The organism is Polaromonas sp. YR568 (assembly GCF_900116715.1).
Lineage (GTDB): Bacteria > Pseudomonadota > Gammaproteobacteria > Burkholderiales > Burkholderiaceae_C > Polaromonas.
This window is the reverse complement of sequence record NZ_FPBM01000005.1, coordinates 112,562-166,882: the sequence shown is the minus strand read 5'-3', so window position 1 is coordinate 166,882 and position 54,321 is coordinate 112,562. Positions and strand designations below refer to the sequence as shown.

The following is a 54,321-nucleotide window of genomic DNA, read 5'->3' as shown; positions in this document are numbered from 1 at the left end:
AATGACGAACTGGTGGACGCATGAGCACGACAACCAAACCGGTCAATCAAAAAGCCTGGCTGCTGGTGCTGCCGGTCATCATCTGCGTGGCTTTCTCAGCCATCCTGCCGTTGATGACGGTGGTCAACTATTCCGTGCAGGACATCATTTCGCCCGAGCGGCGCGTGTTTGTCGGCACTGAATGGTTTGCTTCGGTGATGCGTGATGAGGAACTGCATGCAGCGCTGTGGCGGCAGCTCACCTTCTCGCTGGCCGTGCTGGCGGTCGAGATCCCGCTGGGCATCGCGCTGGCATTGTCCATGCCCGCGCAAGGCTGGAAGGCCTCGCTGGTGCTGGTCCTGGTGGCGCTCTCGCTGCTGATTCCCTGGAATGTGGTGGGCACGATCTGGCAGATCTATGGCCGCGCTGACATTGGCCTGCTGGGCGCAATGCTGCAGAAGATGGGTTTTGACTACAGCTACACCGGCAATGCCACGCACGCCTGGGTGACGGTGCTGATGATGGATGTCTGGCACTGGACGCCGCTGGTGGCTTTACTCTGCTATGCGGGGCTGCGCTCGATACCCGACGCGTATTACCAGGCCGCGCGCATCGACGGCGCGAGCAAGTTCGCGGTCTTCCGTTACATCCAGCTGCCCAAGATGCGCGGCGTGTTGATGATCGCTGTGCTGCTGCGCTTTATGGACAGCTTCATGATCTACACCGAGCCTTTTGTGCTGACCGGTGGCGGGCCTGGCAATGCGACGACCTTCCTGTCGCAATACCTCACGCAAAAAGCCGTCGGCCAGTTTGACCTGGGCCCGGCAGCGGCCTTCTCGCTGATTTACTTTTTGATCATCCTGCTGCTGTGCTTCATCCTCTACAACTGGATGCAGCGCGTGGGCACGCAAGAGAAGGAGGGCGTGGAATGAACACCTCAAAGTTCCAGGCGCGCACGCTGTTCCTGATCGCCTACATCCTGTTCGCGCTTTTGCCCATCTACTGGATGGTCAATATGAGCTTCAAGACGAATGCCGAAATTCTGTCGAGCTTCTCGTTCTTTCCCCAGCAATTCACCTGGGACAACTACAAGACCATCTTCACCGACCCGTCCTGGTATTCGGGCTACATCAACAGCCTGATCTATGTCGCCATCAACACGGTGATCTCGATCACTGTGGCGCTGCCTGCCGCCTACGCGTTTTCGCGCTACAGCTTTCTGGGCGACAAGCATGTGTTCTTCTGGCTGCTGACCAACCGCATGACGCCGCCGGCGGTGTTTCTGCTGCCTTTCTTCCAGCTCTACACCACCGTGGGGCTGATGGATACGCACATCGCCGTCGCGCTGGCCCATTTGTTATTCAACGTGCCGCTGGCGGTGTGGATTCTGGAAGGCTTTATGAGCGGCATCCCGCGCGAGATTGATGAGACCGCGTACATCGACGGTTATTCCTTCCCGCGCTTCTTCGTGCGCATCTTCCTGCCGCTGATCAAGGCCGGTGTGGGTGTGGCGGCATTCTTTTGCTTCATGTTCAGCTGGGTGGAGCTGCTGCTGGCGCGCACGCTGACCAGCGTGAATGCCAAGCCCATCGTGGCGACCATGACGCGCACTGTGTCGGCGTCTGGCATGGACTGGGCGACGCTGGCTGCGGCCGGTGTGCTGACCATCGTGCCGGGCGCGATCGTGATCTGGTTTGTGCGCAACTACATCGCGAAGGGTTTCGCGATGGGCCGAGTCTAGAAGGAGTGACTATGTTTGAGTGGATGGCCTGGACTACGCCGGTGGCGATTTTTTTCAGCTGCATCGTGCTGATGCTGGTGGGCATGACCGTGTGGGAGCTGAAGTCGCCGACGACGCTGCGGCGCGGCTTTTTGCCGCTGGAGACCACGCGCGGTGACCGGCTCTTTATCGGCCTGCTGAGCGCGGCTTATGTGAACCTGATTTTTGTCGGCATCAGCGGCAGGCTGGCCGGCTGGCTGGGGCTGGAGGCGGACCCTTCGGTCTGGATCAGTTTTGTGCTGTCGATCATCTTGCTCGCATTCATCATGCGCAAGGGTTGATGGACGCAAAGAGAAGCAAGAAGGAAGAGAAAGAAGGAAGAAAGTGAAAAGCAAAAAGGACCCCGGCTCATTGTTCCCCGGAGCCGAACAAGCCTTCAACCACGGGGAGTGAATCAATGAGGAGACAAGTCATGAAGATGCGTTATACGGCGCTGGCAGTGGCCGCGGTGTGTGCCATGGCCGGACACAGCTGGGCAGGCGAAGCCGAGGCAAAGAAGTGGATTGACAGCGAATTCCAGCCCTCCACCCTGTCCAAGGACAAGCAGCTGGCCGAGATGAAGTGGTTCATCGACGCGGCCAAGAAGCTGCAGGCCAAGGGCGTGAAGGAAATCTCGGTCGTATCCGAGACCATCACCACCCATGAGTACGAATCCAAGACGCTGGCCAAGGCCTTTGAAGAAATCACCGGCATCAAGGTCAAGCACGACCTGATCCAGGAGGGCGACGTGGTCGAGAAGCTGCAGACCTCCATGCAGTCGGGCAAGTCGATTTACGACGGCTGGATCAGCGACTCCGATCTGATCGGTACCCACTACCGCTACGGCAAGGTGCTGAACCTGACCGACTACATGGCCGGCAAGGGCAAGGAATACACCAACCCCGGCCTGGACCTGAAGGACTTCATTGGCACGAAGTTCACCACCGCGCCTGACGGCAAGCTCTACCAGCTGCCCGACCAGCAGTTTGCCAACCTTTACTGGTTCCGCGCCGACCTGTTCGCGCGCAAGGACCTGCAGGACAAGTTCAAGGCCAAGTACGGCTACGAGCTGGGTGTACCGCTGAACTGGAGTGCCTATGAAGACATCGCCGAGTTCTTCACCAACGATGTGAAGACCATCGACGGCAAGCCTATCTATGGTCACATGGACTACGGCAAGAAAGACCCATCGTTGGGCTGGCGCTTCACCGACGCCTGGCTGTCGATGGCGGGCACCGCCGACATCGGCACGCCCAATGGCCTGCCGATCGATGAGTGGGGCATTCGTGTGGCGGCCGACAAGTGCACGCCGGTGGGCGCTTCGGTGGCACGCGGCGGTGCGACCAACTCGCCGGCCGCCGTGTACGCGCTGACCAAGTACGTGGACTGGATGAAGAAGTACGCGCCCAAGGAAGCCACCGGCATGACCTTCGGCGAAGCCGGCCCGGTGCCGGCCCAGGGGCAGATCGCCCAGCAGATCTTCTGGTACACGGCCTTCACGGCCGACATGACCAAGAAGGGCTTGCCTGTGGTGAACGCCGACGGCACGCCGAAGTGGCGCATGGCGCCCGGCCCCAACGGCCCCTACTGGAAGCAGGGCATGCAAAACGGCTACCAGGATGTGGGCAGCTGGACCTTCTTTGCCGCGCATGACGAGAACAAGACGGCCGCCGCCTGGCTGTACGCGCAGTTCATCACTGCCAAGACCACCTCGCTGAAAAAGACCACCGTCGGCTTGACGCCGATCCGCGAGTCGGACATCCAGTCCAAGGCCATGACCGACATGGCGCCCAAGCTGGGCGGCCTGGTGGAGTTCTACCGCAGCCCCGCCCGCGTGGCCTGGTCGCCCACCGGCACCAACGTGCCCGACTACCCCAAGCTGGCCCAGCTGTGGTGGAAGAACGTGGCGCAGGCGGTGACGGGCGAGAAAACGCCGCAGGCCGCAATGGACACGCTGGCCGGCGAGATGGACGACGTGATGGGCCGGCTTGAGCGCGCCGGCATGGCCAAGTGCCCGCCCAAACTCAACCCCAAGGGCGACCCCGCCAAGTGGCTGAGCGACAAGGCCGCGCCCTGGGCCAAGCTGAGCAATGAAAAGCCCAAGGGCGAAACCATCAACTACGACAAGTTGCTGCAGGCCTGGAAGGACGGCAAGGTGCGTTGAACCTGGCGCCCGCGTGGCCGTGCGGCGCCCCTAAGCCGCACGGCCTGCTTTTTGCTCATTCGCCGGATAGCGTTGCCGCCTGATTCACCATGAATTGCCATGGTGCTGGGGTAAGCTCGGCGCACTTTGAAGATGGGTTTTTATGACAACGGGAAGCAAAGCCCATGACGACTGAATCTGCGCCTGCGGCCACACGGCGCCAGGACTTGATGGCCCGCCTTGCCGAGCCGCGCCACTATGACGTGGCCGTCATCGGCGGCGGCGCGACCGGCCTGGGCGTGGCACTGGACGCCGCCGCCCGCGGCTTCTCGGTCGTGCTGCTGGAGTCGCACGACTTCGCCAAAGGCACCTCGTCCCGCGCGACCAAGCTGGTGCACGGCGGTGTGCGTTACCTGGCGCAGGGCAATATCTCACTGGTGCGCGAGGCCTTGCATGAGCGCACCACGCTGCTGGCCAATGCGCCGCACCTGGCGCAGCCGCTGGCATTTGTGATGCCTTCTTACAAATTCTGGGAAGCGCCGTTTTACGGCATCGGCCTCAAGATATATGACGCCCTGGCCGGGAAGGCCGGCCTGGGCGCCACGGAATTCCTCACCCGGCGCGAAACCCGGGCCTGCCTGCCGACCGTGCAGGCGCAAGACCTCAAGGGCGGCGTCAAATACTGGGACGGCCAGTTTGACGACGCGCGGCTGGCGCTGGCGCTGGCCCGCACGGCGGCGCGCCAGGGCGCGCTGCTGGTGAACTACTGCGCCGCCACTGGCTTGATCCACGAGGGCGGCAAACTGGTCGGCCTGCATGCCAAGGACCAGGAGACGGGGCGCAGCTTCGAGATCAGGGCGAGTTGCGTGGTGAATGCGGCCGGTGTCTGGGTGGACCAGCTCCGCCTGCAGGACGGGCAGGCCATTGGCCGCGACCCCAAACCGATGGTGGCGCCCAGCCAGGGTGTGCACATCGTGGTCGACCGCTCCTTTTTGCCCACGGATCACGCCATGCTGATCCCCAAAACTGCTGACGGCCGTGTGCTGTTTGCCGTGCCCTGGCTGGGCAAGACCATTCTGGGCACCACCGACACCCCCCGGCACGACCTGGCGCGTGAGCCGCTGCCTTTTAAAGAAGAGGTCGATTTCATTCTGCGCGAGTCGGCGCGCTACCTGAGCCGTGCCCCAGGCCCGGCCGATATCAAAAGCATCTGGGTGGGCCTGCGCCCGCTGGTCAAGCCGCCCGACGAAGACGCCGGCAGCACCCAGGCGCTGTCGCGCGAACACACGGTGCTGGTCAGCAAAAGCGGCTTGGTGACAGTGACGGGCGGGAAATGGACCACCTACCGGGCCATGGCGGAAGACGTGCTGGATAAATGTTTTGCCGCAGCCTTGCTACCGGCCCGGCCGGGCGGTGCCACCACGCAGTTAAAGTTAGTTGGCGCTCACAATTCGGGCCACAAGATCAGCGAAGCTCCCGGGCCTCACTTATATGGAAGCGACGCCCCGGTCATTGAAAACCTGCCGGGCGCCAGCCAGGAACTGGGCGGGGGGCTGACAGAAGCCATGGTGCGCTTTGCCGCTCGCCATGAATATGCGCGCACGGTCGAAGACGTGCTGGCGCGCAGGTCGCGCCTGCTTTTTCTGGACGCCGCGCTGGCCAGAACCCTGGCGCCCGCCGTTGCCGGCCTGCTGCAGGAAGAAACCGGTGTGGATCCGCAGCTGGAAGCGTTTGTGTTGCTCTGCGGACAATATCTGAGCTTGCCTGCCTGAAATAGCCGGCATGGCGGGGTTTGGTTTCGTCAAAATCAACAAAAGTGAGCGCTCATTCACTCTGTTTTTGATAGCTGTAGATCAAGACATACATTGGATAAGCCGCCAATTCCGCCCCTGATTTTTGTTTGGGCCCGTTTTGGGCTTTCTCCAGGAGCAGCCCTGGCGCCGCTCCCGGCTTTATTGCCGGCTTGATGCGGAATACCCGGCTGTGGCGCAATGCCGCAGCGAAAGCCAGCGCCGCAGCATTATTTTCACAACAGCCGGTTGACAGCGCATTTCGACTCAGTCATAATCGTGGGCTTCGCTCTAAAAAGGCGAGGAATTCTGCCTAACGGAAGCATTGCAAGTGGTTTGCGGTGTGGACGACAGGCCCAAGACTGATTGGCTGGTGGTCCCAAGGGGTTGCCTTCCGGTGCAAGTTGGGAACACATTTAAATGATTCAAACGCAATCCAAGCTCGATGTTGCTGACAACACGGGTGCCAAGTCCGTGATGTGCATCAAGGTTCTGGGCGGCTCCAAGCGCCGGTACGCCAGCGTTGGTGACGTCATCAAGGTGAGCATCAAAGAAGCCGCTCCGCGTGGCCGCGTCAAAAAAGGCGAGGTTTACAGCGCTGTGGTCGTTCGCACCGCCAAAGGCATCCGCCGCGGCGACGGCTCGCTCGTCAAATTCGATGGCAACGCAGCAGTGTTGCTTAACGCCAAGCTGGAGCCAATCGGCACCCGCATCTTCGGACCAGTGACGCGCGAGTTGCGCACTGAAAAGTTCATGAAGATCGTGTCCCTGGCTCCTGAAGTTCTGTAAGGACTCGCCATGAACAAAATCCGTAAAGGCGACGAGATCATCGTGATCGCCGGTCGCGACAAAGGCAAGCGCGGCAAGATTTCGCTGCGCAAAGACGACAGCCATGTCGTGGTTGAGGGCATCAATCTGGTGAAGAAACACACCAAGCCCAACCCTCTCAAGGGCACCACCGGCGGCATCGTCGAAAAAAGCATGCCGATTCACCAGTCGAACGTGGCAATCTTCAATGCCGCTACCGGCAAGGCGGATCGCGTTGGCATCAAGCTCCTGGCAGACGGCAAAAAAGTGCGCGTCTTCAAGTCCAGCGGCGAAGAAATCAAGGTTGCATAACATGGCAAAGACCGCACCTGTACAAGCCGCTTCGCAGGCCCGCCTGCAAGCCCAGTACCGCGAAAAAATCGCCCCCGGCCTGATTGAAAAATTCGGCTACACCTCGCCCATGCAGGTTCCCCGCATCACCAAGATCACGCTCAACATGGGTGTGAGCGAGGCTGTTGCCGACAAGAAGGTCATGGACAACGCCGTCGGCGACATGACCAAGATCGCCGGCCAGAAGCCTGTCGTGACCAAGGCCAAGAAGGCTATCGCCGGTTTCAAAATCCGCGAAGACCTGCCCATCGGCTGCATGGTGACCCTGCGCGGCGTGAAGATGTATGAGTTCCTCGATCGTTTCGTCACCGTGGCCCTGCCCCGTGTGCGTGACTTCCGCGGTATTTCCGGTCGGGCCTTCGATGGCCGCGGAAACTACAACATCGGCGTGAAAGAGCAGATCATTTTCCCTGAAATTGAGTACGACAAGGTCGACGCCCTGCGCGGTCTCAATATCAGCATCACCACAACGGCAAAGACCGATGAAGAGTGCAAGGCCCTCCTCACCGCTTTCCGTTTTCCGTTCAAGAACTGAGGCGGGACATGGCAAAACAAGCTTTACTGCAACGTGAACTGAAGCGCGAAAAACTCGCGGCCAAGTTCGCCAAAAAATACGCTGAACTCAAGGCAACGTCCAACGACGCCAAGCGTTCCGATGAAGAGCGCGCTCTGGCCCGTCTTGAGCTGCAAAAGTTGCCCCGCAACGCCAACCCGACCCGCCAGCGTAACCGCTGCGAGATCACGGGTCGCCCACGCGGTACGTTCCGTCAATTCGGCCTGGCTCGCGCCAAGATCCGCGAGTTGGCTTTTGCTGGTGATATCCCTGGTATCACCAAGGCAAGCTGGTAAGCATAGGAGAACCACAAAATGAGCATGAGTGATCCTATCGCCGACATGTTGACCCGCATCCGCAATGCACAAATGGTTGAAAAAGCCGTTGTGCAGGTGCCGTCGTCGAAAGTCAAAGTTGCCATCGCACAGGTGCTGAAGGATGAGGGCTACATCGATGGCTTCTCCGTCAAGACCGACGAAGGCAAGTCCCAGCTGGAAATCGCCCTGAAGTATTACGCAGGCCGCCCCGTGATTGAGCGCATCGAGCGCGTCAGCCGCCCCGGTCTTCGCGTCTACAAAGGCCATGGCGCCATCCCCCAGGTCATGAACGGCCTTGGCGTGGCAATTGTCACGACCCCGCAAGGCGTCATGACTGATCGTAAAGCCCGCGCTACCGGTATCGGTGGTGAAGTGCTTTGCTACGTGGCCTAACGGCGGCATTGAGGAGAAACTGAAATGTCTCGTGTAGGAAAAATGCCAGTGACCGTGCCCCAGGGCGTGGACGTGGCCATGAAAGAAGACCAGATCAATGTCAAGGGCGCCCTCGGCACCCTGGCACTGGCGCAAAATGCGCTTGTCACCATCAAGAACGATGCCGGCAAGCTGACCTTTGTGCCGGCCAATGATTCGCGTGAAGCCAATGCCATGAGCGGCACGATGCGCCAGCTCGTGAACAACATGGTGACCGGCGTGACCAAGGGCTTTGAGAAAAAGCTCAGCCTGATCGGCGTGGGTTACAAGGCCCAGGCGCAAGGCGCCAAGCTGAACCTGACGGTGGGTTACTCCCACCCTGTGGTGATGGACATGCCGGCCGGTATCAAGGTCGAAACTCCAACCCCGACGGAAGTCGTGATCAAGGGTTCCGATCGCCAACGTGTGGGACAAATCGCCGCTGAAGTGCGCGCTGTTCGTCCTCCCGAGCCTTACAAGGGCAAGGGCATCCGTTATGCGGATGAAAAAATCACGATCAAAGAAACCAAGAAGAAATAAGGAGCTGCATCATGTTGACCAAAAAAGAGCAGCGCCTTCGTCGTTCACGCCAGACCCGTATCCGCATTGCCACGCAAGGCGTTGCCCGTCTGACCGTCAACCGCACCAACCTGCACATCTATGCCAGCGTTATTTCTGGCGACGGCACCAAGGTTCTGGCTGCCGCTTCTACTGCAGAAGTGGAAGTGCGCAAGGAAATCGGCGCCTCGGGTAAGGGCGGAAACGTTGCTGCTGCGCAAGCCATTGGCAAGCGCATTGCCGAAAAGGCAAAAGCAGCAGGTGTTGAAAAAGTGGCGTTTGATCGCGCCGGTTTTGCGTACCACGGCCGCGTCAAAGCGCTGGCTGATGCGGCTCGCGAAGCTGGTTTGCAGTTCTAAGCAGACTGGAATTAAGTATGGCTAAGTTTCAAGCAAAATCGAACAACGACGCTCCAGACGATGGTCTGAAGGAAAAAATGATCGCGGTCAACCGCGTGACCAAAGTCGTGAAGGGCGGCCGTATCCTCGGTTTCGCCGCACTCACGGTGGTTGGTGACGGTGACGGCCGCGTCGGCATGGGCAAGGGCAAGTCGAAAGAAGTGCCGGCAGCCGTGCAAAAGGCAATGGAAGAAGCGCGCCGCAACATGACCAAGGTCTCGTTGAAGAACGGCACCATTCACCACAATGTGTTCGGTCACCACGGTGCAGCCAGCGTCATGATGGCGCCGGCTCCCAAGGGTACCGGCATCATTGCAGGCGGTCCGATGCGCGCTGTTTTCGAAGTGATGGGCATCACCGACATCGTCGCCAAGAGCCACGGTTCGAGCAACCCGTACAACATGGTGCGCGCCACCATGGACGCACTGAACAACTCTACGACTGCGTCGGAAATCGCGGCCAAGCGCGGCAAATCCGTCGAAGAAATCTTCGGTTAAGGCGGCACTGAAATGACCAAAGAAACCAAACTCAAAGTCCAGCTGATTCGCAGCCCGATTGGCACCAAGGAATCGCATCGCGCCACCGTGCGCGGTCTGGGCCTTCGTGGCATCAACAGCGTCAGCGAATTGCAGGACACGCCCGCAGTGCGCGGCATGATCAACAAGATCAGCTATCTGGTCAAGATTGTCTGAGCGGAGACTCAAAATGGAATTGAACGGAATCAAGCCAGGCCAAGGCGCCAAACATGCCAAACGACGTGTCGGTCGCGGCATTGGCTCCGGTCTGGGTAAAACATCTGGACGCGGCCACAAAGGTCAAAAGTCCCGTGCAGGCGGCTACCACAAGGTGGGCTTCGAGGGCGGTCAAATGCCCATGCAGCGTCGTTTGCCAAAACGTGGCTTCAAGTCGCATCTGCTGAAGTTCAATGCAGAGGTCACCTTGAGCGCGCTGGAACAACTCGGCCTGGCCGAAGTGGATCTGCTGGCGCTGAAGACGGCCGGCCTGGTGGGTCAGCTCGCCAAGAACGTCAAGGTCATCAAGTCGGGTGAACTGTCCAAGGCTGTGAAGCTGAACGGCATTTCCGCCACGGCAGGTGCCAAGGTCATCATTGAAGCCGCCGGCGGCTCCGTCGCTTAAATACCTGACTGGATAAATCAGTGGCAACCAACTCGGCTCAAATTGCGAAAACCGGTAAGTACGGTGACCTGCGCAACAGGCTTGTGTTTTTGCTGCTGGCCCTGGTGGTGTACCGCATTGGCGCGCACATCCCGGTGCCAGGGATTGACCCTGGCCAGTTGAAAGAGCTGTTCAAGGGCCAGCAGGGCGGCATATTGAATCTGTTCAATATGTTCTCCGGCGGCGCCTTGTCGCGATTCACGGTGTTTGCCCTGGGCATCATGCCGTACATCTCGGCCTCGATCATCATGCAGTTGATGACCTACGTGGTTCCGACTTTCGAGCAGATGAAAAAAGAGGGTGAAAGCGGCCGCCGCAAGATCACCCAGTACACGCGCTACGGTACGCTGGCTCTGGCTTTGTTCCAGTCCATGGGCATTGCGGTGGCGCTGGAAAGCTCTCCAGGTCTGGTGCTCGCACCCGGCTTTGGCTTCCGCATGACCGCGGTGTTCAGCCTCACGGCCGGTACGATGTTCTTGATGTGGTTGGGCGAGCAGATCACGGAGCGCGGTCTGGGCAACGGGATTTCCATCCTGATCTTTGCAGGTATCGCCGCTGGTTTGCCAAGCGCAATGGGTGGTTTGCTTGAATTGGTGCGGACCGGTGCCATGAGCATTGTTGTGGCGATTGTGATCGTCGCTGTTGTGGTGCTGGTAACGTATTTCGTGGTGTTTGTGGAACGTGGGCAGCGCAAGATCCTGGTGAACTATGCGCGGCGACAGGTTGGCAACAAGGTCTATGGCGGTCAGTCATCGCACTTGCCGCTGAAGTTGAACATGGCAGGTGTGATTCCTCCCATCTTTGCTTCGTCGATCATTTTGTTGCCAGCGACCGTTGTGGGTTGGTTCAGCTCTGGTGAAAGCATGCGTTGGCTGAAAGATATCGCCAGCACGCTGACACCGGGCCAGCCAATTTACGTGATGCTGTATGCCAGCGCGATTGTGTTTTTCTGCTTCTTCTACACGGCGTTGGTGTTCAACAGCCGTGAAACCGCAGACAACCTGAAAAAGAGCGGTGCCTTCATTCCTGGTATTCGTCCAGGGGACCAGACGGCCCGCTATATTGACAAAATCCTGGTGCGTTTGACGCTGGCAGGTGCGGTGTACATCACGTTCGTGTGTCTGCTGCCGGAGTTTCTGATTTTGAAATACAACGTGCCTTTCTATTTCGGTGGCACGTCGTTGATGATTATTGTCGTGGTGACCATGGATTTCATGGCCCAGGTACAGAACTACATGATGTCGCAACAGTATGAGTCGTTGCTTAAAAAGGCGAACTTCAAGACGTCACTGGGCGGTTAACTGGGTATTTGATGGGATATGTCTAAAGACGATGTGATCCAGATGCAAGGTGAGGTTGTAGAAAACCTCCCCAATGCGACTTTCAGGGTGAAGCTGGAAAATGGACATGTTGTATTGGGACACATCTCGGGAAAAATGCGAATGCACTACATCCGCATCCTTCCCGGTGACAAGGTAACGGTTGAATTGACGCCTTACGATTTATCGCGCGCACGAATTGTTTTCCGTGCCAAGTAAGCACAGAGTGAAAGTTTAGGAGTAATAGAAATGAGAGTTTCAGCTTCGGTCAAGAAAATTTGCCGTAACTGCAAAGTTATCCGTCGCAAGGGCGTTGTCCGTGTGATTTGCACGGATCCGCGTCACAAACAGCGTCAAGGCTGATTTCAAGAGTTTTAGAGGACGAACATGGCTCGTATCGCTGGTATCAATATTCCGCCGCAGCAACACGCCGAAATCGGCTTGACTGCTATCTTTGGCATCGGTCGCACACGCGCTCGCAAAATCTGCGAAGCATGTGACATCGCGTATTCCAAAAAGGTCAAAGACCTGTCCGATGGCGATCTGGAAAAAATTCGTGAGCAGATCGCCCTGTTCACCATCGAAGGTGACCTGCGTCGTGAAACCACGATGAACATCAAGCGCCTGATGGACATTGGTTGCTACCGTGGTTTCCGTCACCGCCGTGGCTTGCCGATGCGCGGCCAGCGCACCCGGACCAATGCCCGCACCCGCAAGGGTCCGCGCAAGGCCGCTGCAGCTTTGAAGAAATAATTGAGAGGTCGTCATGGCAAAATCACCAAGCAATAACGCCGCACAGCGCGTTCGCAAGAAAGTTCGCAAGAACGTGGCCGATGGCATCGCCCACGTCCACGCCTCTTTCAACAACACCATCATCACCATCACGGATCGTCAAGGCAATGCGTTGTCTTGGGCATCTTCCGGTGGTCAAGGTTTCAAGGGCTCGCGCAAGTCCACCCCCTTCGCAGCGCAGGTCGCTTCCGAAGTGGCAGGCCGCGCAGCCATTGAGCAGGGCATCAAGAACCTCGACGTGGAAATCAAGGGACCTGGTCCAGGCCGTGAATCGTCTGTTCGCGCTCTGGGCGCACTGGGCATCCGGATCAACTCCATTGCCGACGTGACCCCTGTTCCGCACAACGGCTGCCGCCCACAAAAGCGCCGCCGCATTTAATCCCCTTGCCTGGCTTGTCCGACGGATTGTTTCAAGCCGTCAGATACCAGGCATTTTTTACCAAGCCCACCGCCGGCAGGTTACGACCTCCGGCTCCTGCATTCAGGTGCAGCAGATGACAAAAGGACACTCAAGTGGCACGTTACCTAGGCCCCAAGGCCAAACTATCCCGCCGTGAAGGCACCGACCTGTTCCTGAAGAGCGCACGCCGCGCCATCAGCGACAAGGCCAAGTTCGATTCCAAGCCAGGTCAGCACGGCCGTACCTCCGGTACCCGTACTTCCGACTTCGGCCTGCAGCTGCGCGAGAAGCAAAAAGTCAAGCGCATGTACGGTGTGCTCGAAAAGCAATTCCGCCGCTACTTCGAAGAAGCTGATCGCCGCAAGGGCAATACCGGCGCCAATCTGTTGTTCATTCTGGAATGCCGCCTGGACAACGTCGTCTACCGCATGGGCTTTGGCTCTACCCGCGCCGAAGCGCGCCAGCTGGTGTCGCATAAGGCCATTACGGTCAACGGCCAATCGGTCAATATCCCTTCGTACCTGGTGAAGACCGGCGACGTGATTGCCGTGCGTGAAAAGTCCAAAAAGCAGACTCGTGTGACCGAAGCTCTGGAATTGGCCAAACAGGTCGGTCTGCCCGCCTGGGTTGATGTGAACGCCGACAAGGGCGAAGGCACCTTCAAGAAGGTTCCTGATCGCGATGAGTTTGCCGCCGACGTCAACGAATCGTTGATCGTCGAGTTGTACTCACGCTAATTTTCGTTCCTGCGATACGGGGCACCGTATCGCCAGGGTGTGCTTCGCCGGCCTTATCGGTGTAACGAACCGAGGGTATTGAGAGGAAGACTGCATGCAGACTAATTTGTTGAAACCAAAAACCATCAATGTTGAGCAACTTGGCACCAACCGCGCCAAGGTGACTCTGGAGCCGTTCGAGCGTGGCTATGGCCATACGCTGGGCAACGCGCTGCGCCGCGTACTGTTGTCGTCCATGGTTGGCCACGCCGCCACCGAAGTCACCATCGCCGGCGTACTGCACGAGTACTCGTCGATCGACGGTGTGCAGGAAGACGTCGTCAACATTCTGTTGAACCTGAAGGGTGTGGTGTTCAAGCTCCACAACCGTGACGAAGTCACGCTGAGCCTGCGCAAGGACGGCGAAGGTCCTGTCACCGCCGCCGACATCCAGACACCGCATGATGTGGAAATCATCAACCCTGAACACGTGATCGTGAATCTGTCGCATGGCGGCAAGATCGACATGCAAATCAAGGTCGAAAATGGCCGTGGTTATGTGCCGGGCAATCAGCGCCGTTATGGTGATGAATCTCCGAAATCCATCGGTCGCATTGTGTTGGACGCTTCGTTCTCGCCCGTCAAGCGCGTGAGCTACATCGTCGAAAGCGCTCGCGTTGAGCAGCGTACCGACCTTGACAAACTCGTACTGGAAATTGAAACCAACGGTGCAGTGACAGCTGAAGACGCTGTCCGCGCTTCGGCCAAGATTCTGGTTGAGCAATTGGCTGTGTTCGCGCAGCTCGAAGGCAACGAACTGGCCGCGTTTGACGCACCTGTTCAGCGCAGCTCGCAGCAGTTCGACCCGATCCTGCTGCGCCCTGTCGATGAGCTCGAACTCACCGTTCGTTCGGCGAACTGCCTCAAAGCGGAAAACATTTACTACATTGGTGACCTGATCCAGCGCACTGAAAACGAGCTGCTCAAGACCCCCAATTTGGGACGTAAATCCCTTAATGAAATCAAGGAAGTGCTGGCATCCCGCGGCCTTACCCTCGGAATGCGCCTTGAAAGCTGGCCACCTGCCGGCCTCGACAAGCGTTAATTGAAACCACAAGACCTCGCCTGAATGGGGGTCTCGCACGGGCAGTACCTGATACGGCTGCCCGGATTTTAAAAAAGGAAACACCATGCGCCACGGACACGGACTACGTAAACTCAATCGCACCAGCGAGCACCGCCTCGCCATGCTGCGCAACATGATGAACTCGCTGCTGCAGCACGAAGTCATCAAGACCACATTGCCCAAGGCCAAGGAATTGCGCCGCGTTGTCGAGCCCATGATCACCCTGGGTAAAGAGCCAACTCTGGCCAACAAGCGCCTGGCATTTGACCGCCTTCGCGACCGCGACATGGTGGTCAAGCTGTTCGCTGAGATCGGCCCGCGCTACAAGGCTCGTCCTGGCGGCTACACACGTATCCTGAAGATGGGTTTCCGTGTTGGTGACAATGCACCGATGGCTCTTGTTGAGCTGGTGGACCGCCCTGACGTGTCGGAAGACACTACAGCTGACACGGCCAAGGCAGAGTAAGCTACAATACACATATACCGCGCGGTGGAGCAGCCTGGTAGCTCGTTGGGCTCATAACCCAAAGGTCGTAAGTTCAAATCTTGCCCGCGCAACCAACATGCTAGCTAACCAAGCTAGTAACAAAACGCCCACTGATGTGGGCGTTTTGCTTTGTGCTCATAAATCTGCAAGTCTCTCTTCGTCAGACAGAAAGAGCGATGTACAAGATAAGAGCCCGCCAGCGTACATACTTCGCCGGGCGCGATTAATCTGGCAAGCGCTGTCGACGGCGTCAATCGTCTAGTCTGAACTGTTTGCCAGCTTGCGAAGTTACCTGGCGTGAAACAGGCCCAGCGCTACGGCCAGCTTCTCAGTCTCCTCAGAGGGTTTCTTTCCAAGAAGAATGGACAAACTGTCCCGGCAACGGCGGTACGCGCTGAATGCCGCAGATGGGTCGTTCTGCGCATGTGCACAGCGCATAAGCGCTCGATAAACGACCTCCGAGAGCGGTTCGATCGAAAGCGCCCGCAAGTACAAATCACGCGCCTGGTTCCACTGGGCCAGCTGCTCCAGCTGGGTTCCCAAGGCTGTGGCCAATGCCAAAAAGCGCTGCTGTGTTCGCTCGCGCGCCGGGAGAAACCACGCCTCCTCATCTCCATCGCAAAGCGGGCCACGATAGATCGCCAGCAAATCACCGGCCAGTTTCACTACACTGTTTTCGGAAGGGCTGGCAGGCAAGCCATCGACTTGCCGGCACAATGCATCGAACCCAAAGAGATCAGACGAGATGATTTTTGTGTTCACACAAACTCTTCCACCTGAAACCAGGATGGCTTCATCGGTCTTCAGAAGCTTCCTGAGGCGATGCACTGCCACGCTGAGGGCCGATCTTGCGCCTTCGGCCTCCGGCCAGAAGTTTGCAATCAATGCGGTTTGGCTCCTGCCGGCTTCGCCGGAGATCAGCAGCATCTTCAATAACTTGTGCAGCCGTTGCTGAGACTTCCCTTTCGATGGAGCCGCCGTTCCATCGAACAGTAACTCCATTTTTCCAAAAATACGTACTTCAACAGGGCGCGGCCAATTGGCACTGAAGCGCTTTGGCGCGGCAAGGCCTTGCCGCTGAATAATGTCCCGGACATAGGCGACATCAATTCCGGCATCAAGCGCCAATGCGGCAAGCGTGCCGGCCAGAACGGGGAATCGAACAAAGAACCCACGATTTTTCTGCTGCCGATGATTCTTGAATGCACTGGTTAGCAGGACCCTTCCCTGTGCTTCGTCACCTTCGGTAATGTGCTGATAGGCCTGAATAAAGGCACGGTTCTGAATCGCGAGCTCCTGGTCGGCGCCGTGCGCATGGGCAATTGCTTTTTCAAGCCAAACATATGCCGCCGCAAAATTCCCCATCTGTGCATGGCAGTTTGCAACTGTGCGCCCATGACGCGAGTGTTCTGCCGGCGATGTAGCGCATTCAGTAGAGCGCTCAAGCAGGTTCTTCATCGCCTGCATGCATTGGTCATTGTCTCCACGCTGCAGAGAATACGAAAGCTCAAGGCAGGTAAAACGAAGCAGGTCAATCTTTGCCGCCCCTGGCAGAGTTTCGCGGAGCTGTTGCATGGCCGTTTGGGCAGCTGTCAAATCATTGGCTGCCAGTAAAAGCAGGCAGTCCATGTACCGCAAATGAAAAATCACCTGGCTAGGGGCAAAATCGATTGCCAGTTTCAGGGCGAAGTCCGTCAACTGCCGGGCGCTTTGCAAGTCGCCGTTCAGATCGAAGTACCAACGCGCGGCCCGAATGCAGCACCATACTCTCGTAGTCGGACTAATCGCTGATTCTTTGACATAACTTCGGACCATACCGGCTATGCGTGAGACAACATCGGCGTCGATCCAGTGCATGCAAAACAGAAGAACTCCGCCGGCGGTCAGTTGTTCAGCATGATCTGTGACTTGCGGCATCAAATCCATGACCCGCTTGACACTGCTTTGAAGTTCGAGGCTGTCAGGCGACGAATGAAACAGGGCGGCGACGAGTCGTGAGTTGATCACCAGGTCTTCTTCCGTACTGAGCTCACCTGGATCTATCTGCCTCATCGCCTCGCGCAAGGCAACTATCCACTCATCGAGGTTCTGAAAATCCCCCGAGCCATAGTAGGCGAGATAGTTGTCGACGATGGCCGCAATCGTGAGCGCTTGCCCGCGAACATCACTCAGTTCACAAAATGCCCGGTGCGCCGAAAGCAGGGTTTCCTTTGCAAGCACTGAGTTAACGGGATTCTGAAAAACACCGTGCCAGTAGCGCAACCAGGGATACGCCCCCACCATCTCTGGTGGTAACCAGCCTAGCCACTCGCACCAGCTAAGACCCCGCCCGCTGGACTTCATCGGCTTTGCCACACGAATCAACAGGCTGGCTAGAAGATCAAATGCATGTGCGTCGCGGTACAGGCGGGCGGCCTCTTCAGTACGACCTTGCCCATCGATCATGACGGCAGCACGCCGCAATTGTGCGAGCCGGGTGCCGGCGTCCAGCCGCCGGGTAGCTTCTTCCTTGAGGAACTCCTGAAAAAGCGAATGAAAATAATAAATCGGCGTCTTGGTGCCCCGACAGTCGACAAACAATCCATCGCGATACAGCTGTTTAAGCAACCGGCCAGCGTCCTCGTTCCCAGTCAATAGCACCGCGTCTGGCTCCGAGATGCTCGAAAGACAGGACAGCATCAGCAGCTGCTTCTGAGCGGGCTCTGGCATCCGCTCCAGAATGACGCCGGCAAAATAGCGACAAATTGCCTCACGCCCCTCAAGGCGCGGTATCGATTTCTGTTCAGGTGTTTTGGCAAGATGGCTGCGCAGCATCACGATACCCGCCGCCCAGCCGTCGGCCTGATTGAGCCACTCCATATCGTCGTTGGCTTCGGCCGAAGCCTGGCCAAGCTGCCCTAGCGCCCTGGCTTCCGCGGAGCTCATGCGAAGTGCCTCACGTGAGAGGGTTGCAATTCGCCCGCTCAACTCAAGATGAGCAAGCCGCACGGGCGGTGGATCTCGACTCAGCGCCAGGACATTCACGCCCTCCGGAATTTCGCTGAACGCAATCTCCATCAACTCGCCATGCGTTGACCAATCCAGATCCTGGCAATTGTCAAATACCACAACCGTGTTGTCAGGGAGTCGTTTATAAAAGTCACGAAAAAAAATTCTGGCGAACCGCGGCAGGTCTTCCGCCAACTCCGCCGCCAGCCAGGGAAGTGTTGCTCCGGAGTTACCCAGCGCCAGCGCAAGAAAATAAAAAAAAGCTGCCGGGTCTGAATCCGTGCTGTCGATCTGGTACCAGATCGACGGCAGCTTGACATCGGCCAGGTAAGTTGCCGCCAAGGTTGTTTTGCCCGCTCCAGGTATTCCGACAACCCAGGTCGCAGCGTGCGAGTGGCGTAAAGCGTCCAGTCTCGTGAAAAGATGGCGGCGTGGAAGTGCGCCATGCAAGCGCGGGACCGAAAGCTTGGCGTAATTAGCGGCGGAATCAGAAAATCGCATCGAAAAAAGTTCTCTGGTTAAGCTCGGCAAACACGATGCGGCTGGCGACAAGTTGCATGGCAACAAGCCAGTTCATCGCAATCACTACTCGCTTTGCTGGCTTCGCTTCATAAAGCTTCCCGTTCATCGAGATGTCTGTCATGAGCACCTCGGTCACATTAATTCACTATGTGCGATACGGGTAGATGCGCTGGGCGCCTCTAAGTAGTGGCTTGCTGGAGTTGTAAATACGAACTTACCATAGCGTTTCAGCGCTGTCGTTAGCCCGCCGGTTTGATTCCGTCGGTTTGGCGTAACCCAATTGTTAACTCGTAACTATTCCGTAAGACCTCGCCCGACTGGATGGAGGATGGAAAACCTGGATTCCCGATTGGTAAATCATTCGTAAATCCTCGCGACCTAGCATGAGGGGTCGCCTCGTGATGTGGGCGAAAAATAGCAAAGCGTTGTACCAAGCCTTCCCCTTCATCCAACGAGGAAGAAATAGTGAAAACCACCCATTGGCGCGATGCTGTCGTTATCGCCCCGGTAACTCATGCGGCTCCAGTGCAAGCCCAGGGGTATTTCAACAGGATAGTCGGGCCGCAATTGCTGTTCGCATCGGGCGGCGCGGCCGACATCGTCGTCCGCGTGACTGCTGAGCCGCTCAGTAACGCGCTGGGTCAGCCGGTGATCGTCGTTCGGTTAATGCTTGATGGCTACTCACCGAGCACTGCCGCGGTGCCTGCCATGGCCACGGCTCCCGTGATCAACCTCAATAAGAAGTGCTGAAGTGGCAAAGACACGAAGAGTCTTCACGTTGGAAACCAAGCGGGAAGCGGTGCGCCAGGCAACGCAGCCTGGCAACACGATTGCGCGCTTCTCACGGGAACTGGGCGTGCATGAAAGCGTGCTGCGTCGCTGGATTCAGGAACTGGCTTCTGATTCTGCGACGCCGATGGCCGATGCGGTTCGAAGTGACGAGCAAAGTGCTGAACTTGCTCGTCTGAAGCACCAGGTGACACAGCAAAAAATTGCACGCGAAACCGTCGCAACCGCGTTGCGCAGTTTCTGTACATCACCATCCGGCGCGTCTGACCGATAGCGCGTTGGCGGTTCTTTTCAGATTGAGAGCTTCAATCCGGCAGGACAGCCGTCACCTCGATCTCCACACGCGCACGCTCCTCCACCAGGCCGGCCACCTCGACACAGGTCATGGCCGGGAAGTTCTTCCCCATGACTTCGCGGTAGGCACCACCCAGTGCCTTGAGGCTGTCGATGTATTCCACGCGGTCTACCACGTACCAGGTCATCCGAACCATGTGCTCGGGTCCGGCGCCGCCGGCTTTGAGAACGTCGGCGATATTCAGCAGCGCTTGCCGGGTCTGCGCAACAAAGTCATCGCTTTCAAACTGCTGCTGGGCGTTCCAGCCAATCTGGCCGCCCACAAACAGCAGCGCGCCGCGCGCCAGAATGCCGTTGGCATAGCCCTTGGGCTCCGCCCAATCGGGTGGTTGTAATTTTTTAAACATGTGTTTCCTGGGGTGTTTGTAGATAAGGCATCAAGGCGCTGCGCATGTCATCGGGGATGCGCACCGGTTTGCCGTTGGGGACTTGTGAATAGACCACCACGCCATGGGCTCTCAGCCTGATGGTGCTGGTGCTGCCCGGCGCGGGTGCGGCACCGTGGATTTCATACAGCATGCCCATGCTTGAGTTGCCGATGCGTGTCAGCTCCAGCGTCATCGTGAGCGGGTCGCCATTGCGGCACATGCCGAGAAACTCGGTCTTCAAATCGACAATCGGCACGCCTGTGCCGCCTGCAATCAGGATGTGTTCCGGAAAACCGATATGGGCCAGGAAGTCTTCCTGCACCTCATGCAGCAGGTAGAAAAACTGCGGATAAAAAACAATGCCAGCCGGGTCGCAATGATGAAAACGGACCTGCTTTTGAATAGTGAACTTCATGACTGGCGCAGCTTGAAACGTTGCAGTTTGCCGGTCTCCGTGCGTGGCAGTTTGTCCACGAACTCGATCTGGCGCGGATACTTGAACGGCGCGAGCATGGCCTTGACGTGATCTTGCAGCACTTTGACTGTGCCGTCTCCGCCGGCCTCGCCGGGCTTGAGGACCACAAAGGCCTTGACGATCATGCCGCGGTCGTCGTCGGGCAGGCCCACCACGCCGCATTCGGCCACCGCCGGGTGCTTGAGAAGGGCATCTTCCACCTCCGGGCCCGCCACGTTGTAGCCGGCGGTAATGATCATGTCGTCCGCACGCGCCTGGTAGAAGAAGTAGCCGTCGGCATCCTGCATGAAGGCGTCGCCGGGGTAGTTCCAGCCGCTTTTGACATAGTTGCCCTGGCGCGCGTCATCCAGGTAGCGGCAGCCGGTGGGGCCTACCACGGCGAGTTTTCCGACCGTGCCGCGGGGCACCTCTTCGCCGTCGTCATTCACGACCTTGGCGGTGTAGCCTGGCACTACCTTCCCGATGGCGCCGCGACGCACGTCGGCACCTGCGGCGGAAATAAAGATGTGGAACATCTCGGTCGCGCCTATGCCGTCAATCATCTCGATGCCGGTGGCGTCTTTCCACAGTTGCCGCGTGGCGTCAGGCAGGCTTTCGCCGGCGCTCACGCACAGCCGCAGGCTTGGCACGCCGTGCTGCTTGGCAAAAGCCGCCATCTGCCGGTAGAAGGTGGGCGCGGTGTAGCACACGGTGGCGCCCACCTGGTTGATGAGCTTGACCATCGCCTCCGGCGTATAGCCGATGGACGGGTAATACACGGAAGCACCGGCCCACATCGGAAAGATCAGCATGCCGCCCAGGCCGAAGGTAAATGCCAGCGGCGGCGAGCCGACTACGATGTCGTCGGGCCTGGCCTTGAGCACATGGCGCGGCCAGGCTTCGCAAGCAGCGAGCACGTCGCGATGCGTGTGCACCGCAGCTTTGGGCTTGCCAGTGGTGCCGGACGTAAACGCCATCAAGGCGATGTCATCCGCCGCTACCGGGCAGGGCGTGAACTGCCCGTCTTTTTGCGCCGAGAGCACGGCGAGCGATCCGGGCTCGTCCATCAGGTTGAAGGGAACGATGACTTGCAGGGTGCTGCTTTGCGCCTTGGCGGTCTGCAGCTCTTCCAGCAGGCTGGCGTCGCACAGGGCAAGTGCGGGCCGGGCTTTTTCAATCACTTCGCCCAACTCTTTGGCGCGTAGAAGCGGCATGGTGGCCACGGCGACCAGCCCGGCCTGCACCACACCCAGCCAGGCCAGCGCCATGCCGATGGAGTTGCCGCCGCGCAGCAGCACGCGGTTGCCCGGCTGCAGCTTGAAGTCTTCAACCAGCACTTGTGCGATGCGGTTGACCCGCTCCAATGCGTCGGCATAAGTCAGGGTGATCTTGTCCGAGCGCAGCATGGGCTTGTCGGCGCGCCCTTCGCGGATGGCTTTGGCAAACAGGGACTGGACCAGATTGGCTTGCGCCGGAATGCGCAGCTCGGGCATGGCGTAGACCATGCGCGGTAATGCTTGCTGCGCAGGCAGGCGCTCGTGCACAAACCGGTCGGCTTGCGCGGACGGCGCAGCGGCTGGCGCTTCCGTGGAGACGGCAGCCGGGCCGGAAACAGTATCGGAAACGGAGGTGCTCATGATTGCAATACGGCCTTTCCAATAATGAGTTGCTGCACTTCGGTCGCGCCTTCGTAAATGCGCAGGGAGCGGATGTCGCGGTAAAGGCTTTCCACCTTGGTGCCTACTTTCACGCCCAGGCCACCGTGCATTTGCAGCGCCATGTCGATGACCTTCTGGGCGTTCTCGGTGGCGGTCATCTTGGCCATGGCCGCTTCGGCGGTAATGCGCGCGCCGCTGCCCAGCCGTTCGCTCTCGTCGCGCATCCAGGCGGCGCGGTAGGTCAGCAGGGCGGCCGCGTCCACCAGGGCCGCCATCTCGCCGAGCTTGGCCTGCGTGAGCTGGAAGTCCGCCAGCGTCTGACCGAACATCTTGCGTTCTTTGGAGAAGCGCACCGCCTCGGCCAGCGCGCGGCGCGCCATGCCCAGCGCCGCAGCGGCCACCGATGCGCGAAAAATATCCAGCGTCTGCATCGCCAGCTTGAAGCCGCCGTGCAGCGCGCCCAGCTGGGCATCCTGCGGCAGCTTGCAATGCGTGAATTTCAGCGTGGCCAGCGGATGCGGCGCCATCACGGCGATGTGTTCGCTGGTGTCCAGGCCCTGGCTGTCTGCGTCCACGATAAAAGCCGTGATGCCGCGCGTGCCGGCCTGTGGGTCCGTCTTGGTGAAGGTGACATAAAAATCCGCAATGCCGCCATTGCTGATCCAGGTCTTGCTGCCGTTGACCGTCCAGCCATTGCCCGCGCTGACGGCGGAGGTTGCCATGGCGCCCGCGTCGGATCCGGCATCCGGCTCACTCAGGGCAAAGGCCGCAATCTTCGCGCCGCTGGCCACCTGCGGCAGATAGGCCGCTTGCTGCGCGGGTGTTCCTGCCAGCGTGATCGCGCCGCTGCCCAGGCCCTGCATCGCAAAGGCGAAGTCGGCCAGGGGCGAATGAAAGGCCAGCGTTTCCCGCAGGATCACCAGCGCGCGCGAATCCAGCTTTTCCAGCGCGCCGCCCAGTGCGCCGTCTTTGCCGGCCGGCACGCAGTAGCGCAGCCACTGGTTGGCGCCCAGCAGCTGGACCCATTCCTTGCAGGCCTTGCGGTCATCGCTTTCATCGATGTGCTGCTGCCGCATCCAGTCGGCCAGCCGGCGGCCCAGGTCGCGGTGGACATCGTCAAAAAAGGGCAGCGCCAGATGGGCGGTGGTCGATCTCATGCGTGAAACATCCTTGCCTGGTTGACTCGTCGAGCGTGCGCTTCAGTCGCCGCGGAACTCGGGCTTTTGCTTGGCCGAAAACGCCTTGTAGGCGCGGGTGAAATCCTGCGTCTGCATGCAGATGGCCTGCGCCTGAGCTTCGGCCTCAATCGCCTGGTCCAGCGTCATGGCCCATTCCTGATGCAGCATGGTTTTGGTCATGCCGTGCGCAAAGGTCGGGCCCTCGGCGAGGCTTAGCGCCAGCTTCTGCGCCTCTGCCAGCACATCCTGCGGCTCATGCAGTGCGTTGAAAAATCCCCATTGCAGGCCTTCCTGCGCGCTCATGGAGCGGCCGGTGAAGAGCAGCTCCGACGCACGGCCCTGGCCGATCAGGCGCGGCAGCAGGGCGCAAGCGCCCATGTCGGCACCGGCCAGGCCCACGCGCGTGAACAGAAAAGCGGTTTTGGCCTGGGCGGTGCCCAGCCGCATGTCGGCCGCCAGCGCCATCATGGCGCCCGCCCCTGCGCAAATTCCGTCAATCGCCGCGATGATGGGTTGCGGGCACAGGCGCATGGCCTTGACCAGGTCGCCCGTCATGCGGGTGAACTCCAGCAACTCGGGCATGGTCATCTTGGTGAGCGGGCCGATGATCTCGTGCACATCGCCGCCCGAGCAGAAATTGCCGCCGGCGCCGGTGATGACCACGGTCTTCACATCGGTGGCGCTGTTCAGCGTGCGAAACAGGTCGCGCAGTTCCGCGTAGGAGTCAAAAGTCAGCGGGTTCTTGCGCTCCGGGCGGTTGAGCGTCAGCGTTGCCACGCCTGCGTCGAACGAATACGCAAAGTGTTCCGCCTGGTGATGGGCCAGCGCATCGAACTGCGCGTGCATGGGATTACCCAGTTTGATGTAGTGCTTCATGTTGTTTCCAGTTTGGCGTCAGCGAGGGCGTTGTGGTGTTGCTTGACCTTGCCCAGCAGCTTGTGCAGCGACTCCACTTCACGCGCGGAGAGGCCTTCGAAGGCCGCCACGATCCAGGCTTCATGCTCGGCAGCCATCTCGTCAAAGAGCTTGCGGCCGCGGGTGGTCAGGCGCACGCGGTAGGCGCGCCGGTCGCCCTCTACATCCACGCGCTCCACCAACCCCTCGGTGACCAGCTGGTCGGTGATGCCGGTGACGTTGCCGCCGGTCACCATCATGCGGCGCGACAGCTCGTTCATCTTCAGGCCCTCAGGGCTGCGCTCAAGCTGGGCCATCAGGTCAAACCGGGGCAGGGTGGTGTCGAACTGCTCGCGCAACTGGGTGCGCACCTGCTTTTCCACCAGCTGCGTGCAGGTGAGCATGCGCAGCCAGAGCCGCAATGCCTCGGGGTGTTCGCTGTGGCCTCGTGCTTCCATGTCCATGGTGAGTCTCCTTGGTGGTATTCGCGCTTGCTATTGATCTGGTAGCTGCTTACGCCCGTTCCGCCTGGGCCGCGAGCTCTTTTTGCTTCGAAATTTCGCGGTAGAGCTGGTCGCGGCCGCTCAGGTAAGGCTGGGGCCAGTTCACATGCCGGCTTTGCAGCTTGGCGGCCTCATGCAGCGTCCAGGCCGGGTCGGCCAGGTGCGGGCGGGCAATGGCGCACAGGTCGGCGCGGCCGGCGGCGATGATACTGTTGACGTGGTCGACCTCCGAGATCGCGCCGACGGCAATGGTCTGGATGCCGACTTCGTTGCGGATGCGGTCGGCAAACGGTGTCTGGTACATGCGGCCGTAAACCGGTTTGGCCGCGCGTGTGGTCTGGCCCGACGAGACGTCGATAAAGTCGCAGCCGGCGGTCTTGAACATGCGGGCGATGGCAACGGCGTCGTCCGCCGTATTGCCGCCGGGCGCCCAGTCGTGCGCGGAGATACGCACGCTCATGGGCAAGTGGGCCGGCCACACCGCGCGCATGGCGCTGAACACCTCGAGCGGGAAGCGGCAGCGGTTTTCCAGGCTGCCGCCGTAGTCGTCGGTGCGCTGGTTGGTCAGCGGCGTGATAAAGCTCGAGAGCAGGTAGCCATGGGCGCAATGCAGTTCCAGCCAGTCAAAACCGGCCTCGGCTGCATAGCGGGTGGACTGCACGAACTCCGCCTTGACGCGGTCCATGTCGGCGCGCGTCATCGCTTGCGGCACCTGGTTGGTCGGGCCGTAAGCCACGGCGCTGGCCGCCAGCAGCGGCCAGTTGCCGGTGAGGAGCGGCTCGTCGGGCTGCTCCCAGCCGACTTGTGTCGAGCCTTTGGGGCCGCTGTGGCCCAGCTGCATGCCTATCCGGGCGCCGGCGCCCGACGCGTGCACAAAATCCACGATGCGCTTGAAGGCCCTGGCTTGTGTGTCGTTCCAGAGGCCTGGGCAGCCCGGCGTGATGCGGCCTTCTGCACAGGGCGCGGTCATTTCGACAAACACCAGTGCGGCGCCGCCCAATGCACGCGCGCCCAGGTGCACCAGGTGGAAGTCTTGCGGCACACCGTCTACTGCGCTGTAGGTGGCCATGGGCGAGACCACAATGCGGTTCTTCAACGAAAGCTCGCGTACCTTGAGCGGCAGCAGCATGGGCGGCGGCGCATGCGGCGCATTGCTTTTGGCCAGCCACTGCTCATAGCCCTGCAGCCAGGCGGCATCGCGCACGCGCAGGTTCTCGTGGCTGATGCGCTGCGAGCGCGTGAGCAGCGAATAAAAGAACTGCTCGGCTTCCATGCTGCTGTAGCGGTCCACGTTCTCAAACCATTCGGTCGAGTTGCGCGCCGCGTTCTGGATCTTCAGCACTTCCACCGAGCGCAGGGCTTCGTAGGTTTTGAGCGCCGCGACGGCATCACCATGTTGTGCAAAGCAGTTGGCCAGCTCAATCGCGTCTTCGAGCGCCAGCTTGGTACCGCTGCCGATCGAGAAGTGCGCAGTGTGCGCCGCATCGCCCATCAGCACGATGGGCACCTGCTTGCCGTTGATGGAAGCCTCGTGCACCCAGCGCTCGCACACCACGCGCGGAAAGCGTATCCAGATGGCCGAGCCGCGCACATGCGTGGCGTTGTTCATCAGCGGGTTGCCGTCCAGGTATTTGGCAAACAGCCGCTCACAAAATGCAATGCCGTCTTCCTGGCTCATCTGGTCCAGGCCGTGGGCCTTCCACACCGCTTCGGGTGTCTCCACGATAAAGGTGGATGTGTTCTCGTCAAACTTGTAGGCGTGCGCGGCAAACCAGCCGTGCTCGGTCTGCTCAAACGCGAAGGTGAAGGCGTCAAACGTCTTGCGTGTACCCAGCCACACAAACCGGCAGGCGCGCAACTCGACGTCGGGCTTGAAGGTGTCCGCGTAGCGGTTGCGGATGCGGCTGTTCAGGCCGTCGCTGGCGATCACCACGTCGGCGTTATATTGCGCCGCGATGGCCTGGTCGTCCTGCACATCGGTTTCAAACACCAGGTCCACGCCCAGCGCCATGCAACGTTCTTGCAGGATATTGAGCAGGCGCTTGCGGCCAATGCCGCAAAAGCCGTGGCCGCCCGAGCGCACCGAACGGCCCTTGAAGAAGACTTCCACGTCGTCCCAGTGGTTGAACGCGTCGCCAATCAGCTGCGCACTGACCGGGTCTGCCACACGCAGGTTGCCCAGCGTCTGGTCGGACAGCACCACGCCCCAGCCAAAGGTATCAAAAGGCCGGTTGCGCTCGACCACCGTGACCTGATGCGCCGGGTTCTGCAGCTTCATCAGCAGGGCGAAATACAAACCTGCGGGACCACCGCCCAGGCAAAGAATGTGCATGAAAGCGTACTCTCTGGATTAATCTGGCTTTAATTGTTTAGGTTTAAACTAAATCCGTCAAGCGGGTTTTTCCGCAATTCCAGAAACTGTCTGCAACATGGCCAGGTAAAGGCGGCCGGTGCTCCGGCCGCGGGGCGTCAAGGCGCCTGGAAGCTGGCTGCTCTGTAAGTGAGCACCAACGTGTCCCGGAAGCTTTTTACCGGTTGGTCGTCTGCCGGCAGGATGGGCGTGGTCTCGTGGATGACGCGGGCGTCATCCAGCAGCAGCGCCGTCAGGGGCTCCTGCATCACAAAGCGCACGCCGTGCGGGCCGTTGGCGTCAAACACCCGGGTCTCGCCGCCCTTGACGCCGTGCCGCGCCACCATCATCACCACCACAAAGTCCACGCCGTCGCGGTGCGCGCCTTCGGGGGTGGGGCGGCCCACGCCGCCCGCAGTGTCGATGCGGAACTGGTGCGCTTCAATATGCCAGCGCCCGGCAGGCTGCACCTGCGCAAACAGCTTTCCCAGCCCGGCCAGCAGGTCTGTCCACGCCGGGGCGGTGGCTACGGCGGGCTCGACCGGGTCAAACCATCGCTCAAAGCCGCCGTGCAGGGCGTTGTAGTCGGTGGGCTGCCAGTGGGCGCGGTGCGGGGTTTGCGTCAGCGCGCCCGTGGCCAGGTCCTGCACGAAGCAGGAATGGCGGCGCTTGCGGTAGTGCCCGCCGTCTTTCAGATGCGCGTCGGGCGGCAGCCGGTCCCAGGAGCCGGTCAGCGCCTGCCAGCCTGAGGTCCATGCCGGCGCGGGCAGCGCCAGGGTGGCCGTCAGCTCGGTGGGGTTGAGCAGGCTGAGGCCATCCTGGCTGAGCGCCTGGCGAGCCGACTTGGGGACAGTGGCGATATTGAACATGGCGCTATTTTGCTTGAGCGCACCTGCCCTTCGGGAACTCCGGGCGCAATCCCGAGACTCCAACAGGTGAAACAGGCCTACATACGCCAGCCTGAAAACTTCCCATAATGACTTGTCTGTTTTTAACCCGAGGAGCCATCCATGCTTTACAAATTCAAATCAAAAGACGCCGGCGACGTGATCATGCTGGAAGCCAATGGCCGCAAGGTGCTGGAAATCATCGGCAAAGACGCCGGGCCCAAAGGCATCATCCTGCCCGAGCAAATGCCGGCCGCCATCGCTGCGCTCAAGGCGGCGATTGCCCATGAGGAAGCCCACGACGCCAATGCCGAAGATGGCGTCGTCCCCGGTGACGGCCTGGGCCTGCGCCAGCGCGCCATGCCCTTTATCGACATGCTCCAGCGCAACCACCAGAACGGCCACGAGGTGGTCTGGGGCGTCTAGGCGTCTGGACGGGTAGCGAAGCCGCGGCGGCGGCTCCTATATATGCGTGAATAAAAAAGCCCTGGTGACAGGGCTTTTTGCATTCTGGGGGATGTGTGACCGGCGCTATTAAAAATAGCTCAGCCCCAACCGCTTCTATCGTCGGCCCTAGTTAAGAATTTCTCCCATTCCTGTCTGGACGCGAATTCTGAGTTGCCGAATGAACTCCTGATCGTAGGGTTCCCAGCTTTCAAGTTCGCCGATGACTTTCAAAGGAGATCCACTTCGGTATGACCGCGTTGGGTTGCCGGGAAATTTTTTGTCCGTGACGTTGGGGTCGTTCTCAAACTCTCCCGTTGGCTCAACGATGTAAACCCGGGGTGCACCTTCGCCTTTGGACATCTCCGCAGCAAGCCCAGCCCCCTTTGACAAAGCCGTGAAATAAATATGGTTCATCACAACACTGTCGTCGTAGTTTGATCTGAAACCTGCCGTCAACAAGTCGCCAACCTGCATATCTGCTCTCGTACCGTGATAGAAGGGCCCGGCGTCTAAAACACCCATGCATTTGCCTCTAAAAAATCAGGGGAAAATCCAGTCTTCCGGATCCTCAGTCCACCTTCGCCCCCGACGCCTTCACCACCTGCGCCCACTTCTTGTGCTCGGCATTGATAAAGGCGGTGAACTGCGCCGGCGTATTCCCGCTCGGAATCGCTCCCTGCGCCAGCAGCTTTTCCTTGATGGCGGGCGTGTTGAGCGCTTTGGCGGATTCCTGCTGGATGCGGTTGACGATGTCGGGCGGTGTGCCGGCGGGGGCCAGCAGGCCAAACCACGAGCTGGCGTCAAAACCCTTGAGTGCCGGGCCGCCGGCCTGCTCCACAGTAGGAACATCCGGAACCGCCGCCGAGCGCTCCGAACTCGTCACAGCCAGCGCCTTGAGCTTGCCGGACTTGATCAGCTGCATGGACGAAGGCAGGTTGTCGAACATCACATCCATGTCGCCGCCCACCAGAGCCAGCAGCGCCGGGCCGGAGCCGCTGTACGGAAAGTGCGTCATGTAAGTGCCACTCATGGTCTTGAACAACTCGCCCGCCAGATGGATGGACGTGCCGTTGCCGCTGGAGGCCATGTTGAGCTTGCCGGGGTTGGCCTTGGCCACCCGGATGAAGTCCGCCACATTGTTGATGCCTGCGGCCTTGGCTTTTTCAGTGTTGACCACCATCACATTGGGCACGCCCGCCACCAGGGTGATGGGCGCAAAGTCCTTTTGCGGGTCGTAGCTCATCTTGCTGTAAAGCGACTTGTTGATGCCGTGCGTGCCGACAGTGCCCATCAGCAGCGTGTAGCCGTCAGGGGCCGACTTGGCCACCACATCGGCGCCGATGTTGCCGCCGGCGCCGGCGCGGTTTTCCACCACAAAGGGCTGGCCGAAGGCTTTGGACAACTCAGGCGCCATGGCCCGGGCCAGGATGTCGGTGGTGCCGCCGGGGGCGAAGGGCACGATGATTCTGACGGGTTTGGCAGGCCAGCTGGCGCTTTGCGACCAGGCGGAGGGCGAGGCCATAAAGGTGGCAAAGGCGGCCAGCGTGGTGGCGAAGAGGGCGCCGTAGCGCTTCGAAAGCAGGGGTTTGTTGTTCAAGAGCTGTCTCCAGGATGGCCGGCTGTGGCCGGGATCACACGAACATAGCGTGCAGGGATGGCCTCTTCAAGAGGGTTAAACCCGGCGGGCATGAAAAAAGCCGCCCGGCGCGAACCGGGCGGCTTTTTGAAATCAAAAGGTAAGCAGATCAGTCGGCAAACTTGCCGGCGGCTTCGATCACGGGCTTGAGCTTGTTGATCTCGGCGGCCACAAAAGCTTTGTGAGCGGCGGGCTCGACACGCTTGTCGGTCACGACCACGGCGCCAAGGCCTTCCTGCTTCTTGATGAACTCTGGGTCCTTCAGTGCGATCTTCAAGGCATTGTTGATCTGGGTCATCACGGCGGCCGGCGTGCCCTTGGGCGCGTAGAGGCCGTGCCAGATCGTCAGGTCAAAGCCTTTGAGGCCCATTTCCTGCAGCGTGGGGTAGTCCTTGAGCAGCTTGTTGCCCGACAGCGGCTTGGCAGTCGTCACGGCGAAAGCCTTGACGCGGCCTGCTTCGATCTGGCCGGTGGTGTTGGTGGTCTGGTCGCACATCATGTCAACCTGGCCGCCGACCAGCGCATTCATCGCGGGGGCCGTGCCGCCGAAAGGAATGGTGGTCATCGCGTCCTTGGCGTTGATGGCCGACTGCCACATCAGGCCGCACAGGTGCGAGGCTGAACCCAGGCCCGCGTGGGCGATGTTGAGCTTGCCGGCGTTGGCGCGGATGTAGTTCTCGAAGTCGCGGTAGTTGTTGGCGGGCAGCTGGGGCTTGCCGATGATGGTCATGGGCACTTCATTGATCATGCCCAGGAATTCGAAGTCGTCCAGCACCTTGTAAGGCAGCTTGCGGTACAGGCCGGGCGCTGCCGCCATGCCGATGTGGTGCAGCAGCAGGGTGTGGCCGTCGGGCGTGGCGCGTGCCACCTTGGCTGCGCCAATGGTGCCGCCGGCGCCGTTGACGTTTTCAACGACGAAGTTGGCGCCGCCGCCCATGGACTTGCGCATGGCTTCGGCCAGGTCGCGCGCCACGCGGTCGGTGGGGCCGCCGGCTGCGAAGGGCACCACAAAGGTGATGGGCTTGGAGCCGGGGAATGCGGGGGCTTGGGCGTGGGCGGCAAAAATGGCCGTCGCGGCAGCGGCGAGGACTAACAGGCGTTTCATGAGCGTCTCCTTTTTGATGAACGCGCCAAGTTTACGGTTCCATTACCGGTAGAACATCGCGGGAACTACGTAAGGGCTATCCCGTTTACTGCCTGCCTTGCCGGGGCTTCCCGACAACTTTCCGCTTATTTATAGCTCCTTGCGTCCTCAATAACCTTCCCGTCGTTGGGGAGACTTCCGGGCGCCACCAGCTGTACCGTGCCGCGCAGCTTGGTGACGTCGCGGATCACCTCGCCGATGCGCTGGTCCAGGCCTTCCGGGGCCGAGGCCGTTTCGGCCTGAAAGTGCATGCTGTCGTTGGCCATTTCGCCGCTGACGACCAGCCTGGCCTTGAGCACCTCGGGAAAGCGCCGGGCAATGTCGGCAACCTGGCCCGGGTGCACAAACATGCCGCGCACCTTGACGGTCTGGTCAGCCCGGCCCATCCAGCCCTTGATGCGGGTGTTGGTGCGGCCGGTCGGGCAACTGCCCGGCAGCACGGCAGAGAGGTCGCCCGTGCCGAAGCGGATCAGCGGGTAATCGGGGTTCAGCGTGGTGACGACCAGCTCGCCGACCTCGCCCTCGGCGACCGGGTCGCCGGTGCCCGGGCGCACGATTTCCACGATCACGCCTTCGTCCAGCACCAGGCCCTCGCGGGCCTCGGTTTCATAGGCGATCAAGCCCAGGTCGGCCGAGGCGTAACACTGGTAGGCGGTGATGCCGCGCTCGGCCAGCCAGTCGCGCAGGCTGGGCGGAAAGGCCTCACCCGAGACCATGGCCCGCGTCACGGTGGGTAGGGCCAGCTTCATCTCGGCGGCTTTTTCAACAATGATCTTGAGAAAGCTCGGCGTGCCGACGTAACCGGCGGGTTTGAGCTCGGCCATTGCCTGCACCTGCTGCTCGGTTTGCCCGGTGCCGCCCGGAAACACGGTGCAGCCCAGCGCATGGGCGCCGCTTTCCATCATGGCGCCGGCCGGCACGAAGTGGTAGCTGAAGCAGTTGTGCACCAGCTGCCCCGGCCTGAAGCCGGAAGCGTACAGCGCGCGCGCCAGGCGCCAGTAATCCTTGCGCGTGCTGTCAGGCTCGTAAATCGTGCCGGGGCTGGCGAACACCCGCGGCATCGCGGCGCCGTAGCGCAGCGCGCTGAATCCGCCGAAAGGGTCGCTGCCGCCGGCCTGGCGCGCGGCCTGCTGGCGCTCCAGCAGCTCATGCTTGCGCGTCACAGGCAACTGCGCCAGCGCGGCGCGCGATGTCACGGCCTGCGCATCGACATTTTTGAGGATGGTGGTGAAGGCGGGGGCGCCCGTCTTGGCATGCGCGATCTGCTGCGGCAGCGCGGCGAGCTGGGCGGCCTCGCGGCTGGCGTGCGGCCGGTGTTCCAGGGTGTCGAAGAAATTGCTCATGTGCCTGCCCTCACGCCAGCCAGCGCTTGCGGCGCTTGTAGCTCTTGACGTCTTTAAAGCTCTTGCGCTCGCCGCCGCCCACGCCGAGGTAGAACTCCTTGACGTCTTCATTGTTGGCCAGGTCGCTCGCCGCGCCGTCCATCACCACGCGGCCGCTTTCCATGATGTAGCCGTAGTCGGCGTACTTGAGCGCCATATTGGTGTTTTGTTCGGCCAGCAGAAAGGTCACCTGCTCCTTCTGGTTCAGGTCTTTCACGATGTTGAACACCTCTTCGACGATTTGTGGCGCCAGGCCCATGGAGGGCTCGTCCAGCAGCACCATGGTCGGGCTGGCCATGAGCGCGCGGCCGATGGCACACATCTGCTGCTCGCCGCCGGACGTGTAGGCCGCCTGCGAGGTGCGCCGGGTTTTCAGGCGTGGAAAGTAGTTGTAGACCTTCTCCAGGTTGGCCGCCACTTCCGCCTTGCTGGTGCGTGTGTAGGCGCCGGTCAGCAGGTTTTCCTCGATGGTCAGGTGGGCAAAGCAGTGGCGCCCCTCCATCACCTGCACCACACCGCGTTGCACCAGGTCGGCCGGCGAGAGGTTTTCGATGCGTTCGCCGCGCAGCTCGATGGAGCCCTTGGTGACCTCACCGCGCTCGCCCCGCAGCAGGTTGGAGATGGCGCGCAGCGTGGTCGTCTTGCCCGCGCCGTTGCCGCCCAGGATGGCCACGATGCGGCCCTGCGGCACTTGCAGCGAGACGCCCTTGAGCACCAGGATCACGTGGTTGTAGATAACCTCGATGCCGTTGACGTTGAGAACGATGTTAGGTGTTTCCATATTTTTCCTGACCAATCTTGAGGGCTGCTGCCAAGGCAATCAGCCCTCAAGGCTGGCGACTCGCGAGAGCCACACCCCTCCCGCCTGGCGGGAGGGTTTCAAGGCAAGGACACCGCGGATCCGGCTTTGCCGGTCCGCCTGTGTCGCCCCTTGAGGGGGAGGCGGCGCAGAGCGCCGCCACGGGGGGAGCTAGCTTTGGCAGTCAGCCGCGCTGCGGCGTGTCATCTTCTTGTCGGCGAGGTATTTGTCTGCGCCGGCCTTGATCATGGGTTTCAGAATCTGCTCGTCGGCCTGGATGAAGTCGGAGCTGAATTCCCACTTGCTGCCGTTCCAGGTCTGCACGCGTGCGGCGGTCGAGCCCATGTGATCAGAGCACGAGGTGCTGATCGGGCGCATCACTCCGCTAAAGCCCAGCGCGTCCAGGCGCTTCTGGTCCAGCGCGAGGTTTTCCATGCCCCAGCGCACCTGCTCGCCGGTCATGACCTTGCCCTTGCCGAAACGTTCCTGCGCGCGGCGAACCGCTTCGATGCTCAGCATCTGGATGATCACGCCGCGCGTGTACAGCACCTGGCCGACTTCATCCTTGGGGCCCGTGCCCTGGCCTTTGTCGTGCACATACTTCATGATGTCCTGAATGACCTTGGGCTGCGTGCCCGAGGTGTTGAGCGCCAGCGCGTTGTAGCCCTTGGCGCCTTCGCCCACGTCTTTCACATCAGGCTCGGCGCCGGCCCACCACACGCCGTACATCTTGTCGCGCGGATAGCCGGTGGCCTGCGCTTCCTTGAGGGCGGTGGAATTCATCACACCCCAGCCCCACAGCAGCACAAAGTCCGGGCGGGTCTGGCGCACTTGCAGCCAGGCTGATTTCTGCTCGACGCCGGGCGCCGTGACGGGAATCAGTTGCAGGTCAAAGCCGTGCATCTTCGCGCGCTCCTGCAGCAGCGGAATCGGCTCTTTGCCGAACGGCGAGTCGTGATAGACCAGCGCAATCTTCTTGCCCTTGAGCTTGTCCAGGCCGCCTTCCTTCTTGCCGATGTGCTGGATCAGGATGTCGGCGCCCGTCCAGTAGCTGCCCATCAGCGGAAAGTTCCACTTGAAGGCCTGGCCGTCCTGCGCGACCGAGAGGCCGTAGCCCAGCGTGATCAGCGGCACCTTGTCGGTGGGGACTTTTTCGGTCAGCGCAAAAGTGATGCCGGTGGCTTGCGGGTCGAACACGGCCACGCCGGGCCGGCTCTTCAGGCGTTCATAACATTCCACGCCGCGGTCGGTGGCGTAGCCGGTTTCGCATTCCTCATACGTCAGCTTCACGCCGTTGATGCCGCCGTCGCGGGCGTTGATCATCTTGAGGTAGTCCTGCTTGCCGTTGGCCCAAGGCACGCCGTTGGGCGCGTAGGGGCCGGTTCGGTAAGACAGCAGCGGAAAGAATTGCTCCTTCGCTTGCGCATAAGCGCTGGTCGTCACCAGGGACGAAGCGCCGGCGGCGATGGCCGCCACGGCCAGAATCAAACTGCGAATCTTCATTGTTGTCTCCTGAAAATTAAAAGCAATACACCCTGAAAAAACACATCCACATATTCGAAAAGAAGCGGATACCTGAGTAAACGGACAAAGCCCTGAAAACACATTGGTAGTTGCGAGCAGTCCTTGAGCCGGTCAGTGGGGGAAGGGCCAGAGGCGTAATTTCTGTTTGCCGATAGACCACAGCTTGGCCAGACCATGCGGCTCCACAATCAGGAACCAGACAATCAGGCCGCCAAAAATCATGAGCTCCGCATGCGAAACGCCCGCGGTGCCCATCTCATACCCAAAGAGCCGCGTGATAGCCGGCAGCGCCTGGCTCAGCACAATCGGCAGGATGGTGATGAAGGCCGCGCCCAGGAAGCCGCCCAGGATGGAGCCCAGGCCGCCGATGATCACCATGAAGAGCAGGCGGAAGGAGAACTCCACCGAGAATGCTGCCGGCTCCCAGGAGCCGAGATGCACAAAGGCCCAGAGCGCACCGGCCATGCCGATGATGAAAGAGCTGACCGCAAAGGCGCTGAGCTTGGCGTACATGGGGCGTATGCCGATGACGGCGGCCGCCACGTCCATGTCGCGTATCGCCATCCATTCACGGCCGATAGCGCCGCGCACCAGGTTTTTGGCCAGCAGCGCAATCACCACCAGCAGCGCCAGGCACAGCAGGTACTTCGACACCGCACTCTCAATCGGCAAACCAAACACCTGCAGGTTGTTGACCGAGATGGAGCCCGAAGGCGAATCGTTGGTAAACCACTTGATGCGCAGAAACATCCAGTCGCTGAAGAACTGCGCGGCCAGCGTGGCGACGGCCAGGTACAGGCCCTTCACGCGCAAGCTGGGCAGGCCGAACAGAATGCCGAAGGCCGTCGCGCACAACCCACCCAAGATCAGCGCCGGGATCAGCGGCATGCCGGGGATGCGCACAAAGAAGTTGTAGGCGCCGTAAGCACCCACGGCCATAAAGGCGCCCGAGCCCAGGGAGATTTGCCCGCAGTAGCCGACCAGGATGTTCACCCCCAGCGCAGCCAGCGAGATGATCAGGAAGGGAATCAGGATGGCGCGAAACAGGTAGTCGCTGGCCAGCAGCGGCACTGCCACAAAGGCGAACAACAGGAAGAGGGCGATAAAGACGCGGTCCTGCAGGATGGGGAAGATCTGCTGATCCGCCCGGTAGGTGGTTTTGAACTGGCCGTTTTCTCTGTAAAGCATGTTGTGTTCTTTTTCTTTATTCAGACGCGGTCGATGATCTTCTCGCCGAACAGCCCTTGTGGCCTGAACAACAGAAATCCCAAAGCCAACACATAGGCGAACCAGATTTCAATGCCGCCACCTACAAAAGGCCCGAGATAAACCTCAGACAGCTTCTCGCCCACGCCGATGATCAGCCCGCCAATAATCGCGCCGGGCACCGAGGTCAGGCCACCCAGAATCACAACCGGCAGCGCACGCAAAGCCACGGTGGCGAGTGAGAACTGCACACCCAGCTTGCTGCCCCAGATCATTCCGGCCACCAGCGCCACCACACCGGCCACACACCAGACGATGACCCAGATGCGGTTGAGCGGAATGCCGATGGATTGCGCGGCCTGATGGTCGTCAGCCACGGCGCGCAGCGCACGGCCGGTAGCCGTCTTCTGGAAGAACACGCTCAGCGCGGCCACCAGCACCGCGGCGATCAGCGCCGCGTAGAGGTCTTCCTTGTTGATCAGCACGCCGCCCTGGAAAGCGGACTCCAGCACAAAGATGGGCTCCTTGGGCATGCCGATGTCGATCTTGTAGATGCTGCTGCCGAACAGCGTCTGGCCCAGGCCTTCAAGAAAGTAGGCAATGCCCAGCGTGGCCATCAGCAAAGTCGCGCCTTCCTGGTTGACCAGGTGGCGCAGCACCAGGAACTCAATCACCCAGGCCACCACAAACATGATGGCGCCGGCAATCACAAAGGCGGCGATGTTGGCCAGCAGCAGGCTGTTGATGCCCGTCCACTGCGGAATCCATTCCGAAAAGCGCGCCATCGCCAGCGCGGCAAACAGCACCATCGCGCCCTGCGCGAAATTGAAAACGCCCGAAGCCTTGAAGATCAGCACAAAGCCCAGCGCCACCAGCGAATACAGCATGCCGGCCATCAGGCCGCCAAGAAGTGTCTCTAAGAAAAAAGCCATCTTGTTAGTCCTGCCGCTTTAATGACTGGTGCCCAGGTAGGCCCGGATCACGTCTTCGTTATTGCGTACTTCGTCGGGGCTGCCGTCGCCGATTTTTTTACCGTAGTCCAGCACGACCACGCGGTCGGAGATATCCATCACCACCCCCATGTCGTGCTCGATCAGCACCACGGTCGTGCCGAACTCATCATTCACGTCCAGTACAAAGCGGCACATGTCCTGCTTTTCTTCAACGTTCATGCCGGCCATGGGCTCGTCGAGCAGCAGCACCTGTGGCTCCATCGCGAGGGCGCGGCCCAGGTCCACACGCTTTTGCAGGCCGTAGGGCAACTGGCCCACCGGTGTTTTGCGATACGCCTGGATTTCCAGGAAGTCGATGATTTTTTCCACCGCCTCGCGGTGCATGATTTCTTCTTTTTCAGCGGGGCCTATGCGCAGCGCCTGCAGCAGCAGATTGCTTTTGATCTTGAGGTTGCGGCCCGACATGATGTTGTCGAGCACGCTCATGCCCTTGAACAGCGCCAGGTTCTGGAAGGTGCGCGCTACGCCCATCACTGCCACCTGGTGGCTGTTCATGTGCTTGAAGGTCTGTCCGCGGAAGGTGATGGAGCCCTGCTGCGGCGCATAGACGCCGTTGATGCAGTTGAGCATGGAGCTTTTGCCCGCGCCATTGGGGCCGATGATGGCGCGTATCTCGTGCTCCTTCACATTGAAGGAAATATCCGAGAGCGCCTTCACGCCGCCAAAGCTCAGGCTGATATTTTTGACGTCCAGGATGACGTCGCCGATCTTCTTGGTCATGCTGCCGCCTTCACGGGTGCAAAGGTTTGGGTGTCGCTGATCTTCAGGGTCGCGCTCACGCTGCCGCTGCGGCCGTCTTCGAACTTCACGACGGTTTCAATGAACTGTTCGGTCTTGCCGCTGTACAGCGCATCGACCAGCGGCAGGTATTTTTCGGCGATAAAGCCGCGTCGCACCTTGTTGGTTCGTGTGAGCTCACCGTCATCGGCGTCCAGCTCTTTGTGCAGCACCAGGAAGCGGCTGATTTGCGAGCCTGCCAGCAGCGCATCCACGCTCAGGTCGGCATTGACCTTCTCGACGCATTCCTTGATCAGCTGGTAGACCTCGGGCTTTTGCGCCAGGTCGGTGTAGCCCGCATAGGGCAGGTTGCGGCGCTCGGCCCAGTTGCCCACGGCGTCGAAGTCGATGTTGATCATCACGCAGACCTGTTCGCGGCCGTCGCCGTAGGCCACGACTTCCTTGATGTGCGGGAAGAACTTGAGTTTGTTCTCCACATACTTGGGCGCGAACATGGCGCCGTCGTTGGCGCCGCCCTTGATGCGGCCCACGTCTTTGACGCGGTCAATGATTTTGAGGTGGCCGCCGGCATCGATAAAACCTGCATCACTGGTGTGATACCAGCCGTCGGCGCTCAGCACCTCGGCCGTTGCCGTGGGGTTTTTGTAGTATTCCTTGAGCAGGCCGGCGGACTTGACGAGGATTTCGCCGTTCTCGGCCACCTTGATTTGCACCCCTGCGATGGGCACGCCTACGGTGTCGGCGCGTGCCTCGTTGTCCGGCTGCAGGCAGACAAACACGGCGGTCTCGGTCGAGCCGTAGAGCTGCTTGAGGTTGATGCCGATGGAGCGGTAGAAGGTGAAAAGGTCGGGGCCGATGGCTTCGCCGGCGGTATAGGCCACCCGCACGCGTGAAAAGCCCAGGGTGTTGCGCAGCGGGCCGTAGACCATCACGCTACCCAGTGCATACAGCAGCCTGTCCATGCCGCCCACAGGCTTGCCGTCCATCAGGGCCGGGCCGGCGCGTTTGGCCACGCCCATGAAATAGTTGAACATGCCGCGCTTGATGCGGCCCGCGTCTTCCATGCGGATCATCACCGTGGTCAGCAGGCTTTCAAAAATCCGCGGTGGCGCGAAGTAGTAGGTCGGGCCCACTTCCTTCAGGTCAATCGTGACCGTGCTGGCGCTTTCGGGGCAATTGACCACATAGCCGCAGGCCAGCCATTGGGCGTAGCTGAAGATGTTCTGGCCGACCCAGGCGGGTGGCAAGTAGGCCAGCACTTCTTCGGCAGAGGTGAGTTTGTCGAAATCGGCGCCGGCCTTGGCGCGGTCCAGCAAGGTGTTGTGGGTGTGGACCACGCCCTTGGGGTTGCCCGTGGTGCCGGAAGTGAAAAACATCGCAGCCACATCGTCATGATGGGCTTTCCCGACTTCAGCCTCGAAGAAGCCGGGCTGCTTTGCGGCAAAGGCTTGGCCTTTTTCCAGCAAGGCGTCCAGCGACTGCAGGCCCTGCTCGGCATAGTTGCGCAGGCCGCGCGGGTCGTCGTAAATGATCTGGTCCAGCTGCGGGCACTGGCCGCGGATTTCCAGCAGCTTGTCGACCTGTTCCTGGTCTTCCACCAGCGCAAAGCGCACGTCGGCATTGTTGATGGGGTAAACGCACTCGGCGCCCACGGCATCCTGGTAAAGCGGAATCGGTATGGCGCCCAGCGCCTGCGCGGCCAGCATGGTGGCGTAAAGGCGCGGGCGGTTGGCGCCGATGATCACCATGTGCTCGCCGCGCTGCAGGCCGGCTTCATGCAGGCCGCAGGCGATGCGCTCGACCAGCTGCGCCATGCCGGCCCAGCTGTGCGCCTGCCAGATGCCGTACTCTTTCTCGCGCATGGCGGCGGCGCCGGGGCGCTCGGCCGCATGTTTGAGCAGCAATCGTGGGAACGTGGTCTGCATTCGCTTTCTTGTCTCCGTTGTGTGCGGCCTTCTGCGAAACCGCTGTATGTCATGCATGGTAGGACCGGCTTTGACGCTGCGGTGTCATTGCGACGACAATTTCCGGGTAAGTCCTACTGGGGTGTGCCCGGGGTCTGCCCGGTTTATCGGATAAAGCGCCCGTCGCGCGAAACCATGGTCAGCTCCACAAAGCGCGAGGCGTTGTGGGCCGAGTCGCTGAAGCTCACTTCAAAGCCGCCGAGGTCGTAACGCTTCAGGGCCCAGGTGCTGTCGATGAAACCGGCGCGCGTCGGGTTCTTCCCCGCGCGGCGCAGCGCCTCGGCAAAAACCCGCGCATTGATATAGCCCTCCAGCGCCAGGTGCGAAGGCTCCAGCGTGACGCCGGCCGCCTTCCAGGCCTGCTGGAACTCGCGCACCATGGGCACCACCGTGTTGCCCGGCAGCGGCACCACCTGCGACACCGCGATGCCGGTGGCGTCTTCGCCCATGGCCTTGAGCGTGGCGGCGGCGCCCATGATGGACAGCGCATAGAGCGACAGCCCCTTGCGCTGCGCGCGTATCGCTTTGACGAAGTCGATGGTCGGCTTGCCGGCCAGGCCCACCAGCACGGCCTCCGGGTTGGAGCCTGCAATCTTTGTAGCCGCCGCGGCGGCATCCGAGGAGTTGTTTTCCACCGTGACAATCGCCGTCGCCTCCAGCTTGTGTTTGGTCATGGAGCGCTGGGTGGCGTCGAAGACTTCTTTGCCGAAGGAGTTGTTCTGGTAGACGATGGCGATGCGCCGGATGCCGATGGTCGCCAGGTGCTGCACCAGCTGCTCGGCTTCGTCGGCGTAACTTGCGCGGATGTTGAACACATTGCGCGCATTGGACGGGCGCACCGACAGCGCGCCCGAAAACGGCGCGAAGAAAGGCATACCTGACTCCACCACCTGCGGCAGCATGGCCTCGATCATCGGTGTACCCATGCAGTTAAAGAGCGCGAAGTTGCTCTTGTCGTCGATGAAGCCTTTTACATTACCTAGCGCGCGTTTGACGTCATAGCCGTCGTCGGCCACTGTGAGTTCGATCATGCGGCCGTTGACGCCGCCCTTGGCGTTGATGCCGGCAAAGCAGGCCTTTGCGCCCTGGTGCATGGCCTGCCCCAGCTCGCCCAGCGGCCCGCTCAGCGCGGTGGATTGGGCGATGCGCAGCGGGCCGGTGTCTTGGGCATACGCAGGCCCGTAGAGTGCGACAGGCACGGCGGCGAGTGCGCCCAGCATGCGGCGGCGCGTCAGCCGCGCGCGCTGTGAGTTGCTGCCTGCGGCAAATGAATCGGGCGGCGAAGGTGTGCGGTGTTCGGTCATGGCGGGGTCTCCTGGCTGTTGTTGGTTTGCTGTCTTGGCGGGGCCGATGCTATGCTTTGGATTGGCAATGAAATGTCTATCCGACGACAATCCAAGGGTTGCGCCCGCCCCGGACTTTCCCTGACTTGCCGCCAGAAAGTTGCGAGCCATGTCCACTGAACCGCCTCTTCACCAGCGCCGCAGAAACCCCACCGCCGACGAGTTGCGCGGTATCCCCTGGCTGCCCTTGCTGCAACCTGAAGAAAGGGCGCGCGCCGTGGCGGGGCTGCAGGTGGGCGACGCCGCGCCGGGCGACTATGTGTGCCGCGTGGGCAAGCCAGTGACCTATTGGTTTGGCGTGGTGGAGGGCCTGCTCAAAATGAGCAGCGACAACGAGCAGGGCATGACCATGACGTTTACCGGCGTGCCGCCCGGCGGCTGGTTCGGCGAGGGCACGGCGCTCAAGCGCGAGCCCTACCGCTACAACATCCAGGCGCTGCGCAAAAGCGTGGTGGCGGGCCTGCCGGTGGAAACCTTTCATTGGCTACTGGACCACTCCATCGGCTTTAACCGCTTTGTGATGAACCAGCTCAACGAGCGCCTGGGCCAGTTCATCGCCGCGCGCGAGATCGACCGCATGAACAACCCCGACATCCGCGTAGCGCGCAGCCTGGCCGCGCTGTTCAACCCGGTGCTCTACCCGGGCGTGGGTGAGATCCTGCGCATCACGCAGCAGGAGATGGCTTACCTGGTGGGCCTGTCACGCCAGCGCGTGAACGAGGCCCTCAGCGCCTTGCAGGCCCAGGGTTTTATCCGCATCGAATACGGCGGCCTGCGTGTGCTGGACCTGGGCGCCTTGCGCTCCAGCGTGTTTGCCGGCAAGAACGAGGGGGTACCCCCTGCGGGCAAGCGCTAGCCCACAACTCAATACAGCGTGGACTTCTGACGCGCGGGCAGTTCGCGGTCGTACTTTTCACCGTCTATGGCTGCCGCCGTCAGCGCCTGCAGCATGGCGCCTGGTGTGGGCACGTCCGGCCGGCCAGTCGGCGTGGACTGCCAGAGCTTTGAGCGCTGTATGGCGCGCGCGCACTGGAAGAACACCGACTCAACCTCGATCACGATGACGCAGTGGGGCAGCTTTCCCTCCACGGAAAAACGCTCCAGTACATCGGGTGCAACCGTGATGCGGGCCCGCCCATTCACGCGCAGCGTCTCGCCGACGCCAGGGATCAAAAACAGCAGCGCCACGCGCGGGTCGGCCAGCAGGTTGCGCAGGCTGTCGATGCGGTTGTTGCCGCGCCGCTCGGGCAGCAGCAGCGTTTTGTCGTCCTGGATCGCCACAAACCCCGGCGGGTCGCCGCGCGGCGAGGTGTCCAGCCCGCCGGGCCCGCTGGTGGCGAGCACTGCGAACGGTGAAGCCTGGATTAGCGCCTGGTAAGCCGGGTGCAGGTAGCCGACCTCTTTCTGGAGGGACGGCGCGGCGACGGCACTGAACAGCGCCTCCAGTTGCGGCAGGCTGGTGATGGCGTGAGGGTCGGCGGGTGTGTTCATGGGTCTGACTTTATCGCTTTGGTCTTTTACTTTGGCTTTTTGCCGGAGGGCGAAGGGGCAGGCGCGCACAGCGCCTCCACCAGCTTGATCGCCGGCACCGACAGCTGGTCAAATCGGCGCGCGCACACCAGCAACTGCCGGTCGGCCCAGGCGTCTGTCAGTTTGAGGATGCGCAGCTTGCCCGCGCCCGCATGGCTTTCGGCCTCGATGGCGGGCACCACAGACACGCCGACGCCGGCCTCCACCATGCGGCAGACGGCTTCAAAGCTGCGCAGCCGTATGCGTGTGCGCATGCGCAGCCCCAGGCGCTCGGCCTGCAATGTCAGGTGTTGATGCATGGCGCTGTCTTCGTCCAGCCCGACAAAATCATGCGCCAGTGCCTCAGCGAACGCGATCTGGCGCTGGCGGCTGAAGCTTTTTCCGGATGCTGCGGCCGGCACCACCAGCACCAGCCGGTCGCGGCGAAATGCTTTGGATTCGAGGTTGGCAATATTGGTGGAGTCGGCCACGATGCCGAGGTCGGCAATTTGGGCCAGCAACTGAGCCACGATCACATGGCTGGGGCGCTCTTCCAGCTCGATGTCAATGGCCGGGTGGCTGTTGAGGAAGCTTGCGAGCGCCTGCGGCAGGTAGCCGGTAATCGCGGCGGTGTTGGAGAGCAGGCGCACCTTGCCCGCCAGGCCGCCCGCATAGTCGTCGATCTCGCCGTGCATGCGCTCGATCTGCTGCAGCACCAGCCGCGCATGGTGGGCCACGGCCAGCCCAGCCTTCGTGGGCTTCACGCCGGCGCGCAGGCGTTCCAGCAGCGGCACACCCAAGGCATCCTCCATGCCGCGAATGCGCGCGCTGGCCGAAGCGAGCGCAAGGTGCGAGAGCTTGCTGCCGGCCGTAATGCTGCCGGTGTCGATGACATGCAGAAAGAGCCGCAGGTCGATCAGGTCAAAGCGGGTGTTGGCTGGCATGGGGTGATGGTGTGGTTTGGGTCCAGCCTTCGGAAACGACGAAGGCTGTAAACGGATATTACCGCTTGAGCACCCACGCATCACTGCGCAGAATCGGCTGCATGAACTGGATGAACAACTTCGCGGGCACCGGGCAAGAAACCCTTTTGATGGGCGTTGTCATCTCGGTATTCCTGCTGGCCGGGCTGGTCAAGGGCGTGGTCGGGCTGGGCCTGCCGACGCTGTCCATGGGCATGCTGGCCGGCGTTATGCCACCCGCGCAGGCGGCTGTGCTTCTGATCCTGCCTTCGTTACTGACGAATGCCTGGCAGATGTGGGACGGCGCCGCGCTGGCTGCCTTGCTGCGGCGCCTGTGGCCCTTGCAGCTGGGTGTTGTTGCGGGCACGCTCTGGGCGCCGGTCAGCCTGGTCACGCTCGATGCGGGCCTGGCTTCGGTCGGTTTGGGCGCTGCTCTGATTGTTTATGCCTTGCTGGGGCTGTTCGCGATACCGCTGGCGGTGCCCAAGCGCGGCGAGCGGGTTTCTTCGCTCGCTACCGGCTTGATCACCGGCGCCATCACCTCGGCCACCGGTGTGTTTGTCTTTCCCGCCGTGCCCTACCTGCAGGCCCTAGCGCTCAAGAAAAATGAGCTGGTGCAAGCGCTGGGCCTGTCTTTCACCGTGTCCACCGTGGCGCTGTTCCTGCGCCTGGCCATGGAGGGCTCTTTTGCGATGGGCAACCTGCCCGGCGGCTGGAGCCTGCTGCTGCCCCTGCCGGCCGCCCTGCTGGGCATGGCCGCCGGCCAGAAGCTGCGCGGGCGTGTGGGTGAAAAGAGCTTCAAGCGCCTGTTTTTTGTGGGCTTGTTTCTGATAGGTGCTTACATGGTCGCCCGCGGCGTGATGCGCTGGCATTGAGTAGCGCTGGTATGGTGGAAACCCATAGTGATGTTTCGCAGGCTATGGAGGGCCTCCACGTCAAAGCTGCGCGTCTCGTCCTTATGCTTGAGAGTGCCGCCCTTGCAGCGGGACACGCCGAACCAGAAGAAGGGCTCCCGTCATTGCTTGCGTCTCTGTTGGACGATATCGACGTCTTGAGAGCGCTTCACCTGCGTGTGGTGATGCGGCACCGTTGCACGCACCAGTGATCATTTTTCGTTGACTTTCGGAGGCAAAGCAGCGGGATTGAAACGATAGAAATGAACTAGATTGAGCTCAGCGACAGCTAGTGTGCCCTCTGGCGCGTGCATTGCGATGCGCAGCGTTTCTCTTGGTGCAGGGGCGGTCGCCACAATGCGTAACTGGGTCGTATCCCAAAAGTGAAGGGCGGAACCCAAGCCAATCATCAGGTTTGAACCAGGAACGGCACTTAGGTCACCGGCAATGCCTCTGGGCGCGTCTTGAGGAGGATTAAGTTCGTCGACGGGAAAGAACTGCTTGCTAACCCAGTCCATGCGTGGCGGGTTTGCCATTTCCCCGACCAATGCAAATCCATTGTTCGTGTCCCACACGCGGGTAGGCGACGCGCCAAACGACACCAGCTTGCTTCCATCCGCTGTGTAGGCAATGCCTTTGAGCAATGCGGGGTTAAATAGCACCTTTTTGACGCCTTTATGCTCCATATCGACTATCACGATGGGCGTAGTGCCACTGTTTTCGGGGAAACCAAAAATCGTTGCTCTTTTAAAAAATTGAGCCCCCTCTAAAGCCACTTCTGGTCGGGTCGGGTGGCAGCTCATTCGCCAGTACCCTAGGTGTTGATCTGGTTTATCTGCAAAAGGATTTCTGGCGTTAACTTCGCCGGCAAATTTCCCCGTTGCGATCTCATATGTCGCGACCACTGAACTGCGATGTACAACAACCAGACTTGGCAATGCGGAGGATTGGCAGAAGCCGTCTGCACTCCCACCATACAAGCGAGACCCAGGGCCTGCCAGTTGCGCAATCTCCTTGCGCTGCTCCAGATCCCACACCCGAGCCAGGATGTATCGGGTTTTGTCTTGTTGAGCCGGTAATTCCGCAGGATCGTCATAAATACGCGGAAACTTGGGCTCTCCGTTTTTGGTGTCCACAAAGTCTTGCGCAACCACATACTTGCCATCCGCGCTGAAAAGAGCCTCCTGGCCCGATGAGTTTCCTGGTCTACGCCTGCTTGGAATCACAAACAGAGATTTCTTGTTTTCAATATCCCAGACTTCAACCTCGTCGCGGAGGAAATAGCCAACCGCCAGCAATTTCCCATTCGGGTGCCATGCAATGGACTGGATTGCGTACGGCACCTCAAGCAGGCCGGCAGGTACCAAAACCTCTGGGGACTTGCTGCATGCACTCAGGCATAGCAACACGGCGCAGTAAACCAAGCTTCTGAACCAATGCGAAAGAGACATCTTTTTGTTTCTCATTTGCAATTTTCCGTCTCTGAAACCAGTACATAGTAGGCCTTCGTCATAGGCCCCGCCCAGCGAAATGCTGGATTTTTACACCTTCTTTATACCGGCCACCCCTCTTTCATCCCCGTTTTTACACGCCGAATCCGACACTTTCTCCATCGTTATTCGTTGGAGAAAGATCATGGATCTTGCATTTATTCTTGGCGCCGCCTCCCTCTGGGGTGTGATGGTGTTGCTGGTCTGGGGCTTCCAGAAGCTCGAAAAGCCCGAAGGGGGCCGGTCATGATCAGCCTCGATGTTTTGTACGGCTTTGGCGGCGTCTGCGCCATTGTGCTGCTCACCTACCTCGTTTATGCGCTGATCTGCGCCGAGGAGTTCTGATGAGCTCGTCCTCATGGGGCTTATTGGCCCTTTTCCTCGGTGTGTTGCTGGTTACCGCCTGGCCGCTGGGCCTCTGGCTGGCGCGCCTTTATGCCGGCAAGCTCCCCGGCTGGATGCTCAAGGTCGAAGCGCCGCTGTACCGCCTGGCCGGCACCTCGGCCGACGCCAACATGAAATGGTCGCAGTACGCGCTGGCCTTGCTGGCCTTTAATGCGCTGGGCCTGGTCGCCGTGTATGCCTTGCAGCGTTTGCAGGTCTGGCTGCCGCTCAACCCGGCCGGCATGGCTGCGGTGTCGCCCGATTCGGCCTTCAACACCGCCATCAGTTTTGTCTCCAACACCAACTGGCAGGGTTACGCCGGTGAGTCGACCATGAGCTACCTCACGCAGATGCTGGTGCTGTCGGTGCAAAACTTTTTGTCTGCCGCGACCGGCATTGCCGTGGTCTTCGCGTTGTTCCGCGGCTTTGCCGCGCGTGCAACGGGCGTGATCGGCAACTTCTGGGTGGACGTGACGCGCATCACGGCCTGGCTGCTGGTGCCGCTCTCGCTGGTGTTTGCCGTTTTCCTCGTGGGGCAAGGCGTGATCCAGAACTTTGATTCCTACAAGGACGTCACGACGCTGGAAACCACGGCCTACCAGGTGCCCAAAACCGGCACCGACGGCCAGCCCGTGAAAGACGACAAGGGCAACCCTGTCATGGAAGATGCCAAAACCGACAAGCAGACCCTGGCCATGGGCCCGGTCGCCTCGCAGGAAGCCATCAAGATGCTGGGCACCAACGGCGGCGGCTTCTTTAATGCCAACTCGGCTCATCCTTATGAGAACCCGACGGCGCTGAGTAATTTTGTGCAGATGCTGGCGATCTTCCTGATCCCCGCGGCGCTGTGCTTTGCTTTCGGCAAGGCGGTGGGTGACCAGCGCCAGGGCTGGGCCGTGCTGGCCGCGATGACGGTGATGTTTGTGGTCGCCGTCGTGGCTATCGCACCCGCCGAACAAGCCGGCAACCCGCTGCTGCCATCTTTGGGTGTGGACCAGACCGCCAGCACCATGCAGGCCGGCGGCAATATGGAAGGCAAGGAAACCCGTTTCGGCATCGATGCGTCCAGCCTGTTCGCGGTTATCACGACAGCGGCTTCGTGCGGCGCGGTCAATGCCATGCACGATTCCTTCACGCCGCTGGGCGGCATGGTGCCCATGGTGATGATGCAGCTGGGCGAGGTGGTGTTCGGCGGCGTCGGCACCGGCCTTTACGGCATGCTGATCTTTGCCATCCTGGCAGTGTTTATCGCCGGCCTGATGATTGGCCGCACGCCGGAATACCTGGGCAAGAAGATCGAGTCGCATGAGATGAAGCTGACTTCGATCGCCATCCTGGTCACGCCCATCCTGGTGCTGGCCGGCACCGCTGTCGCCGTGCTGGCAGGCGCGGGCAAAGCCGGCATCGCCAACCCTGGTGCGCATGGTTTTTCTGAAATCCTCTATGCGCTGACTTCGGCCGGCAACAACAACGGCAGCGCCTTTGCGGGCCTGTCGGCCAACACGCCCTTCTACAACACGCTGCTGGGCATCGCCATGTGGCTGGGCCGCTTCGGCGTGATCGTGCCGGTGCTGGCAATTGCCGGTGCGCTGGCCGCCAAGAAACGCCTGCCTGTGACGGCCGGCACCATGCCCACGCACGGCCCCTTGTTTGTGACGCTGCTGATAGGCACGGTGCTGCTGGTGGGCCTGCTCAATTACGTGCCTGCCCTGGCGCTGGGCCCGGTGGTAGAGCATTTGATGCTCTGGCCAGCCCACTAAGCGCAAGACCCCAAGAGAAACTGATATGAGTACCAAAAAATCATTCGTGCTGCTGGACCCGGTGCTTCTCAAACCGGCCATCGTGGCTTCCTTCACCAAGCTGAACCCGCGCGTGCAATGGCGCAACCCGGTGATGTTTGTCGTCTACATCGGCAGCATCCTGACCACCTTGCTGGGCCTGCAGGCTTTGCAGGGTCAGGGCGAGGCTCCGGCCTGGTTCATCCTGGCCGTGGCCGTCTGGCTGTGGTTCACCGTGCTGTTCGCCAACTTCGCAGAGGCGTTGGCTGAGGGCCGCAGCAAGGCGCAGGCCGCTTCTTTGCGCAGCCTGAAAAAGAGCACCTGGGCCAAAAAGTTCAAGGAACCCAACGGCAAGGTCTTTCATGGCACGGCCTGGTTGCCTGAGCAGGCGGAAAACCTGCGCAAGGGCGCCGTGGTACTGGTCGAAGCCGGCGACATGATTCCGTTGGACGGTGAAGTGATTGAAGGCGTGGCCTCGGTGGACGAAAGCGCCATCACCGGCGAATCGGCACCGGTGGTGCGCGAATCGGGCGGCGACTTCTCGGCCGTGACCGGCGGCACGCGTGTGCTGTCCGACTGGCTGGTGGTGCGCATTGTGGTGAACCCCGGCGAGTCTTTCCTGGACCGCATGATCAGTATGGTCGAAGGCGCCAAACGCCAGAAGACGCCCAATGAAATCGCCCTCACGATCTTGCTGGTGGCGCTGACCATTGTGTTCCTGGTGGTCACAGTGACGCTGCTGCCGTTTTCGATGTTCAGCGTAGGCGCGGCCGGCGCCGGCACGGTGGTCAGCATTACTGCACTCGTGGCCCTGCTGGTCTGCCTGATCCCCACCACCATCGGTGGCCTGCTGTCGGCTGTGGGCGTCGCCGGCATGAGCCGCATGATGCAGGCCAATGTCATCGCCACCTCGGGCCGCGCGGTTGAAGCCGCCGGTGACGTGGATGTGCTGCTGCTGGACAAGACCGGCACCATCACCCACGGCAACCGCCAGGCCTCCAGTTTTTTGCCCGCGCCCGGTGTGACAGGCGCCAAGCTGGCCACTGCGGCCATGCAGGCTTCCATCGCCGATGAAACGCCTGAAGGCCGCAGCATTGTGGCGCTGGCCCAGCGCCTGGGTGCGAGCGAAGCCCTGGTGGGTGAAAGCCATGAGGTGCCTTTCACGGCACAGACCCGCATGAGCGGCATCGACGTGAAGCGGCCCGATGGCAGCACGCGCCAGTTGCGCAAGGGCGCGGTCGATGCGATCCGCAAGCATGTGGAGTCACTGGGCGGCAGCGTGCCGGCCGAGGCGGTGCGCGTGTCGGACGAAGTCTCGCGCCGCGGCAGCACGCCGCTGGCGGTGGCCGACGGCAGTGTGGTGCTGGGCATTGTGGAGCTCAAGGACATCGTCAAGGCCGGCATCAAGGAGCGTTTCGGCGAGCTGCGCCGCATGGGCATCAAGACGGTGATGATCACCGGCGACAACAAGCTCACCGCCGCCGCGATTGCCGCCGAAGCGGGTGTCGACGACTTCCTGGCCGAAGCCACACCCGAAGACAAGCTCAAGCTGATACGCCAGTACCAGGCCGAAGGCCGGCTGGTGGCGATGATGGGCGACGGCACCAACGATGCGCCGGCGCTGGCCCAGGCCGACGTGGCGGTGGCCATGAACAGCGGCACCCAGGCTGCCAAGGAAGCCGCCAACATGGTGGACCTGGATTCGAACCCGACCAAGCTGCTGGAGGTGGTGGAAACCGGCAAAGCGCTGCTGATGACGCGCGGCTCGCTCACCACCTTCTCCATTGCCAACGACGTGGCCAAGTACTTCGCCATCATCCCGGCGATTTTTGTGACCACCTACCCGCAGCTGGCCGCGCTCAATGTGATGCGCCTGGGCAGCCCCTCGTCGGCGATTTTGTCGGCGGTGATTTTTAACGCGCTGATCATCATGTTTTTGATTCCGCTCGCGCTCAAGGGCGTGAAATACCGGCCCGTTGGCGCTGCTGCGCTGTTGCGCCGCAACCTGCTTATTTACGGCCTCGGCGGCCTGATCGTGCCTTTCATCGGCATCAAGGCGATCGATCTGCTGCTGGTGGCCATGAACCTCGTTTAAGGAAAACCATGAAAACCATTCTCAGACCCGCACTGGTGATGTTCACCGTGCTGACCCTGGTCACCGGCGTGGCCTACCCGCTGGTGGTAACCGGCGCCGCGCAATCGCTGTTTCCTGCGCAAGCCGGCGGCAGCTTGATCCTGCGTGACGGCAAGCCCGTTGGCTCCAGCCTCATTGGGCAAAACTTCAGCGATCCCAAGAACTTCTGGGGTCGTCCTTCGGCCACCGGCCCCATGCCATACAACGCCGCGGCTTCCAGCGGAGCCAACCAGGGGCCACTCAACCCCGCCTTGGTCGATGCCGTCAAAGGCCGCATCGAGGCGCTGAAAGTAGCCGACCCAGGCAATACCGCACAGGTGCCTGTCGACCTGGTCACCGCTTCCGCCAGCGGGCTGGATCCACACATCAGCCCGGCAGCGGCGCGCTACCAGGCCGCCCGTGTGGCCAAGGCCCGCAACTTGCCGGTCGAAAAAGTACAAGCGCTGGTCGAGCAGCGGACCGAGACTCCGCTCTTCGGTGTTCTGGGTGAGTCCCGCGTCAACGTGCTTCAACTCAATCTTGCTCTGGAGGCTCTTCGTTAAGAGAGATTCTTATGGCCTACGCCGCTTACTGTGAATCGTTTGGTTTGACACCGCCCCGCGCCGTACCGGTGCTCCGCATCCAGTGGGTGGTGATGGATGTCACCGTGCACAGCTGCGATGCGCTGCATGTGCGCCGCGCGCTGGTGAACTGCCCGGGCGCCGGCATCCTGCGCTGCATCCCTAAACTGGATGAGCACCAGGTGCGGCTGGAAATCCGTTTGCCCGCGCACAGAACGGCCGAGGTGATGCACTGTGTGATGGCCTGCGTGCCCGACGGTGTGATCGGCCCGCTGGTCTCCTGGCGCCACCACCTGCAGCGGCATGGACTCGGCCATGGACTCTGAACTTTTGCGCATGCTGTGCGCGCTGGCGGCTTTTGGCCTGCCGCTGGCGGTGGCCTGGTGGCTCGCGGGGCGCGGCGACAGGCCAGACTCGCCCTCACCTGAAAAGGGCGAGCCTGAGGCACAGCAAGAGCGCCCCCGGTGTTACCCTTTGCGCAGCGATCTTTAAAGGAATGACCTAGCCGCATGGCCAGTTTTCCCGACTCCCGTCCTGACCCCGACCAGCTTCTGGCCCACCTGCGCGGCGAGGATGAAAAAGCGCGCCGGGGCCGCTTGCGCATTTACTTCGGCGCCAGCGCCGGTGTGGGAAAAACCTACGCCATGCTCAGCGCCGCGCAGCGCGAACGCAAGGCCGGGCGCGATGTGCTGGTCGGCGTGGTCGAAACCCATGGCCGCAGCGAAACCATGGAGCTGCTGGCGGGGCTGGAGCAACTCGCCCTGCGCGAAGTGGCCTACCGCGGGCACACGCTGAAAGAGTTCGACCTCGATGCGGCGCTGGTACGCAAGCCGGCCGTGCTGCTGGTCGACGAGCTCGCGCACAGCAATGTGGAGGGCTCGCGCCACGCCAAGCGCTGGCAGGACGTGCAGGAGCTGCTGGAGGCCGGCATCGATGTCTGGTCGGCCGTCAATGTGCAGCACCTGGAAAGCCTTAATGGCACCGTGGGCGCTATCACCGGCATACGCGTGCATGAAACCGTGCCCGACACCGTGCTGGACGCGGCCGACGAAGTCATCCTGGTCGATGTCACGCCCGACGAGCTGATGGCGCGGCTGAAAGCAGGCAAGGTCTACATGCCGCAGCAGGCCGAACGCGCGGCGCAAAACTTCTTTCGCAAGGGCAACCTGATTGCGCTGCGCGAAATTGCCCTCAGGCGCACGGCCGAGCATGTGGAAGACGACGTGCGCAGCTACCGCGTCGAAAAATCCATCGCACCGGTCTGGAACACCGAGGGCGCCATCCTCGCCTGCATAGGGCCGCGCGAGGGCGCCGAGCAGACCGTGCGCACGGCGGCGCGCCTGGCCGGCCAGCTCAATGTGCGCTGGCATGTGGCCTATGTGGAAACACCGCGCCTGCAGCTGCTGGAGGTGGCGGCGCGCGACAGGATTCTGGCCGTCATCAAGCTGGCCGAAGGGCTGGGCGCCGAAACCGCGGTGCTGACCGGCAGCGATGCCGCCGCTGAGTTGGTGAACGAGGCGCAGCGGCTCAACTGCGCCACCCTGGTGGTGGGTCGCCCGCAAGTGGCAGGCTGGCGCGCGCTATGGGCCGGCCCCACCATGACACGCCGGCTGGCCAGGCTTGCACCCACGCTGGACATTGTGGAAGTGGGTCATGCTGACAGCGCGCGGCGCCTGGCGCGTGCGGTGCAGCGCTCGGCGGACGATGACGAAGCCGCCGTCTGGCAAGGCAAGCTGCCGGGTTACGCCTGGGCCGCGGCGGGCAGCGCGGCCGTCACCTTGCTTACCCTGCCGCTGCTGACCTTTTTTGACCTGGCCAACATCGTCATGCTGTTTTTGCTGGGCACGGTGCTGGTGGCGCTGAAGTTTGGGCGCGGGCCGGCGGCGCTGGCGGCTTTTCTCAATGTGGCGGCGTTCGACTATTTTTTTGTCGCACCACGCCTGTCGTTTGCTGTCAGCGATGTGCAGTACCTGGTGACCTTCGGCGTCATGCTGGTGGTGGGCCTGCTGACCGGGCAGCTCACGGCGGGCCTGCGGTTTCAGGCGCGCATTGCGGCCAGCCGCGAGCGCCGCGCGCAGTCGCTGTTTGAGCTCACGCGCGATCTATCGGCGGCGCTGCTGAGCGAGCAGGTGATAGAGCTGGGCGAGGCGGCCGTGCAGCGCAACTTCGGCGGGCAGGCCCTGGTGCTGGCGACCGACGCGCATGACCAGCTGCGGCCCCAGGCGCATCAACCGCCGGACTTCGACGCCAGCGTGGCCGACTGGGTGTTTCGCAACGAGCAGCCGGCCGGGCTGGCCACCGCCACCTTGTCGGCCCAGGCATGGCATTACATCCCGCTCAAGGCGCCCATGCGCGTGCGCGGTGTGCTGGCGCTCAAGCCGGCGCAGCCGCGCTGGCTCCTGATTCCCGAGCAGATGCAGCAGCTCGACACCCTGGCCCGGCAAGTGGCGATTGCGCTGGAGCGCGTGCACTATGTGGAGGTGGCGCAGGAAGCCGTGGTGCAGATGGAGTCTGAAAAACTGCGCAACGTGTTGCTGGCGGCGATTTCGCATGATGTGCGCACGCCGCTGACGGCGCTGATCGGCCTGGCCGATTCCCTGCAGCGAACGGCGCCGCCGCTGAGCGAAGCGCAGGCAGAGGCCGCCGGCGCCATCGCCAGCGAAGCACGCCACCTGAGCACGCTGGTCAACAACCTGCTGGACATGGCGCGGCTGCAAAGCGGCGCCGTCAACCTTAAAAGCGAATGGCAGTCGGTGGAGGAAATTGTGGGCTCCTCGATCCGCCAGGCGCAGCATGCGCTGGCGGGCAAGGCCGTCACCACCGATTTGCCTGCGGACCTTCCTCTTGTGGAATTTGACGCTGTGCTGATGGAGCGGGTGCTGGTCAACCTGCTGGAAAACGCCGCCAAGTACGGGCAGGCGCCCATTGAAGTCAGTGCGCACGTCACCGAGAAAGCGTTGGTGCTAGCGGTGCGCGACCACGGGCCCGGCCTGCCGGAGGCCGTGCGCGGCCGCGAGCATGAGCTGTTTGAGAAGTTCACGCGCGGCGTGGCTGAGTCGGCCACACCCGGCGTGGGGCTGGGCCTGGCGATTTGCCAGGCGGTGGTGCAGGCGCACCGCGGCCAGCTCACGGCGGGCAATGCCGCGGGCGGTGGTGCAGAATTCACGGTAAGCCTGCCGCGCCGCCTGCCGCCGGCTATGCCCGATACGCCCTATACGTCCGAAAACGCCTGACCCTTTTTACCCATGTCCAACCCCACACCTGTTGCCGTTGTGATTGAAGACGAGCCGCAGATACGCCGCTTTGTCCGCGCAGCGCTGGAGGGCGAAGGCTGGCAGGTGTTTGAGGCCGACACCGCCCAGCGCGGGCTGGTTGAAGCCGGCACGCG

61 protein-coding genes and 1 tRNA gene (2 of these 62 only partly in view) are annotated in these 54,321 nt (G+C 61.2%); 38 read left to right on the top strand and 24 right to left on the bottom strand.

Annotated elements, in window-relative coordinates:
• The 25 genes from BM408_RS12760 to BM408_RS12640 all read left to right on the top strand — a co-directional run.
• Positions 1-24: the end of an ABC transporter ATP-binding protein gene (locus tag BM408_RS12760; RefSeq protein WP_092130244.1), read on the top strand. Its footprint begins 1,056 nt before the window's first position; 24 of the gene's 1,080 nt are visible here — the last part of the coding sequence; its start codon lies off the left edge, out of view; it ends in the stop codon at positions 22-24.
• On the top strand, positions 21-911 hold the full coding sequence (locus BM408_RS12755) for a carbohydrate ABC transporter permease (protein ID WP_092130243.1): 891 nt from the start codon (positions 21-23) through the stop codon (positions 909-911). Before BM408_RS12760 ends, BM408_RS12755 begins: the two co-directional genes overlap by 4 nt.
• Complete coding sequence (locus BM408_RS12750; protein ID WP_092130242.1) at positions 908-1,720, top strand: carbohydrate ABC transporter permease; 813 nt, start codon at positions 908-910, stop codon at positions 1,718-1,720. The genes BM408_RS12755 and BM408_RS12750 overlap by 4 nt, the downstream gene beginning before the upstream one ends.
• 11 nt (positions 1,721-1,731) lie before the next feature.
• On the top strand, positions 1,732-2,040 hold the full coding sequence (locus BM408_RS12745) for a DUF2160 domain-containing protein (protein WP_092130241.1): 309 nt from the start codon (positions 1,732-1,734) through the stop codon (positions 2,038-2,040).
• A 131-nt stretch (positions 2,041-2,171) separates the two neighbouring features.
• Positions 2,172-3,902 carry an ABC transporter substrate-binding protein gene (locus BM408_RS12740; protein WP_092130240.1) on the top strand — a complete coding sequence of 577 codons (1,731 nt, stop codon included), beginning with the start codon at positions 2,172-2,174 and terminating at the stop codon, positions 3,900-3,902.
• 164 nt (positions 3,903-4,066) lie between these two features.
• The gene (locus tag BM408_RS12735; RefSeq protein ID WP_092130239.1) at positions 4,067-5,653 is read left to right on the top strand and encodes a glycerol-3-phosphate dehydrogenase/oxidase; all 1,587 of its coding nucleotides are present in this window, start codon (positions 4,067-4,069) and stop codon (positions 5,651-5,653) included.
• Positions 5,654-6,091: 438 nt separating this feature from the next.
• The gene (rplN, locus tag BM408_RS12730; RefSeq protein ID WP_007869247.1) at positions 6,092-6,460 is read left to right on the top strand and encodes a 50S ribosomal protein L14; all 369 of its coding nucleotides are present in this window, start codon (positions 6,092-6,094) and stop codon (positions 6,458-6,460) included.
• A 9-nt stretch (positions 6,461-6,469) separates the two neighbouring features.
• A complete protein-coding gene (gene rplX, locus BM408_RS12725; protein ID WP_007869250.1) occupies positions 6,470-6,790 on the top strand; it encodes a 50S ribosomal protein L24 in 321 nt (106 codons plus the stop codon).
• A 1-nt stretch (position 6,791) separates the two neighbouring features.
• Positions 6,792-7,364, top strand: a complete 573-nt coding sequence (rplE, locus tag BM408_RS12720; RefSeq protein ID WP_092130238.1) for a 50S ribosomal protein L5 — start codon at positions 6,792-6,794, stop codon at positions 7,362-7,364.
• A gap of 8 nt (positions 7,365-7,372) precedes the next feature.
• On the top strand, positions 7,373-7,678 hold the full coding sequence (rpsN, locus tag BM408_RS12715) for a 30S ribosomal protein S14 (protein WP_092130237.1): 306 nt from the start codon (positions 7,373-7,375) through the stop codon (positions 7,676-7,678).
• 18 nt (positions 7,679-7,696) lie between these two features.
• Positions 7,697-8,092: a 30S ribosomal protein S8 gene (gene rpsH / locus BM408_RS12710; protein WP_092130236.1), complete on the top strand. Its 396-nt coding sequence runs from the start codon at positions 7,697-7,699 to the stop codon at positions 8,090-8,092.
• A gap of 24 nt (positions 8,093-8,116) precedes the next feature.
• Complete coding sequence (rplF, locus tag BM408_RS12705; protein WP_092130235.1) at positions 8,117-8,650, top strand: 50S ribosomal protein L6; 534 nt, start codon at positions 8,117-8,119, stop codon at positions 8,648-8,650.
• An 11-nt stretch (positions 8,651-8,661) separates the two neighbouring features.
• On the top strand, positions 8,662-9,027 hold the full coding sequence (rplR, locus tag BM408_RS12700) for a 50S ribosomal protein L18 (RefSeq protein ID WP_007869273.1): 366 nt from the start codon (positions 8,662-8,664) through the stop codon (positions 9,025-9,027).
• Positions 9,028-9,044: 17 nt separating this feature from the next.
• The gene (gene rpsE, locus BM408_RS12695; RefSeq protein ID WP_092130234.1) at positions 9,045-9,563 is read left to right on the top strand and encodes a 30S ribosomal protein S5; all 519 of its coding nucleotides are present in this window, start codon (positions 9,045-9,047) and stop codon (positions 9,561-9,563) included.
• Positions 9,564-9,575: 12 nt separating this feature from the next.
• Complete coding sequence (gene rpmD / locus BM408_RS12690; RefSeq protein WP_092130233.1) at positions 9,576-9,758, top strand: 50S ribosomal protein L30; 183 nt, start codon at positions 9,576-9,578, stop codon at positions 9,756-9,758.
• A gap of 13 nt (positions 9,759-9,771) precedes the next feature.
• On the top strand, positions 9,772-10,203 hold the full coding sequence (gene rplO / locus BM408_RS12685) for a 50S ribosomal protein L15 (RefSeq protein WP_092130232.1): 432 nt from the start codon (positions 9,772-9,774) through the stop codon (positions 10,201-10,203).
• A gap of 20 nt (positions 10,204-10,223) precedes the next feature.
• Positions 10,224-11,543, top strand: coding sequence for a preprotein translocase subunit SecY (secY, locus tag BM408_RS12680; protein WP_092130231.1), 1,320 nt, complete (start codon positions 10,224-10,226; stop codon positions 11,541-11,543).
• Positions 11,544-11,561: 18 nt separating this feature from the next.
• Positions 11,562-11,780 carry a translation initiation factor IF-1 gene (gene infA, locus BM408_RS12675; RefSeq protein ID WP_007869286.1) on the top strand — a complete coding sequence of 73 codons (219 nt, stop codon included), beginning with the start codon at positions 11,562-11,564 and terminating at the stop codon, positions 11,778-11,780.
• 30 nt (positions 11,781-11,810) lie between these two features.
• Positions 11,811-11,924 carry a 50S ribosomal protein L36 gene (gene rpmJ / locus BM408_RS12670; protein WP_028820150.1) on the top strand — a complete coding sequence of 38 codons (114 nt, stop codon included), beginning with the start codon at positions 11,811-11,813 and terminating at the stop codon, positions 11,922-11,924.
• 24 nt (positions 11,925-11,948) lie between these two features.
• Positions 11,949-12,314 (top strand): 30S ribosomal protein S13, encoded by a 366-nt coding sequence (gene rpsM, locus BM408_RS12665; protein ID WP_092130230.1) that lies wholly within the window; start codon positions 11,949-11,951, stop codon positions 12,312-12,314.
• Between the two features lie 13 nt (positions 12,315-12,327).
• On the top strand, positions 12,328-12,732 hold the full coding sequence (gene rpsK / locus BM408_RS12660) for a 30S ribosomal protein S11 (RefSeq protein WP_007869288.1): 405 nt from the start codon (positions 12,328-12,330) through the stop codon (positions 12,730-12,732).
• A 134-nt stretch (positions 12,733-12,866) separates the two neighbouring features.
• Positions 12,867-13,490 (top strand): 30S ribosomal protein S4, encoded by a 624-nt coding sequence (gene rpsD / locus BM408_RS12655; protein WP_092130229.1) that lies wholly within the window; start codon positions 12,867-12,869, stop codon positions 13,488-13,490.
• 94 nt (positions 13,491-13,584) lie between these two features.
• Positions 13,585-14,574, top strand: coding sequence for a DNA-directed RNA polymerase subunit alpha (gene rpoA, locus BM408_RS12650; RefSeq protein ID WP_092130228.1), 990 nt, complete (start codon positions 13,585-13,587; stop codon positions 14,572-14,574).
• A gap of 85 nt (positions 14,575-14,659) precedes the next feature.
• Positions 14,660-15,061: a 50S ribosomal protein L17 gene (gene rplQ / locus BM408_RS12645; protein WP_092130227.1), complete on the top strand. Its 402-nt coding sequence runs from the start codon at positions 14,660-14,662 to the stop codon at positions 15,059-15,061.
• 18 nt (positions 15,062-15,079) lie between these two features.
• Positions 15,080-15,156 (top strand) — tRNA-Met (locus BM408_RS12640).
• A gap of 214 nt (positions 15,157-15,370) precedes the next feature.
• Here BM408_RS12640 and BM408_RS12635 read toward each other — a convergent pair.
• On the bottom strand, positions 15,371-18,571 hold the full coding sequence (locus BM408_RS12635; RefSeq protein ID WP_092130226.1) for a BTAD domain-containing putative transcriptional regulator: 3,201 nt from the start codon (positions 18,569-18,571) through the stop codon (positions 15,371-15,373).
• The gene (locus BM408_RS22920) at positions 18,558-18,713 is read right to left on the bottom strand and encodes a hypothetical protein (RefSeq protein ID WP_175541774.1); all 156 of its coding nucleotides are present in this window, start codon (positions 18,711-18,713) and stop codon (positions 18,558-18,560) included. Before BM408_RS22920 ends, BM408_RS12635 begins: the two co-directional genes overlap by 14 nt.
• 344 nt (positions 18,714-19,057) lie before the next feature.
• Between BM408_RS22920 and BM408_RS12630 the strand changes: the two genes are divergently transcribed.
• Together BM408_RS12630 and BM408_RS12625 are read left to right on the top strand one after the other, a co-directional pair.
• Positions 19,058-19,342, top strand: a complete 285-nt coding sequence (locus tag BM408_RS12630; protein ID WP_139237341.1) for a hypothetical protein — start codon at positions 19,058-19,060, stop codon at positions 19,340-19,342.
• A 1-nt stretch (position 19,343) separates the two neighbouring features.
• The gene (locus BM408_RS12625; protein ID WP_256375258.1) at positions 19,344-19,655 is read left to right on the top strand and encodes a transposase; all 312 of its coding nucleotides are present in this window, start codon (positions 19,344-19,346) and stop codon (positions 19,653-19,655) included.
• A 31-nt stretch (positions 19,656-19,686) separates the two neighbouring features.
• Here the strand turns inward: BM408_RS12625 and BM408_RS12620 are convergent, their stop codons facing one another.
• The 8 genes from BM408_RS12620 to BM408_RS12585 all read right to left on the bottom strand — a co-directional run bounded on the left by BM408_RS12620 (position 19,687) and on the right by BM408_RS12585 (position 28,009).
• Entirely contained in the window at positions 19,687-20,082 is a 396-nt protein-coding gene (locus BM408_RS12620; RefSeq protein WP_092130223.1) for a RidA family protein, read from the bottom strand.
• Positions 20,075-20,518: an acyl-CoA thioesterase gene (locus BM408_RS12615; RefSeq protein ID WP_092130222.1), complete on the bottom strand. Its 444-nt coding sequence runs from the start codon at positions 20,516-20,518 to the stop codon at positions 20,075-20,077. Before BM408_RS12615 ends, BM408_RS12620 begins: the two co-directional genes overlap by 8 nt.
• On the bottom strand, positions 20,515-22,194 hold the full coding sequence (locus BM408_RS12610; RefSeq protein WP_092130221.1) for a benzoate-CoA ligase family protein: 1,680 nt from the start codon (positions 22,192-22,194) through the stop codon (positions 20,515-20,517). Before BM408_RS12610 ends, BM408_RS12615 begins: the two co-directional genes overlap by 4 nt.
• Complete coding sequence (locus BM408_RS12605) at positions 22,191-23,372, bottom strand: acyl-CoA dehydrogenase family protein (RefSeq protein WP_092130220.1); 1,182 nt, start codon at positions 23,370-23,372, stop codon at positions 22,191-22,193. The genes BM408_RS12610 and BM408_RS12605 overlap by 4 nt, the downstream gene beginning before the upstream one ends.
• Positions 23,373-23,414: 42 nt before the next feature.
• Positions 23,415-24,269 carry an enoyl-CoA hydratase family protein gene (locus BM408_RS12600; RefSeq protein ID WP_092130219.1) on the bottom strand — a complete coding sequence of 285 codons (855 nt, stop codon included), beginning with the start codon at positions 24,267-24,269 and terminating at the stop codon, positions 23,415-23,417.
• The gene (locus BM408_RS12595; RefSeq protein ID WP_092130218.1) at positions 24,266-24,751 is read right to left on the bottom strand and encodes a MarR family winged helix-turn-helix transcriptional regulator; all 486 of its coding nucleotides are present in this window, start codon (positions 24,749-24,751) and stop codon (positions 24,266-24,268) included. Before BM408_RS12595 ends, BM408_RS12600 begins: the two co-directional genes overlap by 4 nt.
• 49 nt (positions 24,752-24,800) lie before the next feature.
• Positions 24,801-27,122 carry a bifunctional salicylyl-CoA 5-hydroxylase/oxidoreductase gene (locus BM408_RS12590; protein ID WP_092130217.1) on the bottom strand — a complete coding sequence of 774 codons (2,322 nt, stop codon included), beginning with the start codon at positions 27,120-27,122 and terminating at the stop codon, positions 24,801-24,803.
• A 137-nt stretch (positions 27,123-27,259) separates the two neighbouring features.
• The gene (locus tag BM408_RS12585; protein ID WP_092130216.1) at positions 27,260-28,009 is read right to left on the bottom strand and encodes a 2OG-Fe dioxygenase family protein; all 750 of its coding nucleotides are present in this window, start codon (positions 28,007-28,009) and stop codon (positions 27,260-27,262) included.
• Positions 28,010-28,150: 141 nt separating this feature from the next.
• On the opposite strand from BM408_RS12585, the gene BM408_RS12580 reads away from it, so the two are divergent.
• Entirely contained in the window at positions 28,151-28,453 is a 303-nt protein-coding gene (locus BM408_RS12580; protein ID WP_092130215.1) for a DUF1840 domain-containing protein, read from the top strand.
• Positions 28,454-28,600: 147 nt separating this feature from the next.
• Here BM408_RS12580 and arr read toward each other — a convergent pair whose 3' ends face one another.
• From arr to BM408_RS12525, 11 genes are all read right to left on the bottom strand, one after another.
• Positions 28,601-28,996 carry an NAD(+)--rifampin ADP-ribosyltransferase gene (gene arr, locus BM408_RS12575; protein WP_092130214.1) on the bottom strand — a complete coding sequence of 132 codons (396 nt, stop codon included), beginning with the start codon at positions 28,994-28,996 and terminating at the stop codon, positions 28,601-28,603.
• A gap of 46 nt (positions 28,997-29,042) precedes the next feature.
• On the bottom strand, positions 29,043-29,996 hold the full coding sequence (locus tag BM408_RS12570; RefSeq protein WP_254774809.1) for a Bug family tripartite tricarboxylate transporter substrate binding protein: 954 nt from the start codon (positions 29,994-29,996) through the stop codon (positions 29,043-29,045).
• Between the two features lie 223 nt (positions 29,997-30,219).
• Positions 30,220-31,215 carry a tripartite tricarboxylate transporter substrate-binding protein gene (locus tag BM408_RS12565; protein ID WP_092130212.1) on the bottom strand — a complete coding sequence of 332 codons (996 nt, stop codon included), beginning with the start codon at positions 31,213-31,215 and terminating at the stop codon, positions 30,220-30,222.
• A gap of 125 nt (positions 31,216-31,340) precedes the next feature.
• A complete protein-coding gene (locus BM408_RS12560; RefSeq protein ID WP_092130211.1) occupies positions 31,341-32,597 on the bottom strand; it encodes a phenylacetate--CoA ligase family protein in 1,257 nt (418 codons plus the stop codon).
• 10 nt (positions 32,598-32,607) lie between these two features.
• Positions 32,608-33,417: an ABC transporter ATP-binding protein gene (locus tag BM408_RS12555; RefSeq protein WP_092130210.1), complete on the bottom strand. Its 810-nt coding sequence runs from the start codon at positions 33,415-33,417 to the stop codon at positions 32,608-32,610.
• A 189-nt stretch (positions 33,418-33,606) separates the two neighbouring features.
• Entirely contained in the window at positions 33,607-34,938 is a 1,332-nt protein-coding gene (locus tag BM408_RS12550; RefSeq protein WP_092130209.1) for an ABC transporter substrate-binding protein, read from the bottom strand.
• A gap of 132 nt (positions 34,939-35,070) precedes the next feature.
• Positions 35,071-36,147 (bottom strand): branched-chain amino acid ABC transporter permease, encoded by a 1,077-nt coding sequence (locus BM408_RS12545; RefSeq protein ID WP_092130208.1) that lies wholly within the window; start codon positions 36,145-36,147, stop codon positions 35,071-35,073.
• 20 nt (positions 36,148-36,167) lie between these two features.
• A complete protein-coding gene (locus BM408_RS12540) occupies positions 36,168-37,097 on the bottom strand; it encodes a branched-chain amino acid ABC transporter permease (RefSeq protein WP_092130207.1) in 930 nt (309 codons plus the stop codon).
• Between the two features lie 18 nt (positions 37,098-37,115).
• Positions 37,116-37,898 (bottom strand): ABC transporter ATP-binding protein, encoded by a 783-nt coding sequence (locus tag BM408_RS12535; protein WP_092130206.1) that lies wholly within the window; start codon positions 37,896-37,898, stop codon positions 37,116-37,118.
• Positions 37,895-39,841: an AMP-binding protein gene (locus tag BM408_RS12530; RefSeq protein ID WP_092130205.1), complete on the bottom strand. Its 1,947-nt coding sequence runs from the start codon at positions 39,839-39,841 to the stop codon at positions 37,895-37,897. The genes BM408_RS12535 and BM408_RS12530 overlap by 4 nt, the downstream gene beginning before the upstream one ends.
• A 143-nt stretch (positions 39,842-39,984) precedes the next feature.
• A complete protein-coding gene (locus BM408_RS12525; RefSeq protein ID WP_175541772.1) occupies positions 39,985-41,184 on the bottom strand; it encodes an ABC transporter substrate-binding protein in 1,200 nt (399 codons plus the stop codon).
• Between the two features lie 148 nt (positions 41,185-41,332).
• Here BM408_RS12525 and BM408_RS12520 point away from each other — a divergent pair, with 148 nt between their 5' ends.
• Entirely contained in the window at positions 41,333-42,079 is a 747-nt protein-coding gene (locus BM408_RS12520) for a Crp/Fnr family transcriptional regulator (protein ID WP_092130204.1), read from the top strand.
• Positions 42,080-42,087: 8 nt separating this feature from the next.
• Here BM408_RS12520 and BM408_RS12515 read toward each other — a convergent pair whose 3' ends face one another.
• Entirely contained in the window at positions 42,088-42,714 is a 627-nt protein-coding gene (locus BM408_RS12515; RefSeq protein ID WP_092130203.1) for a pyridoxamine 5'-phosphate oxidase family protein, read from the bottom strand.
• A 26-nt stretch (positions 42,715-42,740) separates the two neighbouring features.
• On the bottom strand, positions 42,741-43,676 hold the full coding sequence (locus BM408_RS12510; protein ID WP_092130202.1) for a LysR family transcriptional regulator: 936 nt from the start codon (positions 43,674-43,676) through the stop codon (positions 42,741-42,743).
• Positions 43,677-43,777: 101 nt separating this feature from the next.
• On the opposite strand from BM408_RS12510, the gene BM408_RS12505 reads away from it, so the two are divergent.
• Positions 43,778-44,569 (top strand): sulfite exporter TauE/SafE family protein, encoded by a 792-nt coding sequence (locus BM408_RS12505; protein ID WP_092130201.1) that lies wholly within the window; start codon positions 43,778-43,780, stop codon positions 44,567-44,569.
• A 230-nt stretch (positions 44,570-44,799) separates the two neighbouring features.
• Here the strand turns inward: BM408_RS12505 and BM408_RS12495 are convergent, their stop codons facing one another.
• Positions 44,800-46,053: a WD40 repeat domain-containing protein gene (locus tag BM408_RS12495; RefSeq protein WP_092130199.1), complete on the bottom strand. Its 1,254-nt coding sequence runs from the start codon at positions 46,051-46,053 to the stop codon at positions 44,800-44,802.
• A 270-nt stretch (positions 46,054-46,323) separates the two neighbouring features.
• Here BM408_RS12495 and BM408_RS12485 point away from each other — a divergent pair, with 270 nt between their 5' ends.
• The 8 genes in view from BM408_RS12485 to kdpE are tightly spaced (at most 44 nt apart) and all read left to right on the top strand, a layout consistent with a single transcriptional unit that may run on beyond the window.
• Positions 46,324-46,422: a potassium-transporting ATPase subunit F gene (locus BM408_RS12485; protein ID WP_092130197.1), complete on the top strand. Its 99-nt coding sequence runs from the start codon at positions 46,324-46,326 to the stop codon at positions 46,420-46,422.
• Positions 46,422-48,221 (top strand): potassium-transporting ATPase subunit KdpA, encoded by a 1,800-nt coding sequence (kdpA, locus tag BM408_RS12480; RefSeq protein WP_092130196.1) that lies wholly within the window; start codon positions 46,422-46,424, stop codon positions 48,219-48,221. The genes BM408_RS12485 and kdpA overlap by 1 nt, the downstream gene beginning before the upstream one ends.
• Positions 48,222-48,246: 25 nt before the next feature.
• Positions 48,247-50,334: a potassium-transporting ATPase subunit KdpB gene (gene kdpB, locus BM408_RS12475; protein WP_092130195.1), complete on the top strand. Its 2,088-nt coding sequence runs from the start codon at positions 48,247-48,249 to the stop codon at positions 50,332-50,334.
• A gap of 8 nt (positions 50,335-50,342) precedes the next feature.
• On the top strand, positions 50,343-50,915 hold the full coding sequence (kdpC, locus tag BM408_RS12470) for a potassium-transporting ATPase subunit KdpC (protein ID WP_092130194.1): 573 nt from the start codon (positions 50,343-50,345) through the stop codon (positions 50,913-50,915).
• 44 nt (positions 50,916-50,959) lie between these two features.
• Positions 50,960-51,259, top strand: coding sequence for a hypothetical protein (locus tag BM408_RS12465; protein WP_254774796.1), 300 nt, complete (start codon positions 50,960-50,962; stop codon positions 51,257-51,259).
• Positions 51,249-51,425, top strand: coding sequence for a hypothetical protein (locus tag BM408_RS22915; RefSeq protein ID WP_175541771.1), 177 nt, complete (start codon positions 51,249-51,251; stop codon positions 51,423-51,425). Before BM408_RS12465 ends, BM408_RS22915 begins: the two co-directional genes overlap by 11 nt.
• Positions 51,426-51,442: 17 nt before the next feature.
• A complete protein-coding gene (locus BM408_RS12460) occupies positions 51,443-54,166 on the top strand; it encodes a DUF4118 domain-containing protein (RefSeq protein ID WP_092130192.1) in 2,724 nt (907 codons plus the stop codon).
• A 12-nt stretch (positions 54,167-54,178) separates the two neighbouring features.
• Positions 54,179-54,321, top strand: the 5' end (the start) of a protein-coding gene (gene kdpE / locus BM408_RS12455; RefSeq protein WP_092130191.1) for a two-component system response regulator KdpE. The gene runs 565 nt beyond the window's last position; the window shows 143 of its 708 coding nt (coding positions 1-143); the start codon lies at positions 54,179-54,181; its stop codon lies beyond the right edge, outside the window.

Coding starts and splice junctions, on each gene's coding strand:
- BM408_RS12755 (WP_092130243.1), top strand. CDS start 21: ATGAGCACGACAACCAAACCGGTCAATCAAAAAGCCTGGCTGCTGGTG.
- BM408_RS12750 (WP_092130242.1), top strand. CDS start 908: ATGAACACCTCAAAGTTCCAGGCGCGCACGCTGTTCCTGATCGCCTAC.
- BM408_RS12745 (WP_092130241.1), top strand. CDS start 1,732: ATGTTTGAGTGGATGGCCTGGACTACGCCGGTGGCGATTTTTTTCAGC.
- BM408_RS12740 (WP_092130240.1), top strand. CDS start 2,172: ATGAAGATGCGTTATACGGCGCTGGCAGTGGCCGCGGTGTGTGCCATG.
- BM408_RS12735 (WP_092130239.1), top strand. CDS start 4,067: ATGACGACTGAATCTGCGCCTGCGGCCACACGGCGCCAGGACTTGATG.
- rplN (WP_007869247.1), top strand. CDS start 6,092: ATGATTCAAACGCAATCCAAGCTCGATGTTGCTGACAACACGGGTGCC.
- rplX (WP_007869250.1), top strand. CDS start 6,470: ATGAACAAAATCCGTAAAGGCGACGAGATCATCGTGATCGCCGGTCGC.
- rplE (WP_092130238.1), top strand. CDS start 6,792: ATGGCAAAGACCGCACCTGTACAAGCCGCTTCGCAGGCCCGCCTGCAA.
- rpsN (WP_092130237.1), top strand. CDS start 7,373: ATGGCAAAACAAGCTTTACTGCAACGTGAACTGAAGCGCGAAAAACTC.
- rpsH (WP_092130236.1), top strand. CDS start 7,697: ATGAGCATGAGTGATCCTATCGCCGACATGTTGACCCGCATCCGCAAT.
- rplF (WP_092130235.1), top strand. CDS start 8,117: ATGTCTCGTGTAGGAAAAATGCCAGTGACCGTGCCCCAGGGCGTGGAC.
- rplR (WP_007869273.1), top strand. CDS start 8,662: ATGTTGACCAAAAAAGAGCAGCGCCTTCGTCGTTCACGCCAGACCCGT.
- rpsE (WP_092130234.1), top strand. CDS start 9,045: ATGGCTAAGTTTCAAGCAAAATCGAACAACGACGCTCCAGACGATGGT.
- rpmD (WP_092130233.1), top strand. CDS start 9,576: ATGACCAAAGAAACCAAACTCAAAGTCCAGCTGATTCGCAGCCCGATT.
- rplO (WP_092130232.1), top strand. CDS start 9,772: ATGGAATTGAACGGAATCAAGCCAGGCCAAGGCGCCAAACATGCCAAA.
- infA (WP_007869286.1), top strand. CDS start 11,562: ATGTCTAAAGACGATGTGATCCAGATGCAAGGTGAGGTTGTAGAAAAC.
- rpmJ (WP_028820150.1), top strand. CDS start 11,811: ATGAGAGTTTCAGCTTCGGTCAAGAAAATTTGCCGTAACTGCAAAGTT.
- rpsM (WP_092130230.1), top strand. CDS start 11,949: ATGGCTCGTATCGCTGGTATCAATATTCCGCCGCAGCAACACGCCGAA.
- rpsK (WP_007869288.1), top strand. CDS start 12,328: ATGGCAAAATCACCAAGCAATAACGCCGCACAGCGCGTTCGCAAGAAA.
- rpoA (WP_092130228.1), top strand. CDS start 13,585: ATGCAGACTAATTTGTTGAAACCAAAAACCATCAATGTTGAGCAACTT.
- rplQ (WP_092130227.1), top strand. CDS start 14,660: ATGCGCCACGGACACGGACTACGTAAACTCAATCGCACCAGCGAGCAC.
- BM408_RS12635 (WP_092130226.1), bottom strand. CDS start 18,571: ATGCGATTTTCTGATTCCGCCGCTAATTACGCCAAGCTTTCGGTCCCG.
- BM408_RS22920 (WP_175541774.1), bottom strand. CDS start 18,713: ATGACAGACATCTCGATGAACGGGAAGCTTTATGAAGCGAAGCCAGCA.
- BM408_RS12620 (WP_092130223.1), bottom strand. CDS start 20,082: ATGTTTAAAAAATTACAACCACCCGATTGGGCGGAGCCCAAGGGCTAT.
- BM408_RS12615 (WP_092130222.1), bottom strand. CDS start 20,518: ATGAAGTTCACTATTCAAAAGCAGGTCCGTTTTCATCATTGCGACCCG.
- BM408_RS12610 (WP_092130221.1), bottom strand. CDS start 22,194: ATGAGCACCTCCGTTTCCGATACTGTTTCCGGCCCGGCTGCCGTCTCC.
- BM408_RS12605 (WP_092130220.1), bottom strand. CDS start 23,372: ATGAGATCGACCACCGCCCATCTGGCGCTGCCCTTTTTTGACGATGTC.
- BM408_RS12600 (WP_092130219.1), bottom strand. CDS start 24,269: ATGAAGCACTACATCAAACTGGGTAATCCCATGCACGCGCAGTTCGAT.
- BM408_RS12595 (WP_092130218.1), bottom strand. CDS start 24,751: ATGGACATGGAAGCACGAGGCCACAGCGAACACCCCGAGGCATTGCGG.
- BM408_RS12590 (WP_092130217.1), bottom strand. CDS start 27,122: ATGCACATTCTTTGCCTGGGCGGTGGTCCCGCAGGTTTGTATTTCGCC.
- BM408_RS12585 (WP_092130216.1), bottom strand. CDS start 28,009: ATGTTCAATATCGCCACTGTCCCCAAGTCGGCTCGCCAGGCGCTCAGC.
- BM408_RS12580 (WP_092130215.1), top strand. CDS start 28,151: ATGCTTTACAAATTCAAATCAAAAGACGCCGGCGACGTGATCATGCTG.
- arr (WP_092130214.1), bottom strand. CDS start 28,996: ATGGGTGTTTTAGACGCCGGGCCCTTCTATCACGGTACGAGAGCAGAT.
- BM408_RS12570 (WP_254774809.1), bottom strand. CDS start 29,996: ATGGCCTCGCCCTCCGCCTGGTCGCAAAGCGCCAGCTGGCCTGCCAAA.
- BM408_RS12565 (WP_092130212.1), bottom strand. CDS start 31,215: ATGAAACGCCTGTTAGTCCTCGCCGCTGCCGCGACGGCCATTTTTGCC.
- BM408_RS12560 (WP_092130211.1), bottom strand. CDS start 32,597: ATGAGCAATTTCTTCGACACCCTGGAACACCGGCCGCACGCCAGCCGC.
- BM408_RS12555 (WP_092130210.1), bottom strand. CDS start 33,417: ATGGAAACACCTAACATCGTTCTCAACGTCAACGGCATCGAGGTTATC.
- BM408_RS12550 (WP_092130209.1), bottom strand. CDS start 34,938: ATGAAGATTCGCAGTTTGATTCTGGCCGTGGCGGCCATCGCCGCCGGC.
- BM408_RS12545 (WP_092130208.1), bottom strand. CDS start 36,147: ATGCTTTACAGAGAAAACGGCCAGTTCAAAACCACCTACCGGGCGGAT.
- BM408_RS12540 (WP_092130207.1), bottom strand. CDS start 37,097: ATGGCTTTTTTCTTAGAGACACTTCTTGGCGGCCTGATGGCCGGCATG.
- BM408_RS12535 (WP_092130206.1), bottom strand. CDS start 37,898: ATGACCAAGAAGATCGGCGACGTCATCCTGGACGTCAAAAATATCAGC.
- BM408_RS12530 (WP_092130205.1), bottom strand. CDS start 39,841: ATGCAGACCACGTTCCCACGATTGCTGCTCAAACATGCGGCCGAGCGC.
- BM408_RS12525 (WP_175541772.1), bottom strand. CDS start 41,184: ATGACCGAACACCGCACACCTTCGCCGCCCGATTCATTTGCCGCAGGC.
- BM408_RS12520 (WP_092130204.1), top strand. CDS start 41,333: ATGTCCACTGAACCGCCTCTTCACCAGCGCCGCAGAAACCCCACCGCC.
- BM408_RS12515 (WP_092130203.1), bottom strand. CDS start 42,714: ATGAACACACCCGCCGACCCTCACGCCATCACCAGCCTGCCGCAACTG.
- BM408_RS12510 (WP_092130202.1), bottom strand. CDS start 43,676: ATGCCAGCCAACACCCGCTTTGACCTGATCGACCTGCGGCTCTTTCTG.
- BM408_RS12505 (WP_092130201.1), top strand. CDS start 43,778: ATGAACTGGATGAACAACTTCGCGGGCACCGGGCAAGAAACCCTTTTG.
- BM408_RS12495 (WP_092130199.1), bottom strand. CDS start 46,053: ATGAGAAACAAAAAGATGTCTCTTTCGCATTGGTTCAGAAGCTTGGTT.
- BM408_RS12485 (WP_092130197.1), top strand. CDS start 46,324: ATGATCAGCCTCGATGTTTTGTACGGCTTTGGCGGCGTCTGCGCCATT.
- kdpA (WP_092130196.1), top strand. CDS start 46,422: ATGAGCTCGTCCTCATGGGGCTTATTGGCCCTTTTCCTCGGTGTGTTG.
- kdpB (WP_092130195.1), top strand. CDS start 48,247: ATGAGTACCAAAAAATCATTCGTGCTGCTGGACCCGGTGCTTCTCAAA.
- kdpC (WP_092130194.1), top strand. CDS start 50,343: ATGAAAACCATTCTCAGACCCGCACTGGTGATGTTCACCGTGCTGACC.
- BM408_RS22915 (WP_175541771.1), top strand. CDS start 51,249: ATGGACTCTGAACTTTTGCGCATGCTGTGCGCGCTGGCGGCTTTTGGC.
- BM408_RS12460 (WP_092130192.1), top strand. CDS start 51,443: ATGGCCAGTTTTCCCGACTCCCGTCCTGACCCCGACCAGCTTCTGGCC.